The sequence below is a fragment of the Streptomyces sp. NPDC047072 genome, assembly GCF_040643855.1.
Lineage (GTDB): Bacteria > Actinomycetota > Actinomycetes > Streptomycetales > Streptomycetaceae > Streptomyces.
The window spans coordinates 1-46,276 of record NZ_JBEYVC010000073.1; the positions used below are offsets into that span (position 1 = coordinate 1).

At 66.4% G+C, this 46,276-nt stretch carries 38 protein-coding genes and 5 pseudogenes; 24 read left to right on the forward strand and 19 right to left on the reverse strand.

From position 1 onward, the window contains the following. The first annotated feature begins 50 nt into the window (after positions 1-50). The 3 genes from ABZ896_RS27660 (at position 51) to ABZ896_RS27670 (ending at position 2,916) form a co-directional block, all read left to right on the forward strand. Positions 51-1,850 (forward strand): hypothetical protein, encoded by a 1,800-nt coding sequence (locus ABZ896_RS27660; protein WP_360934755.1) that lies wholly within the window; start codon positions 51-53, stop codon positions 1,848-1,850. A gap of 34 nt (positions 1,851-1,884) precedes the next feature. After that, complete coding sequence (locus ABZ896_RS27665) at positions 1,885-2,382, forward strand: hypothetical protein (protein WP_360934657.1); 498 nt, start codon at positions 1,885-1,887, stop codon at positions 2,380-2,382. Positions 2,383-2,493: 111 nt separating this feature from the next. Beyond that, on the forward strand, positions 2,494-2,916 hold the full coding sequence (locus tag ABZ896_RS27670) for a hypothetical protein (protein WP_360934660.1): 423 nt from the start codon (positions 2,494-2,496) through the stop codon (positions 2,914-2,916). A 196-nt stretch (positions 2,917-3,112) separates the two neighbouring features. On the opposite strand, the gene ABZ896_RS27675 is transcribed toward ABZ896_RS27670, so the two are convergent. Then, the gene (locus ABZ896_RS27675) at positions 3,113-3,733 is read right to left on the reverse strand and encodes a hypothetical protein (protein ID WP_360934662.1); all 621 of its coding nucleotides are present in this window, start codon (positions 3,731-3,733) and stop codon (positions 3,113-3,115) included. Between the two features lie 130 nt (positions 3,734-3,863). Between ABZ896_RS27675 and ABZ896_RS27680 the strand changes: the two genes are divergently transcribed. Both ABZ896_RS27680 and ABZ896_RS27685 read left to right on the forward strand, forming a co-directional pair. Next, positions 3,864-4,616 (forward strand): hypothetical protein, encoded by a 753-nt coding sequence (locus ABZ896_RS27680; RefSeq protein WP_360934665.1) that lies wholly within the window; start codon positions 3,864-3,866, stop codon positions 4,614-4,616. A gap of 28 nt (positions 4,617-4,644) precedes the next feature. Further along, entirely contained in the window at positions 4,645-5,430 is a 786-nt protein-coding gene (locus ABZ896_RS27685) for a hypothetical protein (protein WP_360934667.1), read from the forward strand. A 41-nt stretch (positions 5,431-5,471) separates the two neighbouring features. On the opposite strand, the gene ABZ896_RS27690 is transcribed toward ABZ896_RS27685, so the two are convergent. Next, complete coding sequence (locus tag ABZ896_RS27690) at positions 5,472-5,690, reverse strand: hypothetical protein (RefSeq protein WP_360934669.1); 219 nt, start codon at positions 5,688-5,690, stop codon at positions 5,472-5,474. Between the two features lie 50 nt (positions 5,691-5,740). Between ABZ896_RS27690 and ABZ896_RS27695 the strand changes: the two genes are divergently transcribed. From ABZ896_RS27695 to ABZ896_RS27735, 9 genes and pseudogenes are all read left to right on the forward strand, one after another. After that, positions 5,741-6,133, forward strand: coding sequence for a hypothetical protein (locus tag ABZ896_RS27695; protein ID WP_360934672.1), 393 nt, complete (start codon positions 5,741-5,743; stop codon positions 6,131-6,133). Continuing rightward, entirely contained in the window at positions 6,130-6,936 is an 807-nt protein-coding gene (locus ABZ896_RS27700; protein ID WP_360934675.1) for a DUF317 domain-containing protein, read from the forward strand. Before ABZ896_RS27695 ends, ABZ896_RS27700 begins: the two co-directional genes overlap by 4 nt. Before the next feature lie 163 nt (positions 6,937-7,099). Continuing rightward, positions 7,100-7,450: a hypothetical protein gene (locus ABZ896_RS27705; protein ID WP_360934678.1), complete on the forward strand. Its 351-nt coding sequence runs from the start codon at positions 7,100-7,102 to the stop codon at positions 7,448-7,450. Continuing rightward, the gene (locus ABZ896_RS27710) at positions 7,447-8,265 is read left to right on the forward strand and encodes a DUF317 domain-containing protein (RefSeq protein WP_360934681.1); all 819 of its coding nucleotides are present in this window, start codon (positions 7,447-7,449) and stop codon (positions 8,263-8,265) included. The genes ABZ896_RS27705 and ABZ896_RS27710 overlap by 4 nt, the downstream gene beginning before the upstream one ends. A 62-nt stretch (positions 8,266-8,327) precedes the next feature. After that, a complete protein-coding gene (locus tag ABZ896_RS27715; RefSeq protein WP_360934684.1) occupies positions 8,328-8,927 on the forward strand; it encodes a hypothetical protein in 600 nt (199 codons plus the stop codon). Positions 8,928-9,007: 80 nt separating this feature from the next. Then, positions 9,008-9,493, forward strand: a pseudogene (locus ABZ896_RS27720) (DUF317 domain-containing protein); the annotation flags it as partial. 244 nt (positions 9,494-9,737) lie between these two features. Next, positions 9,738-11,531, forward strand: a complete 1,794-nt coding sequence (locus tag ABZ896_RS27725) for a TraM recognition domain-containing protein (RefSeq protein WP_360934687.1) — start codon at positions 9,738-9,740, stop codon at positions 11,529-11,531. A 542-nt stretch (positions 11,532-12,073) separates the two neighbouring features. After that, entirely contained in the window at positions 12,074-13,345 is a 1,272-nt protein-coding gene (locus ABZ896_RS27730; RefSeq protein ID WP_360934758.1) for a DNA cytosine methyltransferase, read from the forward strand. Continuing rightward, positions 13,345-14,472, forward strand: coding sequence for a DnaB-like helicase N-terminal domain-containing protein (locus ABZ896_RS27735; protein ID WP_360934690.1), 1,128 nt, complete (start codon positions 13,345-13,347; stop codon positions 14,470-14,472). Before ABZ896_RS27730 ends, ABZ896_RS27735 begins: the two co-directional genes overlap by 1 nt. 267 nt (positions 14,473-14,739) lie before the next feature. Here the strand turns inward: ABZ896_RS27735 and ABZ896_RS27740 are convergent, their stop codons facing one another. The 5 genes and pseudogenes from ABZ896_RS27740 to ABZ896_RS27760 all read right to left on the reverse strand — a co-directional run bounded on the left by ABZ896_RS27740 (position 14,740) and on the right by ABZ896_RS27760 (position 25,742). Continuing rightward, on the reverse strand, positions 14,740-16,398 hold the full coding sequence (locus tag ABZ896_RS27740) for a serine/threonine-protein kinase (protein WP_360934693.1): 1,659 nt from the start codon (positions 16,396-16,398) through the stop codon (positions 14,740-14,742). A gap of 40 nt (positions 16,399-16,438) precedes the next feature. After that, a complete protein-coding gene (locus ABZ896_RS27745; protein WP_360934696.1) occupies positions 16,439-19,663 on the reverse strand; it encodes a DEAD/DEAH box helicase family protein in 3,225 nt (1,074 codons plus the stop codon). A gap of 786 nt (positions 19,664-20,449) precedes the next feature. Continuing rightward, positions 20,450-22,480: pseudogene (locus ABZ896_RS27750) on the reverse strand (class I SAM-dependent DNA methyltransferase); the annotation flags it as partial. A gap of 972 nt (positions 22,481-23,452) precedes the next feature. Continuing rightward, a complete protein-coding gene (locus ABZ896_RS27755; protein ID WP_360934699.1) occupies positions 23,453-24,271 on the reverse strand; it encodes an IS5 family transposase in 819 nt (272 codons plus the stop codon). A 583-nt stretch (positions 24,272-24,854) separates the two neighbouring features. Further along, positions 24,855-25,742, reverse strand: a complete 888-nt coding sequence (locus tag ABZ896_RS27760) for a DUF5655 domain-containing protein (protein WP_360934701.1) — start codon at positions 25,740-25,742, stop codon at positions 24,855-24,857. A 177-nt stretch (positions 25,743-25,919) separates the two neighbouring features. On the opposite strand from ABZ896_RS27760, the gene ABZ896_RS27765 reads away from it, so the two are divergent. Then, positions 25,920-26,096 carry a hypothetical protein gene (locus tag ABZ896_RS27765; protein WP_360934704.1) on the forward strand — a complete coding sequence of 59 codons (177 nt, stop codon included), beginning with the start codon at positions 25,920-25,922 and terminating at the stop codon, positions 26,094-26,096. 274 nt (positions 26,097-26,370) lie between these two features. Next, positions 26,371-27,066: pseudogene (locus tag ABZ896_RS27770) on the forward strand (ISAzo13 family transposase); the annotation flags it as partial. Positions 27,067-27,259: 193 nt separating this feature from the next. Here the strand turns inward: ABZ896_RS27770 and ABZ896_RS27775 are convergent. From ABZ896_RS27775 to ABZ896_RS27790, 4 genes are all read right to left on the reverse strand, one after another. Next, complete coding sequence (locus tag ABZ896_RS27775; protein ID WP_360934707.1) at positions 27,260-27,727, reverse strand: hypothetical protein; 468 nt, start codon at positions 27,725-27,727, stop codon at positions 27,260-27,262. Positions 27,728-27,933: 206 nt separating this feature from the next. Then, positions 27,934-28,902 (reverse strand): hypothetical protein, encoded by a 969-nt coding sequence (locus ABZ896_RS27780; RefSeq protein ID WP_360934710.1) that lies wholly within the window; start codon positions 28,900-28,902, stop codon positions 27,934-27,936. Then, positions 28,903-29,412 carry a hypothetical protein gene (locus tag ABZ896_RS27785; RefSeq protein WP_360934713.1) on the reverse strand — a complete coding sequence of 170 codons (510 nt, stop codon included), beginning with the start codon at positions 29,410-29,412 and terminating at the stop codon, positions 28,903-28,905. Between the two features lie 77 nt (positions 29,413-29,489). Beyond that, positions 29,490-30,635 carry a YaaC family protein gene (locus ABZ896_RS27790; protein WP_360934716.1) on the reverse strand — a complete coding sequence of 382 codons (1,146 nt, stop codon included), beginning with the start codon at positions 30,633-30,635 and terminating at the stop codon, positions 29,490-29,492. Here ABZ896_RS27790 and ABZ896_RS27795 point away from each other — a divergent pair. Beyond that, positions 30,594-30,761 (forward strand): annotated as a pseudogene (locus ABZ896_RS27795) (IS5/IS1182 family transposase); the annotation flags it as partial. The gene ABZ896_RS27790 and the pseudogene ABZ896_RS27795 sit on opposite strands and share 42 nt — an antisense overlap. Before the next feature lie 229 nt (positions 30,762-30,990). After that, positions 30,991-32,991 carry a hypothetical protein gene (locus ABZ896_RS27800; protein WP_360934719.1) on the forward strand — a complete coding sequence of 667 codons (2,001 nt, stop codon included), beginning with the start codon at positions 30,991-30,993 and terminating at the stop codon, positions 32,989-32,991. Positions 32,992-33,052: 61 nt separating this feature from the next. On the opposite strand, the gene ABZ896_RS27805 is transcribed toward ABZ896_RS27800, so the two are convergent. Beyond that, the gene (locus ABZ896_RS27805; RefSeq protein WP_360934722.1) at positions 33,053-33,700 is read right to left on the reverse strand and encodes an SMI1/KNR4 family protein; all 648 of its coding nucleotides are present in this window, start codon (positions 33,698-33,700) and stop codon (positions 33,053-33,055) included. Between the two features lie 375 nt (positions 33,701-34,075). On the opposite strand from ABZ896_RS27805, the gene ABZ896_RS27810 reads away from it, so the two are divergent. Further along, positions 34,076-34,447 (forward strand): AQJ64_40280 family protein, encoded by a 372-nt coding sequence (locus ABZ896_RS27810; protein ID WP_360934725.1) that lies wholly within the window; start codon positions 34,076-34,078, stop codon positions 34,445-34,447. A 19-nt stretch (positions 34,448-34,466) separates the two neighbouring features. On the opposite strand, the gene ABZ896_RS27815 is transcribed toward ABZ896_RS27810, so the two are convergent. From ABZ896_RS27815 to ABZ896_RS27845, 7 genes are all read right to left on the reverse strand, one after another. Continuing rightward, positions 34,467-34,991 carry a transposase gene (locus tag ABZ896_RS27815; protein WP_360934761.1) on the reverse strand — a complete coding sequence of 175 codons (525 nt, stop codon included), beginning with the start codon at positions 34,989-34,991 and terminating at the stop codon, positions 34,467-34,469. Further along, positions 34,988-35,470, reverse strand: coding sequence for a winged helix-turn-helix domain-containing protein (locus ABZ896_RS27820; RefSeq protein WP_360934728.1), 483 nt, complete (start codon positions 35,468-35,470; stop codon positions 34,988-34,990). The genes ABZ896_RS27815 and ABZ896_RS27820 overlap by 4 nt, the downstream gene beginning before the upstream one ends. A 415-nt stretch (positions 35,471-35,885) precedes the next feature. Then, positions 35,886-37,385: a hypothetical protein gene (locus ABZ896_RS27825; protein WP_360934731.1), complete on the reverse strand. Its 1,500-nt coding sequence runs from the start codon at positions 37,383-37,385 to the stop codon at positions 35,886-35,888. A 323-nt stretch (positions 37,386-37,708) separates the two neighbouring features. Next, a complete protein-coding gene (locus ABZ896_RS27830; RefSeq protein WP_360934734.1) occupies positions 37,709-38,068 on the reverse strand; it encodes a hypothetical protein in 360 nt (119 codons plus the stop codon). 4 nt (positions 38,069-38,072) lie between these two features. After that, positions 38,073-38,366, reverse strand: coding sequence for a hypothetical protein (locus ABZ896_RS27835; RefSeq protein WP_360934764.1), 294 nt, complete (start codon positions 38,364-38,366; stop codon positions 38,073-38,075). Between the two features lie 499 nt (positions 38,367-38,865). Further along, complete coding sequence (locus tag ABZ896_RS27840; RefSeq protein WP_360934737.1) at positions 38,866-39,513, reverse strand: transposase; 648 nt, start codon at positions 39,511-39,513, stop codon at positions 38,866-38,868. A gap of 787 nt (positions 39,514-40,300) precedes the next feature. Continuing rightward, positions 40,301-41,425 carry a hypothetical protein gene (locus ABZ896_RS27845; RefSeq protein WP_360934740.1) on the reverse strand — a complete coding sequence of 375 codons (1,125 nt, stop codon included), beginning with the start codon at positions 41,423-41,425 and terminating at the stop codon, positions 40,301-40,303. Between the two features lie 70 nt (positions 41,426-41,495). Here ABZ896_RS27845 and ABZ896_RS27850 point away from each other — a divergent pair. From ABZ896_RS27850 to ABZ896_RS27870, 5 genes and pseudogenes are all read left to right on the forward strand, one after another. After that, positions 41,496-41,624 (forward strand): annotated as a pseudogene (locus ABZ896_RS27850) (5-formyltetrahydrofolate cyclo-ligase); the annotation flags it as partial. Between the two features lie 525 nt (positions 41,625-42,149). Then, on the forward strand, positions 42,150-43,238 hold the full coding sequence (locus ABZ896_RS27855) for a hypothetical protein (RefSeq protein ID WP_360934743.1): 1,089 nt from the start codon (positions 42,150-42,152) through the stop codon (positions 43,236-43,238). A gap of 2 nt (positions 43,239-43,240) precedes the next feature. Further along, entirely contained in the window at positions 43,241-43,996 is a 756-nt protein-coding gene (locus ABZ896_RS27860) for a hypothetical protein (RefSeq protein ID WP_360934746.1), read from the forward strand. A gap of 39 nt (positions 43,997-44,035) precedes the next feature. Further along, positions 44,036-45,013: a hypothetical protein gene (locus ABZ896_RS27865; protein ID WP_360934749.1), complete on the forward strand. Its 978-nt coding sequence runs from the start codon at positions 44,036-44,038 to the stop codon at positions 45,011-45,013. 136 nt (positions 45,014-45,149) lie between these two features. Then, entirely contained in the window at positions 45,150-45,470 is a 321-nt protein-coding gene (locus ABZ896_RS27870; protein ID WP_360934752.1) for a hypothetical protein, read from the forward strand. Positions 45,471-46,276 lie beyond the last annotated feature (806 nt).

Below are 46,276 nucleotides of genomic sequence, written 5' to 3' on the forward strand. Positions count from 1 at the left end.
GTCCGGCAGCCCCCGGGCAGCACCGGCTCCGCGCACCGGGGCCGCTCGCGATGAGCGCCCGCCACCACGTCCAGTCCCCCGCCACCACGCCGGACGACGACGCCGACCTCGCGCGATGGGACGACGACGGCGCCCCGCCCGCGCAACCCCGTTCCTCCCCGCATTTGTGGCTGCGCGTGGGAGCCGAACTCGGCGATCGGCTGGTCGCCCTCTCCGGCCGCCAGGACCTCCTCGTCACCTGCCGCCCCGGCACGCGCAGCGGCGCACCGGCCGCGTTCTTCCCCACGCTGGGCGAGGTCGAGTTCGACGCCGGCCTGTTCGCCCCGCTCCAGCCCCACGAGATCCATCCGCGGATCGTGGGCGACGAGGAGAGGTATCCCGCCGCCTGGGGAGTGTTCGTCCACGAGGCCGCGCACGCGGCCCACTCCGTCTGGACACAGCCTGCCGGAGAAAACCCCCGTGTCGTCGAGGCCGCGCTCCTGCTGGAGGAGAGCCGTGTCGAAGGCGCCCACCTGATCACGCGGCCCACAGACCGCACGTACCTGCGCACCAGTGCCCGAACCCTGGTCATGCCCGACATCGCCCACCCCACCCTGAAGGGCATCGAGCACGCCGCCGCCGTGGCGGCCCTGGTCCTCGGCCGCCGTGACGTCGGCATCCTGGACGCCGGCGAGACCCGGGCCGTCGCCGACCTGTGCGAAAAGGTGCTGGGCACAAACCTGCTGGCCACCCTCACCCGCATCTGGACCGCAGCCCACCAGTGCGCCGACCACGACACCACGACCATGCTCGCGCACGCGAAAGAATGGTGCGACGCTCTGGACACCGCGGCCCCCGCCCTGCCCGTGCCGGAGAACCTCACCGATCTGCTGTCCGGCGCCGTGGGCATCGTCATGGACAGCACGGCAGCCACCGACGCCGCCGACCTCGCGGCACAGGCCGCAGCGACCAACGCCCTGGCCGCGCAGTCCAAGGCGCAGGCTCAGGACCGCGCCCAGCGGGCCGGCCAACGACGCAAAGCCGCCGCCACCGCCAAGTCGGTCTTCAACACCCGTGGCACCACCGTCACCCCCGACGGCACACCAGCTCCCTACGGCAACCCGGTCACCGGCACCCGCAGGCCCACCGCCGCCGAGAAGAGCGCCGCCGCGCGCCTGAGCCGCGCCCTGCGTGCCGCCGCCTACCGCGAGCGGACCGAGGAACGGACCACCAGCCCCACCCCGCCCGGCCGCCTCAACATGCGCGCGGCCCTCGCCCGCGACGCTCAGCGCGCGGCCGGGTCGGTCCCCACCGCGGAACCGTTCACCCACACCCGCCGCCGCAACTCCCCCACCCCACCGCTGCGTGTGGGTATCGCCGTCGACGTCTCCGGCTCCATGCGTGCCGCCTGCGCGCCCGTCGCCTCCGCCGCCTGGATTGTGGCACGCGCAGCAGCCCTGACCGACCCCGACTCCCTTACCGCCACCATCGCCTATGACCAGCACCTGACCGCACTGACCCGACCCACCCACCGAGCACCAGAGCGCGTGACGACGTTCGATGCCAACGGCGGCCACCACAACCTCGGCGACGCCATCGACGCACTCGACCACGGCCTCGAACTCAGCCGCCCCGGCGCCGGCCGCCTCCTCGTGATCGTCACCGACGCCCACTACGGCAGCGACGAAACCGCTCAAGCCGTCACCCGCATCAAGCAGCTCACAACCGCCGGCTGCGCCGTACTCCAACTCACCCTCACCGCGAAGTCCCACCACTTGCCGGGGGCCACCTTGCTGCACCTGCCCCAGCCCTCCAGCGCTCCCGCCGCCATCGCCACGGCGGCCACAGACGCCATCCGCAGGACACGCTGAGACGACGCAGAAGACAGAAAGCAGGAACAACCACGTGGCAATCCGTACGCACTGGACCGTAATTCACGTATGCGGACACGAAGTCTCGCATGATCTTTCCGGCCGTCCGGCCGACCGGCGCGCCTCCTTTGCCCGCTGGCTGCAGGAACGTGACTGCACTGCCTGCTGGAAGGCCGCCCGCGAGCAGGACGGCGCCGGCAAGGAGGAGTGGCTGGCCGCCAAACGCGCCGAGGAACAGCAGGCCGCCGCCGAGTGGGCCGCGCAGTTCGACATGCCGCCGCTCGAAGGACCCGAGAGGGCCCTCGCCTGGGCCGAACGCTCCCGCCACCAACTCGTCACCGCCGCGTACGGCGCGCTGGTGACCGACGGCAGCTGGGACGAAGCCGACTGGACCGTCCTGGAGGACAAGATCCGCACCATCACCCGCGCCGGATGGTGGATCGACCAGAGGGATACCGAAGGCACTGACCTGCCCGAACTCCTGGACGCCGCCACATCCGACGACATCGGAACTGAGAACCCGTTCCGGTAGACCCAGGTCTTATACCCGACGATCACCGGTTACCGAAACCGGGGTTCGTCCGGATCCTTGTTCCTCCCACCGCCTCCCCTGCACCTGACACCGTGGAAGGAATCGCCTGCTGTGCCCGACGCCGTTTCTCATCCCTCGCATGTCCCAGGTGACATCGTCACCCCCGAACGGGACATCACCCACGCCCACTTCCGGCCCGGCGATCAGGTCGTCATCCTCAAGGGCACCTCCGCCAGCGACCTGTGGGGGGACGCCTACAAGGTCGTCACACCCTCGTGGCACACGCCGACCGATGAGGACGGGTGGCGGCTGTACGACCCAGTCGGCGGCGAGCGCACGTACCTCACCGCTCACCCGCGCTACCTCGTCCATCTCTCCAACCGCTGCCCGGATTGCATCATCTACCGGCAGGCGCTGTGCACTTACCTCATTCCGCGCCTGGCTGGAGCCGGACAGGAGGTCGACTGCGGCTGGTACTCGGTCACGCCCCTCAATCAGGTGGTGCACGTCGCCGACGCCCGAGGAGGGCAATGACCCTGGCCCTCGGCTCGGAGCGCACTGAGGCTTTTGCACGTGCGGTGTCGATCGCCATCGAGACGGTCGCCGGGACAGGTGGCCGGTGCGTCTGGCCGAGGGCCTGCGAGGTCTGGACGCGACGTGGCAGGAGTCGGCTGAGGTGTGCGCCGACATCGCCTAGCAGGCGCGTGCAGCCGGGAACAGCGCGCTGGTGCTACTCAACCAGGCTGCCTTTGCCGATCGCTTCCTGACCCTGCAGCGCGACGTGCACTCCGGAGAAGTCCTCGCCCGCGGCGGGAACCCAGAAGCCCACAGCATCCTGCAGCGCACCGGCTTCATCCCCGTCGTCCGCCTCCACGAGACCTATCACCGCCTCCCCATCGGTCTCGACATAGCCGAGGAAGAACGTCTCGCCATTCGCGCCGTGGCCCGGCTGCGCGCAGTCAGCTACCACGTCGACACCGATGACGCCTTCGACGCAAAGACGCGCGAGGCGCATTTCCAGCCTCTCGGCTCGCTGGTCGCCGACCTCGCCGAGCGGATCCGGGAAGCTACCACGAGCGACGAGGTCGCCGACGCGCTGACCGAACTGACCGCCTTCCACAACGGAGTGCTCGTCGCGCTGAGTGAAGTCCTCACGGCAACTGCCACCTTCTACGAGGACTTGGGACGGGCTGCGGATCCGCACACCGCGAAGCGGCTGCAGTACCTCGCCGCGCACCGGCTCGGTGTCATCCGCTCCGACCTGACGGACATTCGCAACGACCTCGCCGACCGGCACCAAGACCATCCCCAGCGCCGTGCGTGCGCCGCCGAGGTCGGGCCGGACGAACACGAAGCCTCCTCCATCTGCGCCTGTCCTGCGCCAGGCCGCACCTGGGCACGAGCCCCGCCGCCGCACCCCCCGCAGCAGCCCCGGCAACCCGGCGGCGCTGACCCCCATCCCTATTTCTTTCGAGGAGACCATGCACGACCCCACCCCCCAGACCACTCTCGGCTCGTTCGCCGCCGTCCTCGCCGGCGAACTGCCCGGCGCCTGGACAAGCTCGTATCACCAGGACCGCGGCGGCAACCACGACGCCCTCACCGACCACGTGTGGGACATGAACGAAGTCGCCGCCAGCCTGGCCAGGCACACCGTGGACCATTGCGCCATCCTGACCCGCGACGACGGCACCAGCCTGTTCGTCGCGGATCCGCCGGGTCCCCGCGAGGGATATCTGATCGCCGCCATGGCCCCCACCGATGCACCAGCCGAAGCGTTCCGTGGCGTCCGCGAGCCCGACGGCATCGCGGTGGCCGCCGATCCGTTCAGCGCCGCCGAGGACATCCACTACGACCTGCTGCCCCGGTACGACAAGGCCCTAGCCCAGGTTCGCACCAACGCCGCCCGCCTCACCGCCCCGCCGGCTGCCGAGCCGGAAGCGGTGGTGATGACCTGGTCCGGCGACACGCTCGTCGTCGACAAGCCCGGCCGCGACGACGTCGCCCAGGCCCTGACCGACCACGGCTTCGCCCTCGACGCGGAACGCGACATCCTCGTCCTGCCCGGTGACGACTCCGCGCGCCAGGCCGCGTTCGTACGGGCTGCTGGCCACCGCCTGTCCGAGCTCGGCGTCGGCGTCGTCCTGCGTAATCCGCCCGCCCGGCCGGCCCTGGACACCACCCCGGTAGCGCCTCCGAACCCACCCATCACGGCCTCGCACCGCAGCCGCTGACCGAACCCCGAGCAGAAGGGACCCGTGCGTGGGAAACCACGCCGACGACGAAGGCACCGACGTCGAGATCTACATCCGACTGCTGACCGCCACCGATGCGCCCGAACGGCTCCTGGCGCTGCTCGACAGCCTCGGCTTCGAACGCAGGACGCTTACGACGGCGGGGCCCGTCTATGTCTGGCATGAGGTCCCCAACCACCTCACCGAGGCCGAGAAGAAGAAGCTCGCCACCGGCGCCGTGCCCTCGCTGCTCGTGGCCGGATACCTGGTCCACATCACCGACGCCGTCTGGGACGCCGCCGCTTATCAGGACGCCGCAGAGGCAGTCCGCCGCCAGCACGCCGCAGCCGCACCGGGCACGTCGGCCGCCTCCACGGTCCGCGCCCGGCAGTTCGGCGACACGGCGTCGACGGTGAGCCACGATCGTAAGGAGTCCCCGCTCGTGAGCCTGGCAGACGAGTACGCGGTCGACGTCGAGTTCTATCACCGCGACGGCACCCTCTACGTCGATACCCGCACCAGCGCCCCGGAGCAACTGCGCGCCCTGCTCGACCGGCTCGGCCTCAATCGCCACGGTCGCGAGGGCGAGATCTGGCATCGAGTCCCCGACCAGATGGACGAGATCGCCATGAAGGAGATAGCCGACCGGGCGGCGTGGCTGCTGCCCCGTCACGGCTACCAGGTCTCCATCATTACGGGCCTGTTCGGCGGCACCGCCTACCGCCTTGCCCTCGCCGCCTCCCCAGCACACCAGCCGTCTCCCGCGCCCGCGACACCTGCCCCGCGCGCGCCGCGCTCTCGCCGTACGCACTGACCACCCATCGCGCCGACCGCCTACGGGGCTGGCCCCCGCCCTCACCTGGAGTAGTTCCCGTCACCCGCGAAACCGACCGCACCCCGCCGCCCATCACCGCCGGCCGCAAGCCGCGCCTGGTCACCGCCCTCTTCCGCCGCTACCTGCGGGCTGTCACCGCCGACACTCGCACCCGGACCAACCTGCTGGCCGGAGGGCACCCCGAAGCCGCCCTCGACGAAGCCCGGCGCCGGGACCTGTTCCTCCTCGTCGACAGCCACCGCCCCCGCCACCACAACTAGCCGCGCGACCATGCCCGTTCAGGAGGCCCATGACCAACACGCCGCCCTTTTACTCCGTACGGCTCGCTGACGACATCGCAAGCCAGCTCGCCCTACTCACACAGCTCTTGGATCATGCTCCGCCGCAAGAGGCCGCCCAGATCCTCGGCAAGGTCCTCGACTACGAGGAGGGGCTGCTCGGACGCGTCACCGAACTGGTCGCCACCGGATCACGCTTCGCCCAGGACCACTCTCAGCGCGGCATCCTGCACCCCGAGGTGTGGCTGGCCCTGGGCCGCGCGGCCAACGAACTGGGCAGCGTGGGCGAGGACCTCAACGAGCACACCGGCACGATCAAACAGCTCGCCACACCCGCCACCCCGTCCACCAACCCGTCGGCACGGCCCGCCGGATCGGCGATGGTCGTCAGGCGGCACCGGTGAGACAGAACAAGCAGTGGGCCGACCGGGGCGCCGCCGGTCAGCAAGCCCAGCAGCACTACCTCGTCGAGCCCCGCCATCTCGCCGGCGGCGGCGACCTACGCCACGTCACCGAGTACCTGCGCGCCTCCGGCTGGAAGGACAAGTCCAAGACCGGCGGACCGGTCGTCTTCGACAGCCCGGACAAGTCCGTACGCATCGGATACGACCCGCACGTCCAGCCCGGCGGCTGGACCATCAGCGGGAAGCAGACCGCCCACCAGGAGGCATGGCACGCCACCTTCAGCCGGCAGACACCCGTCGAAATCGTCGCCGGCCTCACCGACGCCCTGTTCACGACCCGCAATGCACACGCCCCCAACGTGTGGGAGCCCCTCCTGCAACAGGGCTGGGAGACCGAGCGCGGCCAGCACTTCACCGCCCGCAGCCCGGACGGCGATGCCTTCGTCCGCTTCCACCAGTCCAGTCCCGGGCAGGCGCACTGGTGGGCCGGCGCCCGCAACGAACACGGGCGGGTGTGGGAGGCGATGTTCACGCCGACCACGCCGATGCGCCTGGTGCAGGCATTAAGTACGGCGCTCGCGGATCCGCAGCCGGTGATGCGACCCCTCGGCCACATCGCACCCTCCCAACGGATCCGCACCACCTCCGTGTCCGTCCTGCCGTCCCAGCTCAGCGCCTGGCAGCAGGCCCGGATCACCGCCGCCAGAGCTGCCACCTGGGCCCGTAGTTCCTTCGCCACCAACCGGGCCCGCAGCAGCCCCGGCGCCCGCCCGTCCTCCACGGCCGGCAGCGGACGCCGCTGAACCACCTCGGGCGGTCACGCCCGGCCCTCTGCCCCCAACTTTCCTCTGTCCTAAGGAGCTTCATAACTGACCTGTACTGCGACGACGCCCTCGCCACGAGATATATCCACCGGGCTGTCGACAGTCCGACCCTGCTCACCACCACCTGTACGCAAGGAAGTTGATGCCCAACCCCTCGACCCTCAGCTCCGACCAAATCGCGCAAGCGACTGCAACCCTGACCCAGCTCAAGGAGTACGTGCGCACCAACCCGCCCGTCACCGACGTACTGCCGCTGCTCGCCCGACTGCTCGACGAGGACACCGGCGTCCCCATCCTGCTCGGCGACGTGCTGCGGAGCGCCGCGCGCCTCGTCTCCCAGCAAACCGCCCGCCCCGAGACCGACGAGATCCGCCTGATCATCGACGGGCTCCGCGATGCCGCCCAGGAGTCCACGGACTGGCACGTCCTGCACTGGGACGTGCAGCGCCTGAGCAGCCACGCGTTCGAGCCTGCAGGTCCGCCGACGTCGTGACCCGCCCGTACATAGCGAGCAAGGCCCACGCCCCCTGGTCTCGCATCTGGTTCGACACCACTCCCCGTCATCTCGCCGGGCCCGGCGACCCGCGCCATGTCACCCAGGCGCTCAGGGCCGGCGGGTGGAAGAACTATGCCTACCCTGACTTTCCCCATGTCGTCCTGGCCAGCCCCGACTTCCGGCACACGCTCGTGCTCGAACCCGCTGCCGACACGTACTCCGCCTGGTGGCGGATCTCCTCTCAGTGCTGGCACGCATCGTTCGGCGGCAACACGCCCGCCGAGATCATCGCCGGATTCACCGACGCCCTCCTGCACCCCGTCCCGGCCGCGGAGCCGGACGTGTGGCCGAGGCTGCAAGCTGCGGGCTGGACCTACCAGCGCGACGAGCGGGGCAACGAGAGTGCGCGCCATCCGGACGGCATCACCAGCATGGAGCGGCGGGCGAGGCTGACGAACGACTACTTCAGCTGGAGCGCCGAAGTCGCGCTCCCCACCGGTCTCGGCGGCCACCAGCGGCTGTGGCACGCGTACTTCGACGACCGCACGCCCCGCCACCTGCTCGCCGCCTTCGCCACCGCCCTCACCGACCCCGCGCCCGTGCCGCGCGGCCACTACGACGTCCCGCACGCTCACCTGGTCACCCAGGTGGAACGCGGCGCCCAGGGCGAACAGCTGGCCGCCGCCCACGAGGCGCGCCTGAAGGCCATCCGGGCCGCCGCCCGCAAGGCCCACCGCAGCAGCGCGCCGACCACGCACCCCGCGCTGGCCCCCGCCTCGGGGAGAGCCGCTTCTACGGCCCGGGGCCGCTGAGACCGTGGCGCGGCTCAGGCCGCGCCACACCCCCACCAGACCTGCATGCCCGAAGGCCCTTCTTGATCATTTCACTTCAACCCGCTAGCCCGGCGCACCGGCTCTGTCTAGGTCAACTCGCCATCTACCTGCGAGAAAGCAGGCAGATCCTCGCCGCCTGGGACGCCTACTCCGACCAGCACTGTGACCCCGACACTCACCAGCCCTACGACGAGGCCGCGTACGGCCGGCGCCAGCGCCGACGCGACTTTGACACCCTTCGTGCCTTCGGCCGGGTGTACCGCCGCGCCGACGGCCTGGTGCACGTCGCCGAGCAGCAGCTCACCCAGCTGCCCGCCTCCGCCCGGACGCGGCGCTACACCTGGCAGGTCCGCGAGCTGCGCGACAGCACCGCGAGGCTGTACGCCGTCCACGACGAGTGGCTCGCCATGCGCCGCGCGCTGCCAGCGCAGGCCCGGCCCGGGACCCAGGCGTTCGAGGACCCTCTCGCCGAGAGCTACGCGGAAGCCTGGCACTACCTCGACCAGTGGGCGATCCACGGCCAGGCACTCTTCGCCATCAACGCGCTGGCGCAGAGGCAGCCGAAGGCATCCGCACCGGCATCCGTCATGGTGCCGCCCGCACTCAAGGCCGCCGCGGCGTCGTCTGCGGCCCGGCGGTGACGCGCGTGAACGATCTCGTCGAGCAGGCACTCATCACCCCGCTCTATCTCGCCGGCGGCGGAGACCCCGGCTGGGTCACCGTGCCGCTGCACCGCGCCGCCGGTTGGAGCTACGGACACGACCCGCTGGTACCGTGCGTCCTGCTCACCAGCCCGGACCAGCTCACCCAGCTCCGTCTGGACCCCGACCCGGACGATCCGAACTGGTGGAGCATCCGGCACGCGCGCAGTGCGGACCACCCGGGCTGTACGGCCACCTTCCAGGCCCGCACCCCCGTCGAGATCATCGCCGCCTTCACCGACGCCCTGACCGATCCATCCGGACCGCCCACCAGGGCGCCCGATCCCTTCGCCGCGGTGCGGGACGCGGGCTGGCACACGCCGCCCCATCTCGGCTGCCTCGCCTCCCCCGACAACATCGCGCACGTCTGGCGGATCGGTCCACCCGGCAGGGATCTGTGGAGCATCGAGACCGCGGTCACCCAAGACCCGACGATCTGGCGGGCCGTGTTCACCGGCACCACCCCGCTGCACCTGATCGCCGCCGTGACGCAGTCGCTCGCCGACCGCACCCCCGTCACCCGAGATCCGAGCCGCATCCCGGGCCTGACCCGCGGCCGCATGACCGTCCACAACCGTCACGTTCCCGCGCAGGACATCGCTTTCGCCTTGGAGCGACACGTCACTGCCCTCGCCACGCGGCACCGCCCAGCAGCCTCAGCCGCCCCCACCGCACGGCTCTCCGCCGCGCCGCACCCGCTGACCGGGCTCACCCGCGCCGCGCTCCTCACCCCACATACCTGGAACAGCCTTGCCCCAGCCCTCCTCCACCTCGTCCACCGACGGCTACGACATGGCCTTCCGCGTCCTGCGCGTCGTCCTCGCCATCGCCGTCCCCCTGTCGAACTTGGCATGGCTGGGCGGCAACCTCACCTCCTGGGTCACCGACGCCGGTCCCCGCGCGCCGTATCAGCCCGTGCAGGCCCTGCTCCATCCCGATCAGCTGTGGCCCCGCGTCAGCGAGACGTCCCTGCTGTGGGGCACGCGCATACTGCCCGGCGCTTGCCTGCTCGCACTCGGGATCACGGCTGCCGTGCTGTACAAGCGGCACCAGGACGCCGGAGGGCGCAGAAAGCGCGTCGCCGGCATGGCCAAGCAGCGGGACATCGAGCCGCTGCTGTCCAAGGCCATCACCACCAAGGCCCGCTCCCTGCGCCCGAGTCTGAAGGACACCAAGCACCTCAACCCGGCCGACACCGGCATCCTGCTCGGCAACCTCCAGGGCACCAAGCACGAAGTGCGCATGGGGTACGAAGACGTCGCCGTCGCGATCATGGCGCCGCGCTCCGGCAAGACCACGTCGCTGGCGATCCCCTCCATCCTCAACGCGCCCGGCCCGGTCCTGCTCACCTCCAACAAGGCCGCAGGCGACGCCTACACCGCCACGCTCGACGCGCGGACGGCCGTCGGCCGGACCTGGTCGATGGACCCGCAGCAGATCGCCCACGCCGAACGGGCCATGTGGTGGAACCCGCTGTCCGACGCCAAGACCCTCGACGGCGCCGGCCGCCTCGCCGGCCACTTCCTCGCCGCCTCGGTGGACGCCTCCCAGCAGGGCGACTTCTGGTCCAAGGCCGGGTCGAACATCCTCGCGCAGCTGTTCCTGGCCGCCGCGCTCGACGAGCGGCCGATCACCGACGTGATGCAGTGGCTGGCTTTCCCTGCCGACCGGACCCCGCTGGACGTCCTGCGCGACCACGGATTCGCCGCCGTCGCAGCTCAGTTGAAGGGGACCGTGGAGGGCCCGCCGGAGACCCGCGACGGGATCTACGAGACCGCCCGCCAGTACGCCGCCGCCCTCCTCAACAGCGAGATCGCCTCATGGGTGACCCCACAGAAGGACGTGGCAGAGTTCAAGCCGAGCGAGTTCGTCACCTCGCAGGACACGCTCTATCTGCTGTCGAAGGACGGCGGTGGCGGCGCCTCGGCCCTCATCGCCGCGTGCGCGGACTCAGTCATGCGGGCCGCGACCGCCCAGGCCGAACGCGCCGGCGGACGCCTCGACCCCCCGATGCTCGCGATCCTCGACGAGGCCGCCAACGTCTGCAAGATCAGCGACTTGCCTGACCTGTACTCCCACCTCGGTAGCCGCGGGATCATCCCCATCACGATCCTGCAGAGCTACAGGCAGGGTCAGAAAGTCTGGGGCGACGCCGGCATGGACGCCATGTGGAGCGCCTCCACGATCAAGGTGATCGGGTCCGGCATCGACGACCCTGACTTCGCCGACAAGTTGTCTCGGCTGATTGGTGACCACGACGTCGAGACGACGTCCACCTCGACGTCAGAGTCCGGCAAGTCCACGTCCGTCAGCATGCGGCAGGAACGCATCCTTGCCGCCGATGCCATCCGCGCCCTGCCCAAGGGCACCGCGCTCGCGTTCGCCACCGGAATGCGCGCGGCCATGCTCGACCTGCGCCCCTGGTATCTCGAGCCCGGTGCCGGCGAGCTGTCTGCCGCCTCCGCCCGCGCGTCGAGGGGCATCACCGAACGCGCCGTCGCCAAGGCCGCCCCGAAACAGGCCGACTTCGACACCACTGCTTAGTCCGCGCTCCCCGCCCCTCGCCCAACTCGCCTGCGGAGGAGCCCATCAAACCTACGAGCCCGCTGACCTGAAAAACATGGATCCGCACGAAGCCCTGGATGCCGCCGTCGCCGACCGCGACCGCAGCATCACCGGTGACGCAGGCGGCCTGTTCACCGCCACCCGGCACATCAGTCTGCTCTGCCGTCTGACCGCCCGCATGGCCGCCGCCGAGTACCAGATCGCTCCGAACATCGCTGGTCTCCCTCCGGGCCAAAGCCCTGGGAGGACGACCGGGCACCTGGGACGGGCCAACGCCGATTACACCCAGGTCCTCGCCCCGCTGCCACTCTCGCCCAGCCCCCGCCGCCGCCATGCAGACAACCACCCGAAGCTGCTGAACCACCCCCCTGGAGCCACCCCATCTCCACACCCCTACTCGACCTGTCCGATCAACTCCGACCGCCGGCACTGGCCTTCGATGCCCTCCGCGCCCTCGATCACGACGTCCCCTACGCCCCCGAGCCCGTGCATGACGACTTCGGGCTGGCCTCTTGAGGCGGATCATCCTCGATCTGTTCGCCGGTCCCGGCGGCTGGAGTCACGCACTCACCGTCCTGGGCACGCGGGACATCGGCCTGGAGCGGGACGAGTGGGCCTGCAAGACCCGTGCCCGGGCCGGGCTGTTGACGATCCGGACCGACGTCGCCCGCTATCCCACGTGGATCTTCTCGGGCCGGATCCTCGGGCTGATCGCCTCCCCTCCCTGTCAGGCATGGAGCATGGCGGGCAAGCGCCTCGGCTTGGTCGACCAGTCCCTTGTCCACCAGGCCGTCGCCGACCTCGCCGCCGGACGCGACACCCGAGAGCAACTGCTCGGCGCGTGCGCGGACGAACGCTCGCTCCTCGCGGCCGAACCCATGCGCTACCTGCACGCCCTGAACCGGATGGGTGAGCCCGAGTGGGTGGTGATGGAGGAAGTCCCCGACGTCCTTCCTCTGTGGCGGCAGTACGCGGCCATTCTGCGGACCTGGGGGTTCTCCGTGTGGACAGGCATCCTCAATGCCGCCGACTACGGCGTCCCCCAGACCCGGAAGCGCGCGATCCTGCTCGCTTCCCGTACCCGCACCGCCGAGCCTCCACCGCCCACCCACGCACAGCGCGCCGAGCCGGAGTCGCTGTTCGGCCCCGGCCGCGACCGCTGGGTTTCCATGGCCGAGGCTCTGGGATGGGGCGCCACCGACCGTCCGGTGCCCACTGTGTGCGCCGGCGGCGGGCCAGGAGGCGGCCCCGAGCCCTTCCCCTCCGGCTCGCGTAAGACCCTGGCCAACGCCCGCGACCGCGGCACCTGGACACCTCACCCTGACGCCGAGTTCGTCTTGGCTTCCCGCAGGGAGGGCTCCGGCTGGGTCGCCCTGCACGGTGCCCGCGAGAACCGCCCCGCAGATACTCAGGCCCCCGCATCCACCGCTGAGGCGCACCGCTGGTCGTGGTCACTCCGCAGCAACAACCAGTCCAACGCGACCGTGCGCCGTGCCGACGAACCCGCCGGCACTCTGTTCTTCGGCCACCGGGCCAACGAGTGCACCTGGGTCGCCGACCCCGCCTCAGGCCTTCCGGACGACGAGCAGCGATTGTCACCGACCCCGATCAAGATCACCGCGCGGGAAGCGGGCGTGCTGCAGAGCTTCCCTGCCGACTATCCGTGGCAGGGCAACAAGGGCCAGACCTTCTCGCAGATCGGCAACGCCGTCCCCCCGCGTCTGGCCGCCCACCTGCTCGCCCCACACCTCAACAAGCCCTTCAACCCCGACGACTTCACCCTCGCCGCCTAATGCCCCACATCCCCGAACCCTACGAGGACGACGACCTCGACCGCGTGCGGCCGCCGAAGCCGGTCCACTACGCCGAGCAGGCCCTGCTCGGCGCCCTCCTCCTCGAACCTGTACGTCAGGCCGACACCGAGCCGCTGATCGCCCAGCACTTCGACAGCCACACCCACGCCGCGCTGTTCACCGCGATCCGCACGCTCCAGCCGCCCGACCCAGCCGAGCACGCCAAGGACACCGCCTGGCTCAACGCCGTGCTGGAGCACGCGCGTCCGCACGCTCCCGCCCTGAGCGCCTCCTACCTGCACACCCTCATCCAGTTCTGCCCGCAGCCCAAGCATGCGGCGGCGTACGCCAGGATGATCCGCGCCGACAATGCCCGCAGGGTTATGCGCGCCCACGCCGAGCGCCTCGCGTCCACCGCGAGCGACCCCGGCCTGCCCAACCCGGCCGCCGCGACGCTCGCCATGGCCGACGTCCTCGGCCGCGTCCTGGACGCCCTCGCCGAACAGTTCGCCCCGCACTCCGGCTCCTTTCCCCGAACGCCACTCCCCGCGGAGGTCCCACGGCAGGCCGACCAGGAGGACCTCGACGAAGAACGCCTCCTCCTGGCGACCGCCACCGCCTACCCGGCGGAGGTCCGCCAGATGCGGTGGCTGACAGAGACGGACTTCCTGCTGCCGCTGCACGCGACGCTCTGGCAGTCCATCACCGCGCTGGCCCACCGCGGCGACATGGTCGACCCCATCACCGTCCTCGACGAAGCCCAGCACCGCGGCCTGCTTACAGGCTCCCTCGCCCCCAAAGACCTGATGGCCCTGGTCTCCACACCCGCCGGCTCACCCGAATACTGGGGCGAGAAGATCCTCCAACGCGCCCTTCTCGCCCGCGCCCAGACGGTCGCCGCACGGATCACCGCCTACACCGACGACCTGGCCAACACCCCCCACCAACTCGTCACCGGCAGCCGACGCGCCCTGGCCGACCTCAACTCCCTGCGCACCCGCTATAACCGCGCCACTTCACCCACGCCCGCACCGCGCCACAAGGCGCCAACGCCTGCCGCGCCGCCACCGCAGGCGACCAGTCCGCCGCTCCAGCCCGCGCTGCCTAGCTCACGGGCCCATCGATGACCCCCGTGCCCGTGCCGAGTTCCTTCCGCATGGCCCCCCATCCTGGAACGAGCCCACCTTCCATGCCCGACGGCCCCCTCGGCGTCCATGTTCTCCTCGACTTCTGCCCCACCCACACCAGCGCCGTCACCACGTCGCTCAAGCCCTGCTGAGCACGCACGGGTTCGAGCCTCTCGACCAGCAGACCATCGTCCTGGCCCGTATCAATCACACGGTAGACCGGCCCGATCTCGAAGACGGTGTCGATGCCAGCCGCAATCGCCATCGTCAGCCTGTGAAGCGGCCAAGACGGGCCAGGAACCCATCGATGTCGGTGAGCTCCGGTGCGTCAGGACCACGAAGGCGTCGAGTGGCCTCCCGCAACTCCTCCGCTGCGGCTACGGTCTCGGAGAAGCGCTCCTTGGCGGCGTGCAGGCGGGTGAGGGAGGCAAGGGCGTCCAGGTATCGTTCGATGGCTTCACCATCTGCCATGTCGGGCTGCGTAGCTGTGTATGCGCGGAACGCTTGGATGGCGGCAGTGGATTCGCCGAGGGCCATGCGGCATTGCGCAGCAAAGTAGCGGCACAGCCTGGCCTGCTCGTCCTCAGCCCCGTATAGAGCGTCGTAGGCGGCTCCCGCTTCCTCAAAAAGGTCTGCCGCTTCTCGGTGGGCTCCCGCCAGGAACTTCACTTGGGCTAGGGAAAAGACGAGGTCATCGTGTAGGACTCCGTTCGCGGCACGGTTTATGGCACCCGCGAGGAGGTCGGCAGCCTGAGCGAACTTTCCGTCCTGGGCCAAGCGTGCCGCAACGTCCGACACTTCGTCCGCTTCCTGATCGGTCAGCGGTGTGGGCCCCTTCTCACCAGCGGCATTATGGGCGACCGTGACGATCTCGGTCGGCGTGTACGAGCGGACGGCGACGCGTTTGGTCGGGCCGCCGAAGGGGCGGCTGAAAGGTTGGCGCGGGTCGTACTCCTGCTGGGCAGTGGTGGAGTCGTCCTGTACGTATACCCAGGGCAGCAGAGCATCGTAGACCTGCGAGGCCCCGAGCCGCCGTTCCGGCTCCTTGTCCAGCATCCCCAGGAGGAGATGCTCCAGCTCCTCGGGGATGTCCGAGCGGACGGTGCGGATCGGCGGAGGTGGAGTGCGGACATGGTGCCAAGCGCAGGAGCCCCTGCTGTCGGTAGTGAACGGTGGTCTTCCGGTGAGTAGTTCGTACAGCACGCATGCGAGGGCGTAGATGTCGGAGGCAGGGCCGACCGCGTTGGCCAAGCTCTGCTCAGGTGACATGTAGGGCGGCGTGCCGATGGTCATGCCCTCTTGAGTGAGGCGCGGGTGAGTGCCCGAGCCGAGGAGGGCGGCGACGCCGAAGTCGAGGACCTTGACCACGCCCTCCGGGGTGAGCATGAGGTTGGCAGGCTTGATGTCGCGATGGACAACGTCGTGCCGGTGGACCTCATCCAGCGTGGATGCGATCTGTGCGCCCGCTGCGGCCACCCAGGAAACGGCGAGTGGTTGAGCCGTGTAGTCCGCCTCGTCGATTAACCTCTGCATCTCCCGCCCACGCAGAAGCTGCATCACGATATACAGCCGTCCCGAGACGTCGTCGACGCCGGTGTCGTAGACGGCGGGGATGCCGAGGTGCTCGATGGCGGCGGTGGTGCGCACCTCGCGCAGGAAGCGTTCGCGGCGGTTTTGCAGCGCCTCGGCGGCGCCGAAGCCCGGCATGCCGGATACGCCGCGGACGTCGGTGAGCATCATCTTGACCGCGACGCGCCTGTCCCCCAACCGTTCGTCGTATGCGTGCCACACCTCGCCCATGCCGCCGGCGCCGATCGGTCTGTCCAGCCGGTAGCGTCCAGCGAGGAGACGGGACGGCACTGCGGCATCCTCGGTCGACTCGTCTTGCAGCACCTCGGTGGTCCCTTCCGCGCGGGCGCTGGGCACGCACCGGCTGTTTGACGTGACAGGCCGTTACCTGCGCAGGTTACGCATCGGTGGACGGTGCGGCCGGGGCTTCACCCGATTTGATCGCCGCGGCCCGCTCGGCGGTCGCACGGCGTTCCGCCTCGCGGCGGGCGGGCCGGCGGATCAGTCCGTACGCCTGTTGGGTGGCGACCTGCTTGAACAGTTTGTTCACCAGCGGATCGTCGTAGTAGCGCACCAAGAGGGCATCGTTGGACTGGGCTTGGTCGATGACGATGCGGTCCATGTCCCGGTCGACCTCCCGGCGAAAGGTCTCCTCATCGTTGTGGAGGCCGATCCGCTTCAAATCAGGATCTTCGGAGACTGCGACAACGAGCTGGCCGAGCAGGATCTGGTCTGTGGTGGACAGGCCGATGCCGTACTCCTCGTTGACCGACTCGATGACCTCAGCTAGCGACTTCTCCTGCGCATCAGGGGATGCGCCAGCGGGCTGCGGCACGATGCCCGGCAGGAGCTGCGCGCCTTCCGCTTTGAGCCGCAGTTCGGGCGTGCCGGTCTTCCGTACGTTCATGTGACTAGGAGTGATCTCCCCTATGTCCACGCTGGCGGAACCCGCCGGTAGGCGCAGGCGTCGTACCAGGAACCGCCCGTACTGGAAGAGCCGCTCCAGCTCCTCGTTCTCGAAACCGATGACGTGTGAGAGCCAGCCGTACGCCTTGACGTACGCGTCCAACGCGCTCCGGAACTCCTGGGCGGCGTCCGGCTCTTCGTCCGCCAAACGGTTGAATCGGTCCACGGCTCCGGTGGTGTAGTGGTGCAGCTTCGAGTGAGCCTTGGACACGGCCGCATCGGTGGCGGAGCCGTCCTTGAACGCGGCGAAGTACGCGGTGACGAAGGCGTCCATCTCCGCCTCGATCAGCAGGCGATAGGCCATCACCTCATCATGCCTGGTGAACAACAGGTTGGGTTCGGGCTCTTCGGCGAGGGACGCCTCGTAGTACGCCTGGAATGCCTCCACTATGACCTCGGGCCTGTTGGCGAAGTCCAGGACGAAGAGGTCCTCGGCGGACTTGAGCCGATGCGTGCGGTTGAGCCGCGACAGCGTCTGCACGGCCGCCAGCCCCGCCAGTGGCTTGTCGACGTACATGGTGGTCAGCAGCGGCTGGTCGAATCCGGTCTGATATTTGTCGGCGACGACGAGAATGCGGTATTCAGGGCGGGGAACGGACGGCGGCTTCGGGTCATCGACACGGGTGTAGGCGAATCGAACTGGAAGCTCGCTCTCGACGAAGCCGTTGAGCTTGGCCTCGGTGTACTCGATGTCGTCGAGGGTGAGAGTGCCGGAGAACGCGACCAGAGTCGCGCAGTCCGTGAAGCCGCACCGCTCCACGTAGGCGCGGATTGCTTGATAGAGGCGCACTGCATGCTCGCGGCTGGGCGTGACCACCATCGCCCTCGCCCGCCCACCGAGCCGGTCGGCGGAGTGTGCCCGGAAGTGGTCCACCATGATCTTCGCCCGGGAGTCGAGAGACGCCTCGGACAGCAGGGCGGCCCGTACTAGCTTCGACTTGGCCTTGCGCGGATCGACCCGTTTCTCAGCCTCGTCCACGGCTGCCTTCTGAAGCTTGAAGTACGTGCCGTAGGTAACGTAGGTGCCCAGCACGTCCAGGATGAAGCCTTCCTCGATGGCTTGCCGCATCGAGTAGATGTGGAACGGCTCCATCTGCTCGCCGTCAGAAGTCTTAGTACCGAAGAGCTTGAGCGTCTTGTCCTTCGGGGTCGCGGTGAACGCGAAGAAGGACAGGTTGGGCTGCTTGCCGCGGGCGAGGGCGGCAGCGGTCAGTGGATCGCCGTCCTCGTCGACCGAACCGAGCTTGCCCAGAGCCTTCTTGAGCGCGTCGGCGCCCTTGCCCCCCTGTGAGGAGTGCGCTTCGTCGATGATGATCGCGTAGCGGCGCTCGCGGCCAAGGCCGGAGGTCTTGTCCAGGATGAAGGGGAACTTCTGCAGCGTGGTGATGACGATCCGGGCGGTCGCCCCGGTCAGCGCCTCGGCCAGCTGCTGGGAGCTGTCGTCGACGCGCAGCACGACGCCCGGGGTGTGGTCGAACTGGTAGATGGTGTCCTGGAGTTGCTTGTCCAGCACCCGGCGGTCGGTGATGACGACGACCTTGTCGAAGACGGGTTTGTTCGCCGCGAGGTTCTTGGCCTTGGCGGCGGCCGGGTCGAGGAGTGCCGGGTCTTCGGGCGTGTGCAGTGATGCGAGACGGTGAGCGAGCCAGGCGATGGTGTTGGACTTGCCGGACCCCGCGGAGTGCTGGATCAGGTAGTTCTCGCCCGCCCCGTGCTGGGCGGCGTGCGCCGTCATCTTCCGTACGGCATGCCACTGGTGGAAGCGCGGGAAGATCAGCGCCTGGGTGTGCGCGGCGCCCGGGCGATAGCGGGGGGCCTTGCCCGCCTTGGCGGCTTCGTCCTCGACGTGTAGATAGCGGTGCAGGAGGTCGAGCCAGTTGTCACGCTGCCATACCTGTTCCCACAGGTACGAAGTGCGATACGTGGTGCCGTCGGGGGTGGGCGGGTTGCCAGCACCGCCGATGTTCCCCGGGCCTCCATCGCCCATATTGAACGGCAGGAAGCGGGTCTGGGGACCAGCCAGACGCGTCGTCAGGAACACCAAATCCGGGTCGACCACGAAATGCACGAGGCTACGACGCGCGAAGAACAACTCCTTCGGATCTCGAACCGTCCGGTATTGCCGCTTGGCGTGCTCGACGGTCTGGCCGGTGAGCGGGTTCTTCAACTCGGCGGATGCGATGGGTAGGCCGTTTAGGAAAAGCGCCAGGTCGAGCGACCTCGTCGGCTTGGCCGAGGAGTAGTGGAACTGCCGGACGACAGTGAGGCGGTTGGCGTCGTACTCGTCGAGCGCACCGACGGCGAGGGTGTGCGCGGGGCGAAAGTAGGCAAGTCGCAACCTCACGTTCCGGTCCACAACTCCGTGCCGCAGTACGTCGAGTGTCCCGCGGGCGTCTATCTGCTTGGCCACGTGGGCTGCGAAGCGATGGATGGCGTCTGGCTCCTCCTCTCCGTAGGCATCCCTCAGCCGCTCCCAGGCGTCGGATTGGGACGCGCGGAGGTACTTGGAAAGTTCGGAGGTGTCGATGCCAAGCTCGTGGTCGTAGAAATTGCCGAGCCCTCGCTCCCAGCCGTTCCGGAGCAGGGCAGACTCGATGACGGCCTCGAAGGCTCCTTCAGTGTGCGCCTCTCGTGCTTGCGCAGGGACGGGGGTCATCGATTCTCCTCGGAGATAGGGGAAGCGGCATACAACATCGAGCGTCGATTAAGTAGTGGAAACCCGCAGTCGACCGGTGACTGCAGCGGTGGAGAGTGCCTGCTGGCGCTCGATGAGGAGCGCGAGCTGGCGCTCGATCTCGTCGCGCAGTCGTGTTTGGCGGTCGAGCGACGCATTAAGGGAACGGACCAATGCTTTCTGTGTCGGCACGGGCGGGAGCGGCACTGGGAAGTTCTGGATCTTGCTGCTGTTGGTGGACGCGAGGTTCGTAGTCCTGGTTCCCGTGCTCTCGAAATAGCAGCGCCCATGGAGGGACTGAGTGACGTAAGCCAAGTACTCGCCATCGAGATGCCGTTCATCGGGCCGGATGGCGAAGATGTGATTCTGGTGCAAGCAACCTTCCAACTCACCTCGCCATACGGTCCCGCGGCCCAACTTGTCCAGGTCCCCACCCTCGGTCATCAAAACATCACCAGCCCTGAGCGTGCTACGCCGGGCCACACTCCGCGGCACCGTGATCTCCGTGACGGAGTCGAGCGCAAGACGACCGGCTTGAACATTGGCTACGCGCAGATACGGACGCGTGACGACATCCCCGGTGATATCGCGTTTCGCATCGACCGTCAACCCGTTCTGCAGGCGAGCCACATACGCGAGGCGTACCAATTTGAAACTGTCAGGCAGTTCGGGGAGCCACCTCCACGACCCTTCGGCACGCGAATTCCTCAAGCCGCCGGGTGTCACGCTCTCGGAGATCTCAGTGAAGGTGAAATCATCCAATGTGGCCAACTGACTCAGCAAAGTCTGGATCTTCGCCTCCAGGGCCTTCATCTCCCTGTCGATATCAGTCGGTGAATTCGGGGACTCGTAGACGTAGAAGTGTCGCGTGAACGGAATTTCGTACCCGATCCGAAAACGAACGATTTCTTGCGTCTCCGCATTCTTGGACTCCGCGATCCACGCCTCCTCGACATGGGGTTTCACCTCACGCGCGAAGTATTCGTCGATGTCACCACGAAGGGGTACATACTCGAAGTTTCGCAAACCAGGGTCGTGTTCGGGCTGACCCTTCTTTGCATATTGGATCTCGCCCTCGGGATCCGGCACTCCGACCGCGTCACGCATGGCCCTGTCGAAGGGCTTACCCTTCGGCCACGGCACACCCTTCTCAGCCATTGCTGCTAGGAGGTCACCCCACGCCTGAGTCTTGGTAGCCCAACTCGACCCGACCAGGGGTTTCAATGCATCAACTAGCTCCTCTGGATCGCGGAACTCCCGGGCAACTACCCTGGATGCGCGCAACGCGTCAAGAGTGTCTTCAGTGACCTCGAAGCGCAGCTTAAGTGGCCGGTCTACGGCGATCCGCTTGTATCCGAAGTCGTCGGCAGCAAGGACTTTTACCTTATCCGGTACGGAGTGTTCAGAGTTCTCGCCTGAGCGCGCCAGTCGATACGCCTGCCCATACCAATGACAGATCTCCCTGCGCTGCTCCTCAGCGATCCGCTTACGCTTCTTGCTCAGCGACTTTGACATCTTGCGCCACTGATCCCGCGCGTCGACCAGGATGATCCGATTCTTGAGGTTCTTCGGCTTTCGGTTGGTGACGATCCAGAAGTAAGCAGAAAGATCTGTGTTATAAAAGAGTTGGTCCGGGAGGGCAACGATAGCTTCCAGATAGTCGTTCTCGATAAGCCATCGGCGGATTTCCGACTCACCCGATCCCGCAACGCCAGTAAGCGGCGAACCGTTGAATACAACGGCGATGCGACTGCCCCCGACTTCTCTGCCTTCGGCGTCCTTCTTCAATGGCCTCATCTTCTGGATCATGTGCTGAAGGAAAAGGAAGGAGCCATCGTTAATGGGGGGCAGGCCAGCACCGAAGCGGCCATCGTAGCCGCGATCTTCGTATTCCTCCTTAATCTCTTTCTCGACCTTCTTCCACTCCACGCCGAATGGTGGGTTAGCGAGCATGTATTCAAACTGCTCGTCCTCATGGCCGTCTTGGGTGAAGGAATTTCCGAAGCAGATATTGGAGGCCGTTTGATCCTTGAGGAGCATGTCTGAGCGGCAGATCGCGTACGACTCAGCGTTGACCTCCTGCCCGAACAGGTTCACGCGTGCCCGAGGGTTGAGCGTCTTGATGTGTTCCTCAGCTGCCGACAGCATGCCACCGGTTCCGCAGGCCGGGTCCAGGATATCGACCACAGGAGCCTCACCGGTAAGGCGTTCGGCGTCTGGAGCGAGTAGCAGCTCGACCATCAGCTCGATCACCTCGCGTGGGGTGAAGTGCTCACCGGCGGTCTCGTTCGAGGCGTCTGCGAATTTGCGGATGAGTTCCTCGAAGACAAATCCCATGTTGTGGTTGTCCACGACTGCGGGGCTGAGATCGATCTCGGCGAACTTCTGCACGACGAGGTAGAGCAGACCAGCCTTGGCCAGCCGCTCGATCTGAAGGTGGAAGGCATAGTGGTCGAGGATCTCGGTGGCCTCCGCCGAGAAGCCGTCGATGAAGTCCTTGAGGTTCTTCTCGACCTTGTCGGTGTCCTGGTCGGCGCCGATGGTGGCGAATGACTGCTGGGAGAGGTTCCAGAAGTTTCGGCCGGCAGCGGCCCGAAGCACGCCATCCTTGTTCATACCCGCGTATGACTCGGCACGCGCCCACACGTCCTTGCGAGTGTCCTCCATCACGCAGTCCATGCGGCGCAGCACGGTCATCGGCAAGATGACCTTGCCATACTCGGAACGCTTGTAGTCGCCGCGCAGCAGATCGGCCACCGACCAGATGAAGTCGGCCAGCTCCTGGTTCTTGTCGCTCACTCGTCACCTTTTCGTGTTGCTGCCTGCCGCGAAGTCTCTGTGCCGCCCGTCACTACGAGCCGGACGGCGAACGTGACCAGAGTACGGAAGCCGACGTCCACCTCGGGACGTCGGCAGGCATTCTCGCGACCGGCCCGCCGCCCTAGCCTGCACCTGGCCAGTGCACTGCTGCGCCGCCTGCATCTGTGGGAGTCGATGGCCGCCGGCAGCAAGGTGACTTTCACCAGCGAGTCGCACGGATCGGGCCTGAGGTGGACGGTGCGGCGACGGCTGACGCAGGACGCCCGTTTGCACGATGACGACGTAGCCACGCCACTCGCCGAGCCGGTAGCTGGACCAGGACTAACAGCGGACCTCGACGGACGCCTCTGCAGCCAGCGGCAATGCGTCCAGTCCTTTGACTCGGGGCGTCTCACAGTCGAGACGGTGTACAGCGAGGACGCCCGCCCCGCTCGGCGCCCGGGCCGTGCCCGCGCTCATGTCCTTGCGACGTTCCTCAGCGAACACTCCCCCCGGCAGACACCAGCTGTGACGGCCGCACCGGGCACGCCCTCCAGCTCATCGATCCCTGGGGAGACGGCCTGCTGGACACTGCCGAGCAGCTCGCCGCTGCCTGGGTTCACGAGGGCCTGAACACGCTGGTACTCAGGGTGGCCAGCAGCCGGAGTCAGGACGGAAGTGCGACAGTCGCGTGGCAACGCGCACTATTGACCGGCGGTGCCGGCGCCATGTTGAAGGGCGAGGCCAATTACGTGCACGGCGACCTCGAAGCCGACATCACCCGGGCGCGCACGGCATTCGACCACATCATCTTGGTCAAGCACCATTGGGTGGACCTGCCCGTGCAGGCATTCTCTCCTCTTGCCGATGACCACCTCATCGTCGCCGACGGGCACTTTCCGAGAACGACCAAGATCACCAAAATGCACGCCGGGGAACTACAGCGCCACACCATCGCACTTAAGGGTGCTTTCAGAATGCTGGGTGTTTGCGGGCGAGGGTCATGCAATGTGCGAGCCGGAGGAAGGCGTCGTGCATGTCGTCGCGTGCTTCCCAGCGGGTCCGTAGACGGCGGGGGCCGTGCAGCCAGGCGATGGCGGATTCGGCGACCCACCGGACTTTGCCCAAGCCCGAGCCGTGCGGCTGGCCGCGGCGGGCGATCTTCGGTGTGATGCCGCGCTTGCGCAGGCGGCGGCGGTAGATGTCGTGCTCGTAGCCGCGGTCGGCGTATAACGCGCGGGGCTTGCGCCGTGGCCGGCCCCGCTTGCCCCGCACCGGCCCGAGACTGTCGATCAGGGGCAGGAGCTGGGTGACGTCGTTGCGGTGACCGCCGGTCATAGACACCCGCAGCGGAGTACCGCGGGCATCGGTCAGGACGTGGTGTTTCGAGCCCGGCCGTGCGCGGTCAACCGGGCTCGGGCCTACTTTTGGGCTGCTTCGCCCCTGCTTGGCCTGCACGTGTGACGCATCGATCGTGGCGCGGGAGAAGTCGAGGCGGTCTGCCGCCCGCAACCCGTCCAGCAGCACCCGCTGCAGTTCCTCCCACACCCCGGCCTCCTGCCATTCGGCAAGGCGCCGCCAGCAGGTGGGACCCGAACCGAACCCCAACTCCTGCGGCAGGAACTCCCACTGAACACCGGTGTACAGGACGAACAACACGCCCTGGAGCGTCTTGCGGTCATCGATCCGCTTGCGGCCCGGATACCTGTCACGACGCTCATGCTGCGGCAACAGCGGCTCGATGATCGCCCACAACTCGTCACTGACCTCCCACGGCTTCCGCCGCGCCATGGTCGCACCCCACAGAAGACGGGATCACATACATCTCCACCGTGCCACAAAAGGATCATTCTGCAAGGAGCCCGTACTCCTGCTGAGTCCGCAGTCGCCTGGCTTCACCATCGCCTGGCTAGAGTCCCCTTCGCCGAAATCCCCCTGACCGGCCTGCTCCTTTGATGCGCACACGATCAGCACATTCCGGACTCTTTCGACGCCTCAGTGACAGGGAACTGGCTCGCCACGGGATGCCGGTGCTGGGCAGGCTCCCACAGCCGCCTCGCCGCGGCCCGCACCGAACCGTGCCGGACCATCCCCCCGCCGAACAGCGAGCGTTCGTGATCCAGCAGAGCGCCCGAGTCCGCGAGGGTCTTGGTCCCGCACACGCGGACACAACGGTATTCCTCGCAGCCATGCGTGAATACGCCCAGCTCTGAGCGGGCGGCAATATAACAGTGGATCCCCGGTTACCGAAACCGGGGATCCACCGAATACTTATAGCTCCACCGCCACTACCCGAACGCCACGTCGAAGGGCAGCATCACGACCAACCACAACTTCATCTGTGCAGGCACATGGCCGTGGGGCCATTGCTCTTTCACGCCGCGGCGTAGCTCAGCCGGAACAGGTCCTGAGCGCGCTCCAGGTCCCGCTCCGTCCGCAGCTGAACCTCCAGGTCTCCCGTGCCATGGTGGCCGAGCCCGGTCACATCCCGGGTAAAGCCGGGCGCCAGATCGACTGCCGTCGGGTCCGCTTTCAGGTAGACCAGCACCTTGGTCTGCTGGGGCGGGATGAGGCAAGCGAAGTTCCGCAGCCGCTGATAGGCCCGGTACTGCTTGCGCTGCACCCGCGTGACGCCGTCCCCGAGGCCGACGAGGACCTCGTCGACCGCGGCAGCCAGCTCGGCCATCGCACCGCCCTGGTGCCGAACCGGCGAAGCCCCGGCCACGCGGCGGCGTACCCGCTTGGCCTTGGCCGAGTGCCCGGTGACCGAGGCCACGGTCTCAAGGCCGAAGTGGTCGCTGCCGAAGTACCGGTAGCGCACCAGGTCGATTGAGCGCCGGTGCTCGCGTACGGCGTGAACGTCGTAGCGGGTGAAGTCGCCGGCCACACAGATCAGCCGGGGTGCGCTCCACAGGATCTGGGACGCTGCCGTCACCCCGAGCCGGTCGCGGACCAGTCCCCGGAAGGCGTCTTTGTGGTTCGTCAGCCAGGCCATGTAATAGAGGCCCTGGTTGATCACCCCGGCGTCGGTGCCGCGCTTGTACTCGACGATCACGGGTGCACCGTTCTCGTCGAGGCCCAGCGAGTCGATCCGCCCACCGTCGACGCAGTCGATGACGTACTCGCTCGCCAGGAAGGTGACACTCAGCATCGTCTCCATGTGCGCCTCGACGAGGGTCTGCACATCCGCCTCGACCTCCGCAATGCGTGGCAGGACCTCGACTGCGCCGCCTGCCGTGTTGAACAGCTTCAGACCGACCACCCCCTCGACTCGCGATCACGATGCCAGAGGGGAACGCCACACAGCGCAGGGATATTTCCGCTGCCACCGCATTTCGAGATGGGACCAGCAAGCACGATGGACCGACAGGACAGCCCGCCACAGGACACCCCCTACGGCCCGGCTCACATCCGATCAACCTGGGGCGGAACGGGAAGCGTGGAAGACGCCTCCAAGGCTTTCGGGTTCTCCCGGGCCAAGGGCTACGACCTGGTCCGCCGCGGCGAATTCCCCTGCCGCGTAGTGCGCATCGGCCGCAGCACCCGCGTCGTCACCGCATCCCTGCTCCGCGTCCTCGACAGCGGCGAACCCGAGTACAGCGGTATCGGTGTCTGACCTTCAAGCCGGGTACCAGAGTCCGTTGCCGGATACTCGCAGGTTCTCAAGCCACATTTACACGACCGCTCGGTTCACCTCTGTGACCACGTAGTTCCTGGTTCGGACGACCTCCCATGCCCCGGCGACCAATCAGCCGTCGCCACCAGCAACCCTTTCTGCGCCCCTTCCCATGCGACGTCGGCAGCCAGGGCCTGGGTCTGGTGCAGCTTTGGGTGACAGGTTGACCTGCCCCACGTTTGGGTTCCAGCTGCGGTGGCTAACTGGCGGCGCCCTGGCGCTTGTCGAGCCGGACGAGCGAGGCGATCCGATGTCGCCGGGTGGACGGTGAAGTCCACCCGCACGCTGGCGCGGAAGCTCGCCCGAAGCGGGCACAAAGTCAGTGCGGACACCGTCGCGGACCTGCTGCGGGAGGAAGGCTTCAGTCTGCAGGCCAACGCCAAGACCATCGAGGGAAGCCAACATCCCGACCTAGATGCCCAGTTCCGCTATCTCAACGAGCAGGCCCGTGATCACCGCGATGCCGGCCAGCCGGTGATCAGCGTGGACACCAAGAAGAAGGAGCTCGTCGGCGAGTTCAAGAACAACGGCCGCCAGTGGCGGCCTGCGGCTGATCCGGCGCCGGTGAACGTCCATGACTTCGCCGACCCCCAGCTGGGCAAGGCCGTCCCGTACGGGATCTACGACCTCGCGGCGAACACCGGCTGGGTCAACGTGGGCACCGATCACAACACCGCCGCATTCGCGGTGGAATTGATCCGCCGCTGGTGGTGCGGCCAGGGTCGGGTCGCCTACCGCAGGCGACGCGACTGCTCATCACCGCCGACGCGGGCGGCTCGAACGGCTACCGCACCCGGGCCTGGAAGCTCGAACTCGCCCGGCTCGCGGCCGAAACAGGACTGACGATCACCGTGTGCCACCTGCGCCTGACACTTCGAAGAGGAACAAGATCGAGCACCGCCTCTCATCTCCGGGTGCCCAGGAAGCACGTGGAGACGATTGTGGTCGCCATCGACGGCGAGGATCAGGAGGAACGCGAGCTCCGTCATGGATCGGGAATCAGCGCAGCCGGGCCGCAACGCTCACCCGCAGCGGGTGGAACAGCTGTCCGCCATCGGCATGCGCTGGACGTAACGTCCGGAGAGACGGCGCGCGTTCCATCGTCAGCCGATACGCGGCGGCACACGAAGAGGCACCGGCTCTTCTTGCCCGTCCCATACAACACGGATCAGGGAGGGAATCCGCGCCTCCATCGACCCCGCCATCAGGAAGTCGTGCACCTCGCCCGGGGCCAGCGTCAGGTTCTCGGGCCAGCCCCCGTGCATGGCCGCAACCGCTTCCGTGATCCGCACGTTGGTCGCGATCGCCGTTCCGTAGTTGACCAATTGCCACTTCGCCTTGTTGGCATGCTCGAAGGCCAGCACAGCACGAGGCCGATTGGCCTCTTCCTCTGCCGCGCGCTGAGCAGCGTCCACCCTTCGCTGGTGGGCCAGGGTCTCCTCAGCAACAGCGGCGGTCTTCTCCGCAGCATCAGCCGAACGCTTGCCGTCACTTCTGGCCTTGAGGCTGATACCAATGGCTCCCAGTGACACAGCGAACGCAGCCCAAGCTGGTGCATCTCCCCAGTTCATGAGCGGACCTTATGACATCGCACTGACATCCAGCCGCCGCAACGGAATCGTGAGGACCCGGAGGATCGGGGGGTTCCGCAGCAGAGTGCGCATGGGGAGCTGGCATGCCCGCGGCACACCATCAGGAGCGGGCAGCACTTTGTCCACGATCGGCAATGCGGTGCAGAGACCGCAGTCGCAGGCGGGCTGCATCCCTCTGGCCCCTACTACTGATCTACAGCGGCCTGGCTCGCACGTTCAGCGTGTCGCTTCCACGGGTAGCTATCCCATCCCGCATCCAGGATCGCATTGCGTCCGTGATTCTTGCCGACGAGGACAGAGTTGAGGGAGTAGGCCGACGCCAGAGGATCTTCTTGGCGTTGGCGGAGGAGCTGGCTCACCGACATGTCGCTTAGCGTTACAAGGTGCTCCAGTTCTGTGGCGCTGCAGACGGTCACGGGTATGTCCGTGTCCGGCTGCATCTCCTTCTGGAAGGGGGCGTTGGCGGTGTGGAAGGGCTCCATGGTCACGACGAGACCGTGCACGGGTCGGTCTGCGGGGAGGTGCCTGAAACTCGGGTCCCGGCCCGCGATCAGTGCAGCCGTGGTTCCCAGCTGCTTGTAGGCGTGCTTGATCTGGCGCAGGGCAGCGCTGGTGCGGTCCAGCACACCAAGACGTAGTGATTCCGTAGGGCGCGTGGACTTCACTTCGACGAGCAGGACCAGGTCGTCGAACACGACGATCCAGTCAACGCTGCGTCGCTCGTCCCGATAGATGATCTCGGGGTAGACCTTGCCATCGGCAAGTTGGCCGAGCTGGCGTCCTACGTATTGCTCGAAGAGGTCCCCGAGTTCCCTGGCGAAGTCGTTCTTGAAGTGGGCGATGCCCATGTAGTACAGACCGAGAGGGCTTCCCTTGGGAATGATCAGGTGAGATGAGGGAGCGAGGTAGCCCGCCCCGAAGCCGGACAAGAAGGGGCGGCCGCGCAGCGGGTTGTACTCAAAGCGGCGCAGGTGGGAGTCCCGACTCGACCGCCTATTGTCATTCTCGGCTTTGAAAGCCGTCAGATCGGTAACGAAGTGACGTTCCGTGATCTCTCGTATGGTGCGCGCGGGAATGATGGAGCAGATCTGCTCCATCTGGGGCTGGCTCAGCCACGCGGGATCGAAGCGCCCTTCGTTCCGAAGCGCGGCCACCTACAGAAGCTGGGTGACGCCGACGTAGTCGGACAGGGAACAGCCGAGAAGTTCTTGATCCCATCCGTCGACAAGGCATGTGGCGGTGCGGGCCGTCCTCGTCTGGCCGAACAGAGCGGCCGTCCGAGCGAGATCGTTGAAGCCGGACTCCTGGTAGGTGAACTGCTCGCCCGAGGTACGCAGCAGCCAGCTGGCGACGGATTCGGCGCTCCCCCCGTCGCGGATCATGGGGTCGGTCAACGCCGCGTACGCGGCAAGCATGGCCATCAGATCGTTCTCGGTGCAGCTGCCGTCCCCGCGGTACTCGTTCCCGTAGGCGAGGCTGGTGCGCGCGACATCGGCGAGAGCCCACGGCGTGTACTTGCGGTATGGACTGTTCCACCACGTGTCGCTGTGCCAGCGGGCTGAGGCAGCGGCGATGACAGGCAGGAGGGCGCTGGGGCGCTGCTGCCGGACTCGCTGTACGTACTCGTGATCCGTAACCAGCCGGTCATAGAGGAATGCCGCCATGGATCAAGAGTGGCTGACCCAGTGGAGTACTGTCGCTGGAATTTCGCTCTCTGCTACGACCCGTCGAGGAAGGTCGATCACGTGCTTACCTCGGTGATGGTGTCCGCGACTAGGACGGGCAGGTGGTTGATCGCCCGTTCCAAGAGCCGCTCGATAGGGACCGCGTGCGGGCTGGCATCGACGTTGATGTGCTTGCCCCAGGCCGCGGGCTCGTAGCGGGCAAGCATGGACAGCGTGTACAGCACAGCCCACCAGGCCATCAGCGGGTGTAGATCCCGCTTCATCGAGCCCAAGACCGGCAGGAAATACCGGCCCCCGGCGTAGCCGCGGGTCAAGGCCCTCAGGTGGGCCTGCCGCTCGGCCATGGTCGCCATCCCGTCGAACCCAGTGCCCACGCCCTCGGGCATCAGCCAGTTCATCGCCAGCTGGCCCCCGCCGTGGTCGTAACGGACGTAGTTCGGAAGCGCCGACGCTCCCACATTCGAGTAGCTCTCGTGCTGGGCGACAGCCGCGTACGCAGTCAGAAAGTCGGCCAGCACCTTACGAGTGCCGGCCTTGACGATCCGGTCGGGAATGTTGCACACGAACACGCTGAGCAAGGAATGGTCGCCTTCGTCGACGCTGCCCTCGCTTGTGTACAGCGGGGTGAGCCGGTCTCTGCTGGTGAGCGGGTAGTTGAGGTTCGGGGGCAGCAGGTCCCAGACGTCCTCCAGGCGCACCGGGTCCGTCTCCCACACCGGTGAGTCGAGGACCTCGCTGACCTTCACGAAGCTGCCCTGGGTGCCGGGCGGATCGGTGCGGATCTCGATGTCGGGGAAGGGCAGGTGGAACCCCTTGCTCGTGATCCCATGGGTGTTGAGGCGCCAGTCCTCGCCCTTGAGAGACCAGGCGGCGGCCGTGATGGCGCGGCCAGCCTGGCTGAGGCCGTAGAAGGCCAGGACCGGACTCGTGGCCGGGCCCACGACGGCGGCGGCGCGGAACAGCTGCTGAGCCTGTTCCAGGGCTGCCGAGTACGTCTTGCGACGGGAGCCGGTATTGGCTCGGGCCGGCGGATCGGAGCGGCTGGCCCGCAGCCGCTCCCACGCCTCATCTGCGTCGAGATCGCTGTGCATGGCCGGGACGCTACCCGTTGTCGAGTTGACGCCGCTGGGTGAATTTTTCTCGCGCTCCTGGCAGAGGAGTTGGCGGTGCCGAGGGAAGCCGGGGTCGAGGGTCGTCGCCATGCTGCACGAGGTGAGGTCAGGAAGCGGGCCGCGGGAGCCGGCGCCCACCACCAGCTGGTCTTCGTCGACCGGCTGGTGGCCACGCTGATCCATCTGCGGCACGACCTGCCGCACTCGGTACTGGGATTTTGGTCCCGATCCTCGCGGCGAGTTCGACGACGACCATCTGTCCTTAAAGCGCCCTTACTTCGACCCTACTCCCAGGCGTATCCTCCTTCACTCGCGTTCATTCGAACGCACGTTTGACTCAGCTCGAGGAAGGATGCAGCGCTTCGTGTCTGTCTACCAGCGCTTATCGAGATCAGGCGTCCAAACGGGAATCGCCCTGGGGGCCTGCCTGCTGATGGTCTCCGCCGTGCCCGCGGCAGCCACCACCACCGCCCGTCCCGACCCCTACGCGGCGCCGTCAACGCGCCCGGCGGCCGGTCCGGAAGTCGCCTCTCCCGCAGCGGGTTCGCGTCCCGTCTCCGGCAAGAACCCGTCCGCCGGTCCGCAGTTCAAGAAGAGCGGTGACACCTGGAAGGTCATCAGCCCCGATGTAGTACTGAAGAACACGGTCACCGACGCGGACGGCGACAAGTCCACGGTCACGTTCGAGGTCTACACGGCCAATGCGGACGGCACACCGAAGGCCCAGGTCAACATTGACGACTCCAACTCGTACGGAGTGGGAGTGTCCGGCTACGTCGCCTCAGGGGCGACCGCTCAGTTCAAGGTCGCCTACGGCAAGCTAAAGCCGGGCATCAACTACCTCGTCCACACTTCGGCGTTCGACGGCAGCCTGTACGAGACGACCTGGTCGCCCTGGGCGAAGTTCCGCATCGACCCGTACGTGACGTTTCCCGCGCCGCAGCAGGCGGAATCGACGATCGACCAGGCCGAACAGAAGATCGTCGAGTTCACCCGAACCGATCCCGGCGGCTCCGTCACGTCATCCGCCCCGTCGTCGTCTTCGGCGCCCGCCTTGGGCGACTTCGACAAGAAGAACTGCTCCACGGCAGACCGGCAGCACCGGCGCGTCTGCTTCACCATGACGAAGCCGGACAAGAGCAAGAAGGACGGCCCCGAGCCCGGCAAGACCAAGGAGGCTCCCCAGAGCCTCAACCGCGCAGCCCTCGGCCCGACACCCGGCGGGAACGACGCGGTCGACCTGGTCGACTGGTGCACCGCCGCCGCTGACGGCCTGGACTACATGAACCGCACCGAAGCCTGTCTGAAGGATCTCGGGGAGGGAGAACTGTGGTTCTTCGACTCCGACCCGGAAAAGCCGGCGATCGGACGCGCGACCTTCAAGTTCGAGCAGCGCATGAAGACCTACCGCAACAAGTCGGAGAGCGGTAGCGACTTCGGGGAGTTCGACCAGCAGATCGTCATCATCCCCACCTACATCGACCCCGCTCTTGAGGGCGTCACGATGAAGTGGAACATCGACTCATCGTGTGCCGCCTGCGACGTCGCCCCCATCCAGTGGGTGGATGACGGCGCCAACCCCACCAACGGCGCGCACTGGACCTACGACCCCACAGGCGGCTACTACGGCCGTTGGGGGACCGTGGTGACCCGGTGGACCGGCACCGGCAAGGAACGGGTCGACCTTGGCTGGTCGATCACCGCGAGCGTGGACGCGAGCAACTCCCTGAAAGCAACCGCAGACTTCGGCAGCAGCGGTATCGACAGCGTGCGGGAACTCGCCCCGCGCTGCGACAACATTCTCGCCGTGCCGGCGCCCGGCTGCGTGCTGCCGTTCTTCAAGCCGACCTACACCGTGGACACCAACGCCTACCCGGCGGCCGGGGCCTACTACTGGCTGATGCAGGAGAAGATGCCCGACCACGCCGGATCGAAGAAGTGGGACTCCCTTCTTCACTACCTCGGCCCGGACACCACCGTCACCAACCCCACCACCGGCGGCCCGTGGACGAGCACCAACAGCCGCAACAAGATCTGCGGGAGCGGAACCACCAAGTTCATCCCGCACCCGGCTGACGCGTCGGTGGGATCGACCGACTGCGACGAGTACGCCATGGCGTCCACCCACGAGAGCGGCGGCTTCCCCGGCGGCGTCAACCAGGTGAGCGACGGCAGCAAGTGCGCCCAGCTCTTCACGGACAAGATGGCAACCCCCGCCGCCACCTTCGGAATCCTCGCCGACACCCGGACCGCCGCCAACGGCCCCGCTGGAACGGAGCGCTGCGGACGTGCTGGCATCAACTCAAGCCAGAACCAGGGAGCCTTCAGCGACCTGAACCCCGCCACCTGGCGCCTGCTCGACGGCGACGGCTTCTTCGTCTCCAACCCCGGATTCGAGCACTGCACGAACGCCAACACCACCTGTAGCTGGCGCAGCCGGTTCTAGCCTCAGCCAGAAAACCCAGGAGGGCCGGAGATGCATCCGGCCCTCCTGGGCCGTTGCGGTCCTATCCGTTCCAGGGCTCCCACAGGGCCGCCGCCTCCTCGCTGTCCGGCGGCCCCCATACCAGGGCTTCGCGAATCAGACCCGGCTTGTAGCCGGTGGCCAGCTTCGGGTACTCCAGCCTGTCCGCGACGTCTTCCAGAAGCATGGTCAGAGACGTGTCATCGACCGTGCGTACAGCCGTGTCATCCCATCCGCCGGTCTCACCCGTCGCAGCGTCGACGAACCGGCCGTAACTCAGGTCGGTGACACTCCACGCGCAAAACGGCAGCCATGACGGCTTCCAGACCAGCGTCTCCGGATCGCGACGGGCCTGCCTGCGCTGGTTGTCCATGTGCCACTGATATGACCGCGCCACCGCCTCAAGGTCCAGCAACGCCCACCCTTGATCAGGGATCAGGCCGGCCGCCGGAACATCCCGGCTCCCTGCGCACAGGCGCCACAGCGCCCGCAGCTCCGCGGGGGCCTGCACGCCGATGGATTCCTCAAGGGCGGCAATCTCACCCTCCGACGCGCCCGGCCTGAGCGCGGCATGTGTCGCGGGAGCATGGCGGCCAAGCCACGTCTCGATCCGCTGCCACGCTTCACCGATCTGCCGCGCCTGCATCACGTCCTCGCGCGGACCTGCTTCCTCGCCCGCATCCTCAGGCATTGGTCACGCCTTTCTCGTTGTGGTCGGCGTGCAGAGCAACGTGCTGGCGGCTCCTCCGCGGAGCCTTGTGTGCTGCGTCCCCACGGCGGCTCCGGCTACCTTGTGCCCCCCGCCGAGAGAAAACGCGCCTGCGATCGTACAGGCTTGCCATATGCGCGGTCTTACCCGCCTACACCCCGCACATGGCCTGTTCGTCTCCCAGCGCACCCCGGCCCTGCCCCTGCTCGTGGCCAGCGAACTGGCCACCGCGCCCGCACTTTGCCGAGTGCTGGTTGGAGTGTTCTCAGGGGCGTGCTGGGGGACATCCCCGATGCGGCGAGCCACGAGATCGGGTGGACTGGCACTCGCCTACGCCTCTCGACCAGAAAGCAACGCATGAATACGACAGTCGAATGGATCCGAGCCGACGAGCGACTCCCCTACGACGGTGCCGGCATCCTCGCAGCCGTGACCGGTCGCTATCCGGGCGAGCAGGAGGACGACCCCGACTCGCTCTCCGGTCAGGAGTTCTGGCTGGTACTCCCCATGTACTTCCGTCGCATCCATCCGGTGGAGGAAACCGGAGAGATCATCGAGAACTGCTTCTACGACTCCGACGGCGTGGTCCGCTTCCCCATCGGCGGGCCGACCTGCGAGGAAATGGTCACGCACTGGGCCGAAATGCCGAGCCTTCCCGGCATGGACGTACAGCGCATCTACGGCAAGGACGTAAGCCGCGCGCTGCGCGCCCTGCCCGACCATCACTGACCATGAGTGCGTGACATCGTCATGGTGGTTTGCGTAGTCCGGTGGTGGTGAGGCAGCCGTCGAAGACGTCGTGTCGGTACTGGAGTCGGTGAAGGCCGCGCCGGATGGCGGTGATCAGGTCGTCGGGGTCGGCGAAGGCCCGGTTCGCCTGGCTGATGCGCCGCAGCACGGACCACAGGCTTTCCACCGGGTTGAGGTGGGGTGCGTAGGGCGGCAGTTGAGTGACGGTGAGCCACTCACGGTCGGCGGTGCAGCGGCGCATTCCGGCGGTGAGGTGGGTGTTCAAATTGTCCCAGACCAGTGCGATCGGGCCGCCGAGCTGATGATGAGCGGTCTGGATGAGGTCGCGATAGTCGGTCCAGGAGAAGCTCTTGCGCCCGTCCGGTCGGGCATCGGGACAGAGACGGTAGATCAGCCGGGAGGGCGGTCCGGCCTTGTAGCAGAGCAGGGCGGCCACCGAGAGACGGCGGCGGGAGCGCCCCCTGACCCGGACGACGGGAGTATGGCCGCGGCGCGACCAGGTGCGGGTAGTGGGCGGCGTCATCGAGAATCCGGCTTCGTCTTCGATGACGAGCCAGGCGTCGAGCGCCGCCATGGTCCTTCCACGTCAGGCCAGGTCTCCTTCACCCAGCCGGCCACCGCCGCCTCGTCCCGCTTGATGGCCCGGCGGGCGGGAACCTGGCAGCTCCAGCCGTGCCGCTTCAGCAAAGCCGCGACGCCCTGGACGGTGTAGCTCCTGTGGAATCGACGCCCGATCAACGTCTTGATCCGCGACAGGGTCCACGTCTGGTCCGGCCAGCCGTGCGCCACGGGGCCCTTGAGCAGCTCACGCTCAAGTACGGCGAAGAGATCGTCGCTCAGCACGGGCAAGGACGCCGGCCCTTTCGAAGCCAGAGCTCTCGGCCCGCCCTGGGACCAGGCGCTACGCCAGCGTTGCACCGACCGGACACTGACCCGCAGGTCATGGGCGATGACGACGTTCTCGTCCCCGCTTTGGAACCACTCGACCACCTCCAACCGCAACTTCTCCCGGAAGGCCCGCCGTTCGTCCGTGAGTCCACCACCCTGCGCGTACCTTTACAGGCGGCATACCGCAGGGATCACGAGCCGTCAGCCCCTACGACACCACGCTTTGAAGGTCGGCAAGAGCGGAAGGTATGGATCACTCCTCGAAGGAGGACGTCCACGACCTGTGCGCCTACCCAACCTCCCGGGATCTGGCAGTTCTCCTCGAAGAGCGGCCCTGGATACTGACGGCGGGCTTCGAGTGCCACAGGTTGCACGAGGTGACCTGGGAAACCGCCGGGCCTCGGCCTGTCTGTGAAGAGGAGTACCTCAGGCAGACCGCCGGCCGGGGTTCGGGGCGGCCTCTCAGGCCTCGCCGAGGAGTCATCTCCCGCACAAACGCTGCCTCTGCTGACCGAGTCCGGGAGGAGTGTCAGCGGTGACCCGACATGATCGGATCGGTGAGCTCGACGGCCATGTACGTCTCAGCCGTCCTTGCCTCCAGCACCCCGCCTCTGGCTTCGGGCCTTTCTACCACGAGGGGAACACCGCGCAGGAGTCCGGCCGGCACCTCCTGGGTCCTATACGCGTCGGCCATCTCCCGCCTGACCGTCACTAGTCGCTCGTCCTCGCGCTCGTAGAAGGTGCGCCGCGCTTCACGGCTCATCTCCTCACGCTCCTCGTCCGCCCCGCGCTGCACGAGCAACGGGGCCGCAGGGAACAGGGGATCCTCCGCTGGGATCTCCGTCTGCATCTGGTGCAGACGGGCGCAGGCCGCGTACAAGCCACGCGACAGGCCCATGTGAAGACCAATACCGGGGATACGTCCGACCACGAACTCCCGCACTGCCAAGTCCTGTTCCTGCCGAATCCGTTCGTAAGGCACCCCTTCGGCCAGCACACGCGCGCGTAGATCGCGGGTACCGGCATCTCGTTCAAGCGGCCTCACGGCGCTCTTCCGCCTGGATGGTCCGCCAGTTCCCGCCCCCATCCCCGCAAGCGGGACGACCCGCAGGTCCTGGACTGCCCCGAACGCCAAGGCTCGGAAGACGAGAAGTTGGTCCCGCGCGACGCTGAGCAGATCGTCCGGGGTCTCGTCCAGTGAGGGTTCACCCCCGTCACTCGGGGGGTCTGGTAGGGAGGGGACGCCGCCAACTGGGGACGGACCCACGAGAGCGGTGTGCACCATCATGACGAGGTGGTCGTCCTCCCAGCGGCCGGGCTCCGGCAGTACCGTTCCGCAGAGCACCTGCCGGTGTGGGACGGCGATCTCCGCCGTCGCCTGGTCCAGCTGCCACTGTCCGTCGCGCATGTCGCCGACTCCCAGTGACTTGCGCGCCTTGGCTTCGATCAGCCACGGCAACGCCTCGACCGCGTGATTGCCGTAGAGATCCGGGAGCTTCTTCGTCGGATCCACCAGCTCGGGTATGCCGCAAGCCTCCAGGTGCACGGTGGCCGGCAACCCCGCCATACCGACTGTCAGCCACTGGGCCATCGTCATGCCCAGGTGGTATCCGAAGGCGGCATGGGCGCTGCGTTCTGTGCCGTGGCGGTAGACGGCGTTTACGAACAGGCGCCGCCCGGCCGCTCCGGAGGGCGCTTTGAAGTCCTTGAGTGTCAGGTACGCCTGGAGTGGGGCAACGCGGGCGATGAGTTCGTTGACGGCGAATGCCGGCGTCTTCCGCAGCCAGGGTGCCAGGTCGCGGCCCGCGCTGGTTGCCGCCGTCACGAGCTGCCGCCAAGTAGTAGTGGCCAGGAATTCGCCGTCTGCCGGGAGCGCGTCGGTCGCCGGCCATGGCTGCGCGGCCTTCGGCGCCTGGCGGCGATCCCACTTCGCCAGGTCTCCGTCGGAGCGCACGCGGACAGGTATGTCGAGAGCATCGGCCAGCGTGAAGGTGAAGTCCGCAGCCTCAGGAGGAGGGGTGAGCGCCATGAGGGGAGCCTGCCAGAGTGCGCGACTCCACCTCCACCAGTGACCAGACTGGACGGTCCGCGCTCAGCGCCACATCGGCCAGTTCGAACAGCGCGTCCGCACGTCTGGTCAGGAGTAGAACTCGTACCGAAGGAGTGAAGTTCGGCGAACGGATCCTGCAGGTTGATCGTGATGCAGCAGACTCTTCCCACGGCCGTCGTTCTGAGCGAGGTGTTTCTTGGTCGGAACAAATGCTCAGCCGAAGGCCGCCCGCACGTGCGGCTGTTACCGGACCGAGTGATCAAGTAAGATAAGCCGGACGACGTCCGAAAATTAAGATCAAGTTAGATGCGGTGGGCAATCTTCTCGTCACGAAGGGCCCGAAGCATCGATCTCAATTCTTCCTTCCGCGCGAAAGTCGTCGTCGGATCGTCGATTTCCTCTTGTACCGTCGCCAGAGCCCTCTTGATACCCTGCGCTATCTCGCGCCGTTCGGCAGCGGCGCATCCCCAGTTGACCAATACACTCACCACAATTGCGAGCACCGGGGCCGCGTACAGAAAGGCGTCGCGCCAGAAGCCCTGCGGGTCCAAGTGGTTGCCAATCGCGGCCGTGCTGATGCCAGCTCCTGCGCCTCCAATGGCCGCACTGAGCTGATCGTAATTGAATACTCTTCGCGGCTGTACCTGCACAGCAGTTGTCACAAGATCACCGCACCTTACGGTCCGGATTGACAACCTTCTCCAAGAACCTCAGCGCTTCGCTCCTGTTTGAGAGATCGAGGCTCACCTCATCCTCTCCGTCTTGGACTACTACTCGTTTTGGGTGCCGCGATCTAGCCCAAAGCGCGATCGTGCGCGCCACGGCAGAGACGGCAGTCAGGCTGCCGAGCGCCGCGATCAGCGACTCAATCTCCACTTTCCCCCCTTTGCGACCACCTGCATCGCAGGTGCTCCGGACCGCGACACGGAGCGAGCCAGCTCGTGCCGAGGATCTGCTCAGTCATGCTCTCAACTCGGAGGCCACTCTGCCCATCACTCAGCACCAGGTAGGCGTCCACCGATCCGGCCCACGAGTCGGCCTGAAGCCGCTCGCGGCACTCGCCGGTCAGCCCAACAGGCTACCGCGAGAGGCACATCGTGTGCAGTTCGCCAGCCGCGGCGCGGAGGGAGCCCCGGCCCAACCCCGCCTCACCGCAGTCCGGGTGGGGATGGGCGGATCGCGGGACGCGCGGGCCCAAGGTGTGTCAGTGCGGCTCGGATCCGGTGGTCGACATCGACGTCGTCGGCGACGTGACTGAAGTGTTGTGCACAGGTGGGGTGTTGGCGGAGCATAGAGGCGACTGAACTGGCACTGTCACCCTGCAAGGTGCGTAGCCATGCCGCGATGTCCTTCTGAGGTCCCCACTGATCCCAGTGACCGTCCCATTCGAATGCCCCGTCACAGCACTCCTCGAGAAGGTCGAGTGCGCCGCTGTCTGCCACCCGCTGTGCAATGCGAATCAGCCACATGATCGTGGCATCGACTTCCCCTCGCTCCGGAGACCGGTGCGTACCCAGGAGTGCGGCCATCGCGCGGACGATGTCGATAGCACGCTGGGCATCGGCCAGCAGCGTCGGCAGGAGCGACGCCGCGACAGACTCCGTAGCTCCTCTCTGAGGGCCGGATCAGTGGTGACCAGAAGGGCCTTGATCTGGTTCACCGCCTGCCGTTTGGCTTTCACAGCGGAGTCTCTCGCCATCAGGTACATGCGCGCGATCTCGACCGGACCATCGCCTGCCTTCACCGGTGACTGCGCACGGCCGCTGAGGACGGACCGGGCTGCAGCTACCGCGTCCCCCTCGTCGGACTTGCTCCGCCGGCGCCGCGCTGCAGGCCCAGGGCCAGGAGCCTCAACCACGGTGATGCCTTCAGCCAGCAGATGGCGCGACAGCGCCGCACCGTAATTGCCAGAACACTCGACTCCGGCACGTCGAACTGCACCCCACCGACCGGCCCAGTCGGCAAGTCGGCCGTAGCCACTCGCTGTTGCTGGGAAGCGGTCAACACCTAAGACGTGGCCCGCCAACGAGACCACGGCCGCGACATGCACATCGCGATGCGTGTCGACCCCCAGCACCACCTCATCCGGCTCTGCAGCGCAGTCCACGGCTCGAAGCGGGTCTGACGACTCGATGGTTCATCCCCCGTCCCAAGTCAGCAGCCGCGCCGCCGACCCGGAGAGCGGTCACCAGTGACACGGTGCAGAGGACACCCCGCATTCCAGTGCTCCAGACACGCTCGCCCGGTCCAGCGTCCAAGCGCACTGCCTCGCCCCGCGTCGACACAGGATGGTCAGGACACGTCGGTCCGAGATGTCAGGAGCCAGTCCGCGGTACGGCAGCAGCGTTCGCTTCCATCCTCCCCAACCGCCGCCAACCCTCATGCAGATCACGCCGGCCGATCTACAGACCGCGGAAGCTCTCCCACCGCCGCGCGCCCTGTGTCTCCTTCAGCGCAGCCCGGTGCGCTCCGCGCGAAGGGCCACCACCGGCTCGTACGCGCCACACTCTGTACCTCGGGCGCCGGTCGGCGCACTCGACAAGCACGGGGCGAAACCGGCGCGACTGAGGATGTCATTGGCCAGTACGGCCAGCACCAAGCGCAACGGGGTGCCAGCCGCGGGGCTTCGATGAAGCGCTGTGTGACTCTCACGTGAGGCGTGTGACGATGGCGCGGCAGGTGGCCTGGAGTTCTTCGTCGTTGGCGGTACTGCGGAAGTGGCCGCTGCGGCGTGAAAGTGCCAGTTCTTCAATGACTCGGGAGAGGGCGGGGGCAGCGGCGAGGCCCATGCGGTTCAGGTATGCGGCTACGTAGTTGGAGGTTGCGTCGTTCTTCGCCCAGGCGCCCAGCAGCGTCTCGACGACAGTGGGTGCCTCGGCCGTGCCTCCGATGTCTCACAGCACGGCAGCCGCGTGGATGCGGGTCCATTCGTAGCCATCGGCCAGCATGGCCCTTAGGCGTGGCAGTGCCATCGCGGCGGGTTGGCCGATCCAGCCAAGGACGTCGGCCGCAGCACGGTGCACGTGCGTGTCGAGCAGGTCGTTTAGCTTCGGCACGGCACTCTCAAAGTTGCCTTCGAGCTCCCACAGCGCACCGGTGTCGGCCATCCGGAGGTCGATGTCCCGTGCGTCGGCAAGCGGGCGAACGACGTGAAGGGCGGTTGCGGCCCGAGGGCCGAAGCCCGACAAGGCGTGGAGGGCGGTGGCTGCGGTGCGCCAGTTCTCTTGCCGGATCGCGGCGGTGACGGCGTTCGTGAGCGCGGGTATGGCCGCCGGGTCACGCAGTGCGGCAAGAGCGGACAGCAGGGCGCCGGTACTCGAGCCGAAGCCGTCCTGGGAGAAGTCCGCGCCAACCAGGCGCCGGTTCAGCCGAGGCACAAGATCACCGGCGGCCGGACGCAGTTGCCCGACGACTTGCAGGGCTCGCCAGGCGTCGACGTCGTCATCCAGCGCGTTCAGCAGACAGGGCAGCGCTCGCAGATCTTCAAGGCGGGCCAGTGCCAGGACGGCTTCTTGGTGGGCCCGGCGCGGCAGCGGTTGCGGCGCCGCCCGCACGTCCCCACCGTGCATGGTGCGTTGTATGTCGACGTAGGAGGCCAGGGCTTCCCGGGCGGGTTCGGATACGGGGGCCAGGACTCTGAGGGCCTCGGCAGCCGAGCCAGCAGTGTAGGGATCGTCGGGCAGCAGGCAGTCGGCGAGGTGAAGTACCAGCTTGGTGTGGTCACCGCGCCACGCCGCCATCAGGTCCTGGGCCATACGGATCGCGTCGTAGGGAACGGCGGCATCGGGACTGCGAAGCTGGTCCGTGAGCAGAGACGTCCGCTCAGGGATGCGGGCGTCCAGCACCGCGTGTAAGGTGCGCAGCAACGACGTGGTCGGCGCGTGGACGCGGTTGTGCCGCTCCAGGTCCTCGAAGGCCGCAGCTATCTCCGGCGGAACGTTCTGCACCGTGGGCGGCGGGGAAGCCGAAGCGCCGGTGTCTCCCTCAGCGTTGGGCTCGTGCGCGTCGCCATCGGGCATATGTGACGGGGTAGTCGTGGACTGCCGGAGAAGTTCAATCGCCTGCAGCACGAGGTAGCGCCCGATCCGTTTCAGCGTGGACCTGATCGTGACGCCGGACGAGGTGATTCAGTGCCCCAACCGGCGCCGGCCGCGAGGGCTGGTCTGGAACGACCTGACGGCGGAAAAGATTGAGGCTATCCCGGTGCTGGCTGCGCAAGTGAAGATGCGGAGCGTTGAGCAGGCCACCAGTTGGTCGCGACTGTCAGGTCTCAGGCGTGAGCAGTTAGTCAGAGGGCCACTGCCGACTCATGTCGGCAGTGGCCCTCTGACACGTGTTTTGCGTCGATCTCGTTCAATCTCGCCTTGAAATTTTCGACTGATTTCTATACGCCACTTGCAGCATCCACCCCGTGGACATGGACCTCACCCTTCCAATGCATGTGGCAACAAAGCCATCACCGAGCGTGAACGGAGTTCGTCCGGGCCTGGAGTTTCCCATGTGTGACACGGCGTTCGCGTGACATCAGGGGTGCACAACTGGCGGTCACGAAAGATCGACAATGATCACTTTCGGTCAGTCAGGATGGTGGTCTACTCCTTTTGTGGGCTTGTAGTTTGACGGAGTGTAATTAGATCTTGAAGTAGACAGCTACTGTGTGTTGCCTGTTAGGCCAAGGCACGCAACGCCTTCCGTCCGACTCTTGTGCGATCCGCCCAGCGGGGCCATGACTGAAGGAAGATCATGGGCTACGAGATAGATTTCCTCCCCGTCGGGGAGGAGTCGAGCGGTGGCGATGCCATCGCTCTTCGTTACGGCAACCTCCACGGTCCGCGCGAAGAACAGACCGTGATCGTGATCGACGGCGGCTACCTCGACGACGGCGAAGCGCTCGTCGAGCACATCCGCAAGTACTACGGAACCGGGATCGTGGGTCTTGTGGTTTCAACCCACCCGGACAGGGACCACATCAACGGGCTGCGGGTCGTCCTGGAGCAGATGACCGTCAAGAAGCTCCTCATGCACCTGCCTTGGAGCCATTCCGCGGACATGGCGCGAGCAAAGATGATCCTCTCCCTCAACGCGCGGGCACTGCGAACGGAGTTGAGAGATTCACTTCAGGGCGCAACCGACCTTGAAGAAGTCGCCAAGGCGCAGGGTGTCCTCATCGAGGAACCGTTCCTTGACTGGACGAGTGACGACGGCATCCTGCGCATTCTCGGTCCCACCGAGGACTACTACCGGGAGTTGTTGGCTGAGATCGTCGAGCCCGACTCTGCACAGGAGGCCAAGAAGAGCTGGGAAGCGACCATCCGGCATCTGCTCGCCAGAATGGTGCCGGAGACGCTCTGGACCGAGACGCTAGGCGAAGATGGTGAGACATCCGCCAAGAACAACACCAGCGCCATCTGCCTCCTAGACGTGGACGGCCGGAAGCTGTTGTTCACCGGAGATGCTGGCATTCCCGCTCTCGGACAAGCCCTCGACGTTCTCGAAGATGAAAGCTTCCAGCCCGGGAGCCTTGACTTCGTGCAGGTTCCTCACCATGGCAGCCGCCGCAACGTCAGTCCATCACTACTCGATCGCCTGCTCGGTCCCAAGGGAGAGACGACCGTCCTAGGGGAGGCGTTCGTGTCCGCGCCGAAGAAGAACGAGAAGAACAAGCACCCAGCAAAGAAAACCACGAACGCCTTCCATCGGCGAGGTTACCCGGTCTACGCCACACAAGGTCGGACGATTCATCACTCCTATGACGCTCCCAGCCGAGCCGGATACGTCCCAATCATGGCGCTACCACTGCATTCGCAAGTAGAGGAAGGTGGCGACGCGTAGCCGTGCTGTGGCTCGACGACTACGAACGCCGGGCGCGGCTTGCGCCTGGCCTGCTCGCGCTGCTTCCAGTCAGCCTTGCGCTGGCAGTCCTTGGTCTCAGCAAGGCTCCGGTTGTTGTATCGGTTCTCACCGCGCTGTCACTGGCCGGCGGTCCGATCGTCCTGGCTGAACTGGTGCGTCACCAGGGGCGGAAGGTTCAAGAATCACTCTGGGCATCATGGGGCGGCTCCCCAACCGTCCAGAAGCTCCGTCTGCGGCAAGAGGGCCAGAACTCACTACAGCGGGAGACTTGGCGGAAGGCCGTGGCATCTGTAACGGGGATCGAGCTTTCCGCGGCCCGTAGCGAGCGGGCCAACCCCGGGAAAGCCGATGAGGCAATCGAGGTTGCCATAGGGCAGATCCGCAGCCTCACCCGAGATGAAGAAAAGTTCCCTCTCGTACGCGCCGAGAACCGAAGCTACGGCTTTCATCGAAATCTCTATGGCATCCGTTGGACCGGACGGAGCGCTGCACTCCTGGTGGTGCTCGGCGTCTTGGCGTACATGTTGTGGCTTGCGAACGTTGACCATCAGCCTGCGCTAACGCTCGCGAATTCTCTCGCCCTTCTTGCCACCGTCGCCTGTCTCGCCATCTGGTGGGTCCTTCCCTCGCCCGTGCGGATGAAGAATGCAGCGGAGAGGTATGCCTACGAGCTGCTACAAGCAGCGGTTGTCCTTGCTGCCGAGAAGGCCGATTCCAGATCAGGTTCGCAAGAGTAGTCTCGCGCAATTTCCGAAAGGCTGGTTTGACTTCCGATGATGAAAATCCATTTTCTCAATGTCGGGCACGGGGACTGCACGATCGTCGAGTTTCCGTCAGGCCGGTTGATGATGATTGATATCAACAACTCGAAGAGCCTTCCTGAGGCAGACGAAGAAGCGCTGGCGGAAAGCAAGGGGGTTTCGCTATACGACTTCCGTTACCGTCGCTCGCAGCTGGTTAAGGGCGAGTTTCGAACATGGGAGGACTACTACAAATCTCTCCTGGTCGATCCAGCGGACTATTTCGCGGAGAATTTTTCAGACAAGAGAGTCTTCCGCTACATTCAGACCCACCCTGACATGGACCACATGAGTGGCCTGCATCGATTCTTTTGGCAGGACAAGATTGACCTCGAAAACTTCTGGGACGTCGATCATGATAAGCATCTAGAGGAGTCGGATTTTGAACACAGCAAGTTTTCGTACCTTGATTGGTTGGTGTACAAATGCCTAGGCTCGGGCATGGGGCCTGACGACAGCAAGCACAAGGTGCTGAAGAATCTTAGAGGAGCTACGGCGCAATATTGGGCCGACGACGGAATTGAAGTTCTATCGCCGACCCAAGATCTTATCGATCTCTGCGCCGCGAGTGAGAGCTACAACAACTGCTCCTACGTTATCAAAATGACGTATGCAGGTCGTACGGTTATCCTGCCGGGTGATGCGGAGGCGGCAGCTTGGAAGTCGGTCCTCGACAAGCCTGGGGAGGATGCCATTTCATGCGACATCCTAAAAGCATCGCATCATGGGCGTGAGTCGGGTTATCACTTGGATGCAGTTGATGCTATGTCCCCAGAGGTAGTGATTTGTTCAGTCGGCAAGAAGCCGAGCACTGATGCCTCTGACGAATACAAGAGCCACGGTGCCGAGGTCCTCTCAACGCGATACCACGGAACTATCACAGTTACCATCTGGGGTGACGGCGATATATGGGTAAACAACCATAAGGGCGAACGTATCTATACGATCGATTGAGTTGTGGCACTGCGCCGCACGACTTAGTCCAGCAATCTCCTAGGTCTGCGTCGGCACTGCAGAGAGGTTGCCTCTACTGGAAACGACGCGCGGATGGCGCCCTATTTCTTCCCGTAAAGGAAGGGGCAGCGGCCGGATGCCACAGCAGGGAAGTTTTGCCCGATTTGCGAAAGAAGCAGCCATCAGGAAGGGGTTCGCGGTCGGCTCATCATCAGGGGATGGCAAAGCCAAGCTGGCCGCAGCCTCAGGTATGTCGGAAGCAGACATATCCAAGATCCTCGCGGGCGAGCACGAGGTTCCAACTGACTTGCTCAAGTCCCTGGCCACGGCCATAGGCGAGAAGCAGAAAGATCTACCCCGAGCGGCTGGAACATTGGAGGACAAACCTGCCCAGCAGAGTCCTTCCGCTGACCGCACGGCTGGCCGCTCAGCACTTGGGTATCAAGTCGCCCAATGAACGATCAGCTGGGCAGCATCCACCGTCGAGCGCCTCGACCCGTTGCACACACCACCCCGACTGCCCGACATCCCCGAACCACGAGCCGACGGCCTCAGGCCCTTCCTCGGGCACTGGAGCCCCTACGGCCCCTGACACGACACCACCTGGCACCCACCCCGCGTCACGAAACGTGACTACCAAGAAGCGAATGGGCAGGGGCAGCCAACAACTCGGCGACCGGCTCCCGTCATGACCAAGTGCACGATGACGCCCCGCCGCAGCAGGCCGGCAGGGCATCGTCGTATCAGGTCCCGTCTACGCAGGACTCCCGCCGGAAACAGCCGACAAGCGTCCTCACCTGTCACGAGTCACCAACCCTGCGGACGCGCTCACGCCACAAGGCTCTGACCTGGACTTACTCGCTTATCCTGGACCGACTGGACGCCCATGGACGGTTTCTACGACATGTGCCATGTCGTACCGCAGGACTCGCACGCCAACACCACAGATCACGGATCAGGATCGGGACCAGGCGCGGACCAACTCGGCTCAGCAGCAGACGATTCCACGCTTTGCCGCAGGTCAGAGGCGACGGTGAGCTTCTACCACCCGCGGACGAAGAACCTGCTGGCGAGCTCCAGTCAACCTTTCGGCCAGAATGCCAGATCATGACTGCCGCCCCCACACGCGCGGACGCCCAGGCAGTCGCAGCTTGGGCCTTCTTCTTGGCTAAAGGTTGTCCCGTAAGCGATCTTGGAATTGGTGATGGGGTGGTGGCGGCCCCGGCTGCTGGTCTATCCGGCGAGGGCGAGGTTGTGGAGGCG

What these genes read in the sequence shown, in the direction of transcription:
- ABZ896_RS27660 (WP_360934755.1), top strand. Translation starts at nt 51, where the DNA reads ATGAGCGCCCGCCACCACGTCCAGTCCCCCGCCACCACGCCGGACGAC.
- ABZ896_RS27680 (WP_360934665.1), top strand. Translation starts at nt 3,864, where the DNA reads ATGCACGACCCCACCCCCCAGACCACTCTCGGCTCGTTCGCCGCCGTC.
- ABZ896_RS27695 (WP_360934672.1), top strand. Translation starts at nt 5,741, where the DNA reads ATGACCAACACGCCGCCCTTTTACTCCGTACGGCTCGCTGACGACATC.
- ABZ896_RS27705 (WP_360934678.1), top strand. Translation starts at nt 7,100, where the DNA reads ATGCCCAACCCCTCGACCCTCAGCTCCGACCAAATCGCGCAAGCGACT.
- ABZ896_RS27735 (WP_360934690.1), top strand. Translation starts at nt 13,345, where the DNA reads ATGCCCCACATCCCCGAACCCTACGAGGACGACGACCTCGACCGCGTG.
- ABZ896_RS27745 (WP_360934696.1), bottom strand. Translation starts at nt 19,663, where the DNA reads ATGACCCCCGTCCCTGCGCAAGCACGAGAGGCGCACACTGAAGGAGCC.
- ABZ896_RS27755 (WP_360934699.1), bottom strand. Translation starts at nt 24,271, where the DNA reads ATGGCGCGGCGGAAGCCGTGGGAGGTCAGTGACGAGTTGTGGGCGATC.
- ABZ896_RS27775 (WP_360934707.1), bottom strand. Translation starts at nt 27,727, where the DNA reads ATGAACTGGGGAGATGCACCAGCTTGGGCTGCGTTCGCTGTGTCACTG.
- ABZ896_RS27785 (WP_360934713.1), bottom strand. Translation starts at nt 29,412, where the DNA reads ATGGCGGCATTCCTCTATGACCGGCTGGTTACGGATCACGAGTACGTA.
- ABZ896_RS27790 (WP_360934716.1), bottom strand. Translation starts at nt 30,635, where the DNA reads ATGGCGACGACCCTCGACCCCGGCTTCCCTCGGCACCGCCAACTCCTC.
- ABZ896_RS27805 (WP_360934722.1), bottom strand. Translation starts at nt 33,700, where the DNA reads ATGCCTGAGGATGCGGGCGAGGAAGCAGGTCCGCGCGAGGACGTGATG.
- ABZ896_RS27810 (WP_360934725.1), top strand. Translation starts at nt 34,076, where the DNA reads ATGAATACGACAGTCGAATGGATCCGAGCCGACGAGCGACTCCCCTAC.
- ABZ896_RS27815 (WP_360934761.1), bottom strand. Translation starts at nt 34,991, where the DNA reads ATGACGCCGCCCACTACCCGCACCTGGTCGCGCCGCGGCCATACTCCC.
- ABZ896_RS27825 (WP_360934731.1), bottom strand. Translation starts at nt 37,385, where the DNA reads ATGGCGCTCACCCCTCCTCCTGAGGCTGCGGACTTCACCTTCACGCTG.
- ABZ896_RS27845 (WP_360934740.1), bottom strand. Translation starts at nt 41,425, where the DNA reads ATGCCCGATGGCGACGCGCACGAGCCCAACGCTGAGGGAGACACCGGC.
- ABZ896_RS27855 (WP_360934743.1), top strand. Translation starts at nt 42,150, where the DNA reads ATGGGCTACGAGATAGATTTCCTCCCCGTCGGGGAGGAGTCGAGCGGT.
- ABZ896_RS27865 (WP_360934749.1), top strand. Translation starts at nt 44,036, where the DNA reads ATGAAAATCCATTTTCTCAATGTCGGGCACGGGGACTGCACGATCGTC.
- ABZ896_RS27870 (WP_360934752.1), top strand. Translation starts at nt 45,150, where the DNA reads ATGCCACAGCAGGGAAGTTTTGCCCGATTTGCGAAAGAAGCAGCCATC.